Source organism: Kitasatospora sp. NE20-6, assembly GCF_045862635.1.
Map to the genome: position 1 here is coordinate 1 of NZ_BPRL01000067.1, position 57,671 is coordinate 57,671.

Consider the following 57,671-nt stretch of genomic DNA (forward strand, 5'->3'; position numbering starts at 1 on the left):
CCACCCAGGCCCAGAACCAGACCGGTGACTACTACCTCGGCCTCAACGGCCTGGCCAACCACGCCGCCGACGACGGCCCCCGCATCCCCATCCAGACCTGGGAGGAGTACCAGCGCACCCACTGACCCCGTACGGCACCACCCGAGCACGACCGAAGCACGACCGAAGCACGACCGAAGCACCCGTCGATGACACGTCACGAAAAGAGAGAGCCATGAAGAACATACGCACCACGCTCACCGTCGCCGGCACCGCACTGGCCATGGCCGTCCCCCTCATCGCCGCCACCTCCGCCCCCGCCTTCGCCGCGTCCCGCGACGGAGTCTGCGACAGCGGAGAGTTCTGCTACTACTACAACAGCGACGAAGCCGGCTCGGTCTCCGACTTCACCGGCTCCATCAGCGACCTCGGAGACACCCAGCCGACCTGCTACGAATTCAAGAGCGCCGGCAGCGGCCAGGGCGTCTGCGTCAAGAACAACGCCGCATCGGTGTGGAACCGCACCGGGAAGACCGTCCGCGTCTACTTCAACAGCGGCTACGCCGGCGCCAGCCAGGACTTCGCCTCCGGCGCCAAGGGCAACCTCAACGCCACCCTGAAGAACAACGAGGCCTCCCACCAGTTCCTCGGCAGCAGCGGCGGCGGCAACCAGAGCCCCACCAACGACTTCGACCACGGCACCCGCGGCTTCTCCGCCAACAACTGCACCGCCTTCGCGGCGTACCGCATCGCCAGCCGTCTCGGTGTCCCGAGCTTCAGCAACTCCTGGGGCGGCACCACCTGGGGCAACGCCAACACCTGGGACGACGCCGCCCGCCGCGTCGGCGTCACCGTCAACACCACCCCCACCGTCGGCGCCATCGCCGTCAACGACACCCACGGGGACTACGGCCACGTCGCCTACGTCAACGCCGTCTACTCCGACGGCTCCTTCGACGTCGAGGAGTACAACTGGAACAACCCCCTCGCCTACGGCACCCGCAGCCACCTCCGCGTCAGCAGCGCCGAGTCCTCCTTCCAGCACATGCTCCACTTCTGATCGACCACCAGCAGGACAGGCGGTGTTCACCGGCGGGTAATCATGATGGCCGCACACCCGGGCAAGCGACTCGTACACGCCGTGGGCGTAGTCCGACTCCACCGTGCGGCCGTCATGCCCCAGCGGTTCGGTACGTGCGGCGTACGCCTCGTCCGACAGCTGTGCCCATGGGGGAACGCCCTCCGGAGACGCCGCTGTGACAGGTGCGGCAACCTGGTGGCCCAGGGCCCGGCGAAGCGCTCCCAGGACACCGCGGCCGAACCCCTCCCCGTGCAGAACGGGACGGCGCCGGCCGCTGCCAGCACATCGCTGACCTCGTACGGATGCCGTACGCCGACCGGTGCGCTGACCGTCTCCAGTGCCGTCATGGACCGAAGCCAACCCTCTCCGCATCCCGAAACCCGCCGGTGCAAGCCAACCGGGTGGTCACCACCCGTGACGCCCACCCGGGGTTCCGGACCTCGCCCCGCCCGGGAACGGGCTCAGCGGGTCTGTAAAAGGAACGGCTCCGCCTCGTAATCGGTGGTAGCGCTGTGTAGTGATCACGAGAGGAGGATGCGGTGGCGGAGTAGGGGGAATCCGGCTCGGCCGTGCATCTTTCTCATGATCCGTTTGGCTCGGGTGCTGACGCCCTCGGTGCGGCCGTTGTGGAACGGGAGGGTGAGCCCGGCGTCGACGGCGGCGCGGTCGAGTTCCAGCCCGTTGGCGAAGGAGTACAGGTGGGGCAGGTCTGCGGCGCGAACCGTGGTGATCCAGTCGGTGAGCTTGGCGTCGTTGCCCTCTGTCGGCGTCAGCAGCTCTGCGACGGCGGGCTGCGCCGGTGCTGTCGTTCCTCATGAATCCCGAACCACGACGCACCGCCGACGTCTCCCGAGCGCACGCAGGTGCTGTCGGGTCCGGGAACAAAGCCACCGTAGGTGTCGGACTGCGGAGTGGGTGCGAGGGCCGTGGCTGTGTGCACGGCCCTCGCACCGGGTGCGGGGCGCCCCGTTCCGGCCCTCGCCGTACGGCCCTGGGTGCGCGGGTCATAGGCGGATGACGACCAGGGCGATGTCGTCGCGGGCGCCGCTGCTGACGCCGAGGTGCGCGAGCAAGGCGTCCGCAAGGCGTTCGGGGTTGTGGCGGGCGTGGCGGGCGAGCGCGTCGGTGAGGCGTTGCAGGCCGACATCGATGTCCTCGCCGCGGCGTTCGACGAGACCGTCGGTGTAGAGCACGAAGGTGTCGCCGGGGGTGTAGGGCAGGTCGGCCTGAGGGCGTGGGACGTGTTGGGGGCGGGCCCCCAGCGGAGGGTCGGTGGCCTGGTCCAGAAGGTCGTGGGTGCCGTCCGGGTGGAGCAGGACGGGGGGCGGGTGGCCTGCGCTGCTGTACATGATGCGGCGGGCGCGGGTGTCGATGACGGCCTGGACGACGGTGGTGGCCAGTGCACCCTCCACGTAGCGTGCGTACAGGCCCAGGATGTCCAGGGCCCTCGCGGGCCGTTCGACGGCCCGGATGGAGGCGGAGAGCGCGCTGCGCAGCATGCCCATGACGGCGGCGGCCTCCAGGCCGTGGCCGACGACGTCGCCGACCGCGACGGCGAACCTGTCCTCGGGCAGGTCGACCACCTCGTACCAGTCGCCGCACACGTTCAGTGAACCGGCGGCCGGCAGGTAGCGCACCGCGGTGTCCCGGTGCCGGGCCAGGTGGGGCGAGTGGAGCATGGCCTCCTGCAGGGTGATGGCGACCTGGCGTTCCCGTTCGTGGGCCCGGCGCAGTTCCTCGTTCAGCCGTTTGAGTTCGCGCGCCCGCGCGTACAGTTCGGCCTCCATCGCCTCTGCGTCGCTGAGTGCCCCGCCTTCTCGCGGGTGAGGCCGGGAGAGGATGAACGAGGTCACGTCCTCCCCCCGGTGGATGATCCACTCCACCTGCCCGTCCGTCCCGATCACCGGGGTGTTGATCGCGGACCACCACCGTTCCTCGAACACGCCGGGCCGGTCGGCGACGGGAATGTCGTACTTCATCGGCGCCATCGTGTCCGGCTCCCTCGAACGCAGGACCCAGTGCAGGGAGGCGTGCAGGTTCCGCACCCCGTCAGCATTCGGGTCCGCCGGATTCTCCGGAAAGGCGTCGAAGAGATACCGCCCGAGCAGGTCCTCCCGAGTACGGCCGGTCGCCCGGCAGGCCGCCTCGTTGACGTCGGCGAGTACCAGATCCGGGCCCAGGACCATGTAGGAGCTGGGGGCGACCGCGAACAGAGCCCGGTAGTCGATCCCCGGCCGCGCCACACCGTACGGCCGTGCGTCCTCGTCCGGGCTGCTCTCGTTCTCCACCCTTACGTTCTACCGCTCGTCGGCGGCCTCCGCTGCCGGACCGCCCTGCGCCTTGGACCGCGCGATCCGCCGGCCACCAGCCGCTCCCCGGGGAGCCAAGGAACATCAAGCCCGCCGAGGACAAAAGCCAAGCTGAGATCATCCCGGAAGCTCAATCCGGCCCCCGCCACGGTGACTGCCGGTAGGCCCGGCGACCACCGCCACCGTCGAAGGCCACCGACGTCCCACCAGCGAGATCCCGCCCACCGCAGAGTCGCCGACGATCTGCGCCGTCGGCTCGCCGCGGGCGAGTGGACGCCGAGCACCCGGCTGCCCTCCAGGGCCCGGCTCGCCACCGAGTACCAGGTCGGACCGAGCGTCCTGCAACAGGCCCGGGAACAGCTGATCCGCGAGGGCCTTGTCGAGGGCCGAGCGGGATCCGGCACCTACGACCAACCCCCGGACACCGCCGCCCGTTGCACCTGGACCCCCGGCCCACGCCGGTCCACCTCCACCCCGCGGCGGCCGACACCCTGCTGCGCCCAGCTCACCTCACCCCCCAGCTCACCTCACCCCCCAACTCACCTCACCCCCGGAGCACTGCCCTGCAGGGGCTGCCGGTCGGCGACCTGGCGATCGTGATCGAGGACGTCCGCCTGACCGGGGCCCTGCTGGCCGGTGTGCGGGAGGTCACCGTCCCGGCTACGCACCGGAACCTCCTGCGCGCGGAGCCACCTCCCGCAGCCGGCCGCCCGATGCGGACCGGCCGTCACCGCCCGCGCCCCCGCGGCGATACGGGGCTGATACCGCCACCGCCTACGCTCTCGAACTTCCGTCCGGGAACAGCCCCTGGCGGGTCGGACGAGAGTGGAGCGCAGTACCAGATGCACCAGCGAACCAAGCGAACCGTCGCCCGGGCCGGAGTGCTGGCCCTGGTGGCCGGCGCCACCGCGATAGCCGTACCGACGACCGCCCAGGCGGCTTCCTACAACGGAGCCTGCGGCTCGGGCTACAGCACCATCGACCACCGGGACCTCAACTCCGGCGGCACGGTCTGGCTCACGTACAACCGCTCCACCGGCAAGAACTGCGTGGTGACGACCCGCAACAACCCGGGCCCCGCACTGCTGATGCTCGCCGGCCTGAAGAAGGCCGGCGCCTCCACCTGGGCGGATCTCGACGAGGACTACTACACCTCCTACGCCGGCCCGGTGTACCTTTACGCACCGAACTCCTGCATCGACTGGCAGGGCGGGATCGGGGACAACATCAGCGGCGGCTTCGACTCCCACTGCGGCTGATCGCTCGATCCTCCGGACAACCGATCGGCGCACCGACTCCACCCACGTCCTGGCCGTGGTGCGCGACCTGACCCGCTTGGAGCTGATCACCGAGGCAGTACGGGCCGCCCGGAAGAGGTCGCCGACAGCGCCGGGCACCTGCTGGACGGCCTGGTCGACGAGGAGTGGGGGCGCCGCTACGGCCGCCCGGTCCGTCCTGGCAAGGACCCCACCAAGCCCAAGACCAGGATCCTCGCCACCGGCGACAACGCCGTCCGGCTCCTGGAACACCTCTACCAGCACAGGGCAGGCCCCGCGTCCGGCCCCCGCGTGCAGGCCCTGCGGCAGATCATGGTGCAGAACTACCACCGCGACACCGCGGGACGCCTGCTCCGGCGCACCGACGAGGACGGCGGGCCGGGCCTGCCCCCCTCGTCCCCGGGCGGTCATCTCCCCCTACGACACCACGGCCCGCCACGCACGTCACGGACACATCATCAGCTGGAAGGGCTTCGCCGCCCATCTCACCAAGACCTGTGCCCCTGACGGCCCCAACGTGATCACGGATGTGGCCACCACCGCGGCCACCACGCAAGACAGCCAGGTCCTGCCCGGCATCCACACCCGCCTGGCGCGCCGCGGCCTGCTGCCCGCCGAGCACTTGGTCGACAGCGGCTACACCTCTCCGGTCCACCTGGACCAGGCCGCCCGCGAACACCAGGTCACCGTCACCGGACCACTGCCGGGCAACCCCACCCGGCAGCACCGCCGAGGCGAGGCTTCGACCGGGACGACTTCCACATCGACTTCGACCGCCAGCAGGTCACCTGCCCTCAGGGCGAGGTCAGCAGGGGCTGGCACGGCCCGTATCCGACGTCCTCGCCCACCGCGGCACCGCTGATCGTGGCTCGGTTCACCATGAGCCGGTGTCGTCCCTGCCCGGTCCGCACCCGCTGCACGACCACCGCCGACAGTGCCCGAACCGTGGGCTTTCCCCCGCGAGAACTCCGCGACCTGCAACTCCGCGTCCGCGCCGAGCAACAGACGCCCGGCTGGAAGGCCGCTACGCGGTCCGCTCAGGAGTGGAGAGCACGGTCAACGAGTTCGCCCACGGCCGCGGGCATGCGCCACTGCCGCTACCGAGGACAGCCGAAGGCCATTCTCGCGGCCCATCAGCAGCCCGCCTTGCGTTGGCGAATGCTCAGCCGTTCGGACACGAGCGCAGACACTCCGCTGTAGGTTTGGCCCAGTCATCAGCGCGGCCCGCCGGGCTTCCCTCCAGGGACATGCCCCCACCCGCACGAGTCACTTCGTGCTGCCTGGGAGCATGTCTTGCTGTTCCGCGACTCCGCGTCCGCGGTCGCCGCCGAGAGGCTGGCCGGATCACTGTTCGTGCGCCTCATCGACCAGTTCGTCCACCAGCACGGCCATAAGCCCGGCCCGTCCGAGGTGCGTTCCTGGGAGATGAGCATCCCGGAGTTGACCAACGCCCTCCTGGACGCCGGGCTCGGCATGGTGGAGGTGCTCCTCGAGTACGCGCTCCCGCTGAACAGCAAGCGCGCGGACGTCGTCCTCGCCGGCGTCCACCCGGGCACGGGGGAGCCCTCGTACGTGGTGGTCGAGCTCAAGCAGTGGAGCAGCGCGCTCCCGGAGGACGGCGAGCCGCTGCTGTGTCGGGTCGACGCGTACACCCGGCCGGTGCTGAATCCGATCGAGCAGGTCCGCGGCTACTGCGACTACCTGATCTCCTTCAACGGGGCTCTCGCCGACCACCCCGAGCGGCTGTCCGGGGTGGCTTTCCTCCACAATGCGACGGAGTTCGGCGTCCAGGGCCTCTACGAGGTGTCGCAGGACGAGCGCGGCCGGCTCTTCACCGCCGAGCGCCGCGGGGAGTTCGTCGAGTACCTGCGCTCGAAGCTGAAGCCGGTCTCCGGTGCGGAGGCGGCGGACCTGTTGCTCGCGGGCAAGGTGGCCCCGTCCAGGCAGTTGATGGCGGTGGCCGCCGAGGAGGTCCGCGAGCGCGAGCAGTTCGTCCTGCTGGACGAGCAGCGGGTCGCCTACGAGCTGGTGCTGCGCGCGGTGCGCCGGGCGCAGCAGTCCGACCACAAGCAGGTGGTGGTCATCACGGGCGGTCCGGGCACGGGGAAGAGTGTGATCGCGCTGTCCCTGCTGGGTGATCTGTACCGGCGTGGTGTGACGGCTTTCCACGCGACCGGGTCCAGTTCGTTCACCACCACGATGCGGCGGGTGGCCGGGGCGCGGAAGCGGCAGGTGCAGGAGCTGTTCAAGTACTTCAACAGCTTCATGACGGCCGAGCGCAACGGGTTCGACGTGCTGATCTGCGACGAGGCCCACCGGATCCGGGAGACGTCGGCGAACCGGTACACCCGGGCCGACCGGCGCACCGGCAAGCCCCAGATCGAGGAACTGATCGATGCCGCCCGGGTGCCGGTGTTCCTGCTGGACGAGCACCAGGTCGTCCGGCCGGGTGAGATGGGCACGGTGGCCCAGATCAGGGCGGCTGCCGCGGTGAAGGGCCTGGAGTGCCAGGTGGTCGAGCTGGACAGCCAGTTCCGCTGCGGCGGCAGCGACGCCTACCTGCGCTGGGTGGTGCGCCTGCTGGGGCTGGAGCCCGGCGGCCCCGTCGGCTGGGAACCCGACGGCAAGGTGGTCCTGGAGGTCGTGGACACCCCTCAGGAGCTGGAGGCGTTCCTCGACGCCCGGCGCGCGGAGGGATACGGCGCCCGCATGTCGGCCGGTTACTGCTGGAAGTGGACCACGAAGGTCGCACCGGGGGATCCGCTCCCGCTCGACGTGCGCATCGGTGACTGGGCCCGACCGTGGAACGTGTACGGCGACCGTTCGATCGCCGGTGCGCCTCCGGCCGCGCTGTGGGCCACCGACCCGGCCGGCTTCGGCCAGGTCGGCTGCGTGTACACCGCCCAGGGCTTCGAGTACGACTGGAGCGGCGTCATCCTCGGGCCGGACCTCGTCTGGCGGACCGACCGATGGACCACCGACCGGACGGCCTCCAAGGACCCCGTCTTCCGCAAGTCCACCAGCGACGCCGACATCGACCGCCTGATCCGCAACACCTACAAGGTGCTGCTGACCCGCGGCATGATCGGCACGGTCGTGTACTCGACGGACCCGGAGACGCGTACCAAGCTGCGTGAGCTGGTCACCGGGCAGCGGGCGGGGCGGGTCGAGGTGTGGCACGGCCGTCACAGCTGACGTCCGCCCGACTGCCCGTGTGGTCAACGCTGATGGGCCGGTGGTCGGACGGCCACGGTCAGACGTTGGACAGCGGGTTCGGGGATTTCCGGGGCTCGCCGCGGAAGACCTGTTCGGCATGCCACTTCCGGTGCCGGTCCGCGACCGGTGGAATCCCGGCCTGCGGGCCGATGACCGGCCGTCCGGTCAGGGCGAGCACGTGCTGTCTGCTGGCCTCGCTGCGTCCGACGAAGCGCTGGGAGACGAGTATGCGTTGCCCCTCTCCCAGTCCCAGGACGCCCTTGTCGAAGAGCTTGTGGTGCAGGGAGCACAGGCACAGGCCGTTGTCGACCTCGTCCGGCCCGTCGTAGGACCACCACCGCACATGGGCTGCTTCCAGGCCGACCGTGCTCGTGCCCAGCATCCCGTCGTAGCCACAGAAGGCGCACTGGAACTCGTAGGCGGTCAGGACGAGTTCGCGCATCCGCCGGTCCCGTTGCCGCCGCGCCGTCCGCTCCCTCCCACCCGGGATGCCTCCGGTCGCGCCCTCGGTCCCGGCCAGGTCCAGATCGAGGTCGAGTCCGACGGCCTCGCACAGATCGGTGTGCAGCGACGGCGGGAAGTGGAAGTCCAGGAGCACCCGCGCCAGCCGGCCAAGCAGCACCGGCTCCTTCCTCAGCGCCACCCGCAACTCCGGCGCGAGCCTCCCGGTCGCGCCGCTGGAGCGAAGGACCCGCACTCCACTTCCGGGGCTCCCGGGCCCCTTGTCGGTCCTGACCTCCCAGACGCCGTCACTGACCAGATGGTGGAAGGGGTAGGCGGGGGTGGTCGGATGGGACGGCCCGTACTCTTCGAGCAGCCGCTTCAGCTCCTCCTCGACCGCGCTGTACCTCAGCTCGCCGTCGGCATCGCGCTGGAAGCTGCCCAACGCGTACAGCAGCAACAGCGGTTTGTGCGGCGCCCGAACGTCGTTGTTCGTCCACCGTCTCAGCTTCGCCACCCGCTCCAGCCAGTCCATGACCACCCAGCGTATTCCGGGACACCGACGCGACCACAGTCGCAGGCCCGCACATCCACCGCTGCCCGAACCCGCTGCGGCCGGGCTCAGTCCTCCGTCCTGACTGACTCGCGCTCTCCTGACGGCTGGTCCCGTGGTCAGGGTTTCCCCGGTGCCAGGTCGGCGACGAGCCGGTCGAGTGCCGACTCCTCGTGCAGGGCCACGTTCAGTACCGTCATGGCGGCGGCGAGGTCGGCGTCCCAGCTCGCCTCCACCAGGGCGCCGACGAGCGGGAGGCCGGGGCTGCCCTGGTCCCGGGCGTGGACGGCGAGTTGTTCGTAGTCCTCGGCTGCCATCCGCCACGGCAGGGCCGAGCACCGTCGGATGATGCGGTTGGCGAGCGTAATGCCCGGCCAGTCGAAGTCGCCGTGGTACCGCAGCCGCAGGCCGGCGGCCGCGAGGGTGTCGAGGAGTTCGAGGAGTTCGAGGAGTTCGAGGACGACGGTGGAGGCGCTGCCCGAGGTGCAGACCAGGACGCCCCCGCAGCGGGTCTCAGCCGCCGCCTCGACCACTCGGGGGTTCTCGCAGATGTGCACCAGGGTGTCCGACGGCGGTACGACATCCAGCTCACGCAGTGTCAGGTGGGACGAAATGAATGCGCAGGTCATCACCACACCGGACGGCACTCCTCCGTGGTTCTCCCGTGCCCTGCCCGGACGCACCCATGACCTGACCGCCGCCCGCGCCCACGGCATCGTCCAGGCCTGCCCGACCCGCGAGATCCTCGCCCTGGCCGACCGCGCCTACCAAGGCGCCGGCTCGACCGTCCGTGCCCCTACGACAACCACCATGAACTGCCCGAGTACTACAAGCAGTACAACCGCGACCACGCCCGCCTCCGAGCGCCCGGCGAACGAGCCTCCGCCCGACTGAAGACTCGGAGGAGCCGGGACACCGTTGTGCGAGGGAGGGGGTCGGACGGCGGGGAGGATCCGGCTCCGGTCGTACCGGCCCGGCGTGGCGAAGTCGTCGCCGCCGCTGGAGAGTTCGGCGGTGATGGCTCCGTTCGTGATCCTGGGGCGGAGGTACCAGCCGCTGGTGACGACGTCGCAGCCCTTGTTGAGCTTGACGCTGATCGAGCCGTTGTCGGCGATGGTGAAGGCGTTGGCTTTGCCGTCGCCGCCGAAGTCGCCCCAACGGACCTTGCCGGTGCTGCCGGACTCGGTGCCGGCCGAGTGGTGGCCGTAACTGTAGGTACTGGTGGACCAGAGGGCGCTGCCGTCGGGGCGGTACATCACCGACCAACCGATCAACGAACTACAGCTGCCGCGCCAGTCCGGAGCTGAATGAATCTGTTCGATCATGTCTACTTTGTCGGATGCATTGACACCTGATCGAACACTGGGGCTCAATACTGAACAGCATGAAACACCTGACGTGAAGTCAATCGACTCGAAGGAGAGTCATGTACAAGCGCGCGCTCGTCGCGACGGTTGCCCTGGCGTCGTCGCTGTTCATATCCACCCTGACGGGCTCGACGCCCGCGCAAGCCCAGGACAACGGCGCGTCACGGACGCCGCCGATGGGCTGGAGCAGTTGGAGCTTCGTCAGAAACAACCCGACCGAGGCCAAGATCAAGGCCCAGGCTCAGGCGATGCACGACTCGGGCCTGATGTCTGCGGGTTACAAGTACATCAACCTGGACGACTACTACATCAAGAACCCCGGCACCACCGTCGATCAGTACGGTCGCTGGGTCGTCGACACCGGCAAGTTCCCGAACGGCATGAAGAACCTGGGCGACTTCATCCATGGCCTGGGTGAGAAGTTCGGCATGTACGTGACGCCGGGCATCCCGAAGGCGGCGTACGACCAGAACACCCCGATCGAGGGCACGTCGTACCATGCGCGGGACATCGTCTCAAGCACGTCGACCTTCGAGTCGAACTACGGCGGGTTCGGCGACGTCATGTACTTCATCGACTACAACAAGAACCCCACCGCGGCACAGGCGTTCGTGAACTCGTGGGCCAACCTGTTCGCCTCTTACGGGGTCGACTACATCAAGATCGACGGCGTGCACACCAGCGACCAGAACGACGTCATCGCCTGGTCGAAGGCGCTGAACCAGACCGGCCGCACCATCCACTACGGCCTGTCGAACACCCTGGACATCAACAACATCAAGACCTGGCAGCAGTACTCCAACAGCTGGCGGACGGGCGGTGACATCGAGTGTTACTGCTCGACCCTCACCACCTGGAGCAACGTCGGGCCGCGTTGGGCGAACCTGGCTCAGTGGGGGCAGTACGCCGGTCCGGGTGGCTGGAACGACCCGGACTCGATCGAGGTCGGCAACGGTGACCACAATGGTCTGACCGTGAACGAGCGGCAGAGCGTGATCACTCTGTGGGCGATCACGCGGTCGGTGATGATGCTGGGGAGCGACCTGACCAACCTGGACGCCGGTGACCTCAACATGCTGAAGAACGCCGAGGTCACCAACGTCAACCAGACCGACTCCGTGGTGGCCAGCCAGATCTCGAACAACAACGATCTGCAGGTGTGGGCCACGAAGCAGAAGAACCCGGACGGCAGCTACACGGTGGCGTTGTTCAACCGTTCCGACCGGGCCGGCAACGCGACGGTGACGGCCAACTTCTCCGACCTCGGGTTCAGCGGTTCCGCCACGGTGCGCAACCTTTGGGGCAAGTCGAACGAGACTCTCACCAACTCCGTCAGCCGGAGTCTGGCCCCGCACGAGTCCGCGTTGTTCAAGGTCACCCCGTCCGGCTCCTCGACCCCGGTCGGCGGCGACCTGACCAGCGGCCTCTCCGGCCGCTGCGCCGACGACCCGAACAGCGCCCTGGTGAACGGCACTCAGCTGGACGTGTGGGACTGCAACGGCGGCGCCAACCAGAAGATCACCTACAGCTCCTCGGCCAAGACGCTGAAGGTGCTGGGCAAGTGCTTCGACGCCCACGGCGGCGCTACCACCGCCGGTACGCACGTTGAGATCTACGACTGCAACGGCGGCACCAACCAGCAGTGGAACGTCAACTCCAACGGCACGATCACCGGCGTTCAGTCCGGGCTCTGCCTCGACGTCACCGGGGCCACCAACCCCAACGGCGCCGGCCTGGAGTTGTGGAACTGCAACGGCGGCGCCAACCAGAAGTGGACCCTCGGGTCCGGCGTCAAGGTGGCCTGACGAACCGAGTCGTGACCGTCGTTCCTGATTGAACGGGCTGTTCGCACGGACCGACTTCTGGTCCGTGCGAACAGCCCGTTCAGATGAAGGCAGAGCTGGACAGGCTCAAGTCCCGATGCCGTGAAGGCTGGTGCTGGATTCCTCAACTTGTCGTCCTACCTCCGGTGATCATCCTTCTGCCGTGTTCGAGTTCTCGCCTGCCTGTTCGCTATCGGTCGGTGACCAGGGCGAGTCCGACGTCGTAGCTGGGAGCTCGGCGGAGGTTGGGCCGGCCGGGTGGGCGTCCGGGGCGGGAGGGTCTCGCAACAGAGGCGGGGCAGGCCAGGCGGGGACGGGTCCAGCCGATCCCGCACCGCCGAACCCAAAAAGCTCCGCTACCGCCTCCTGCACACCGCCGCCCGCATCACCCGCGGAATGGCTACGAATCGCCGCCGACTGGCCCTGGCCCCACGAAACCCCCACCGACCACCCACGACCCGAGGATCCAGGAGCACCCGACCCGCGCGTCGGGCCCTCGGCATGCCCCCGTCCGAAAGCGGCCGCACGATCCTCGGCACGGAGACCGACCCGGCTCAGCCGGCCCTCACCGGAACACGGAGGCTGAAGTACCTGACCCCGGAGGGCATGAAGGGGTCGCCTCAGCCGCGGTGGTGCCCCTCGAAGTAGACGCCGGTCAGCGCACCGTCCTCGCCGACCACGGTGAGCCCGCACAGCGGCTGGTCCACGATCGCACGGGTCCTCATCACTTTGCTCCCTCTGCCGAACCGGCGCTCCGGGCGGCCTCGTCCGGTGCACACCTCGTGGACGCCGCAGCGGCCCGCAACGTGAGATCCGCTCCGGGCCGCTCCGGACCGCTCCGGTCCGCGCCGTCGATGCCTCAACCGGTGGCCGGTTCCGCCGCCGGTTCCGCCGCCGGTTGCGTCCGGTGCGTCGCGCGCTCCGCCCACCGGGTCGCCACCGGGACCGCCAGGCCGGTCAGGGCGAAGCCGGCTCCGAGGATCCACCAGCCCGGGCGTCCCAGGTCGATGCAGAGCGCGGTCAGAACAGCGGGCCCGACCGCGGTGCCGAGGCCGAGCCCCATGCCGAAGAGGCCCTGGTACTGGCCCACCGACTCCGGGCGGGCCAGCGCGAAGGAGAGCTCGAAGCCGCCTGCGGCCTGCCAGATCTCGCCGATCGAGTGCACCGTCGCGGCCGTGAGCACAGCAGCCACGGCCGCCCAGGGTGGCATCCCGGGGAGTAGTGAGAACACCGCGCTGGAGAGGAGGAAGGCGAAGCCGGCCCGGCGGAAGGCGGCGGAGGAGGTGGCCACGGACGTGATGCTCCGGCTCGCGCGGACCTGGAAGAAGACCACGATCACCGTGTTCGCCAGCACCACGGAGGACACCGACCAGCGCGGTGCCGACGTGAACCCCACCAGCCACAGGGGTACCGCGAAGGTGAGGACCCGGTACTGCACCGACATGAGCCCGTCCAGGACGGACAGCACCACATAGGGGCGGTCGCGCAGGGCGACCCAGCGCGGGCCCTGCTGTTCCGCCCGGCGCAGCGGGACGCTCTTGATCGACCATGCCATCACCGCACCGACCAGGTGGCACACGGCGCCGAGCGCGATGATCGCGATGTAGGCGCTGCGGGTGTTCAGTTCGAGCGCCCACCCGGCGCACACGGCGCTGGCGGCGAAGGCGACGTTGGTCAGCGCCCGGATGTAGCCGCGGAACTCGGCCGGCCGGTCTCCGGCGTAGTGCTGGATCAACGGGCTGCGGGCGGCGTAGCCGGCTGTCTGGGCGAAGGAGAAGACGGTGGCGTAGAACAGGAACGGCCAGAACGTCCGGGTGAAGCAGAGTCCGATCATGGCCAGGCCGCACAGGAGCAGCATGACGGTGTAGACGCCGCGCGCGCCGTGCCTGTCGGCCAGGTGGCCCACCGGGATGCCGGCCGCCAGGGCGACGGCCCCGGCCACGCCCATGCCGAGGCCCACCTCACCGGCCGGAAGGTGCAGGCCCTGCGTCAGGTACAGCACCTCGCCGGTCAGGTAGATGCCGTAGCCGAACGTGACCAGGAACGCGATGCCGGCGAGCAGCCGCTGCGCGCCGTCCTGCGGCAGCAGCGCGCCCGGGCGCGGAGCGAGTCGCTTCAGGGGGTTCACCCGGCCACCGGCCGCTGTCCGATGCCGACGGGCGTGGCCGCGGGGCGCACCCAGACCGGCCTGGTCACCACCACGACCGTTCCCTCGGCGACGACGAGTCCGCGCACGTACTCCTGGTGCAGCCGCGCCTCCTGACTTACCGCCACCTTGACGGTCAGTCGGCCCGTACCGGCCGCGTCCGGCCGGATGCGCTCGACGGCCGCGGCTCCGATGCCGATCTTCTCCGCGCCGGCCACGAACACCGCCGCCGCCACGGTGGACCCCGCCGCGTGCCCGGGGCCGAGCTGGAAGGTCAGCGTGACCTCCTGGCTGCTGTCGCGGGACCACGACTCCTCGCACGCGAGCTGCGCGGAGGTGACCGGAGAGGCGTCGTCGGAGTCGATGACGACGACGCACCTGGGGCATATGGTGGCCGTGCGCCGCAGTCGCCCGAACACCGAGTGGGTCGCGCGCTGCCAGACGAGTGCGCGCCCGCAGTACGGGCAGTCCTCACCGCTCAACTCGGGCTCGTCGTACTCGAACCGCTCGCCCCAGATGTCGTTGAAGGTCTGGATGCCGTTCACGCCCCGCTGGGCGAGCGCCTCCGCCAGGCCGAGCTCCGCCCGCTCGACCGCCTGCACGACCGTGTCCAACCGCCGTGTGAGGCGGTCGATGTCCCCGGCCAGGGCGGCCCGGGACAGGGCGGTGGCCAGGCTGGTCACCTGGGCCCGGACGTTGTTCATCACGTTGCCGTGGCGGGAGTAGCGCAGCCCCAGGAGCGGCACGTCGTCGAGGTTGGTCATCGACCGGCCCAGCGCCCGGGCCCGGGCGCTCAGGTCGGACACGTCATCGGTGTCGACCTCGGGCAGGGCGGTGGCGCCGGGCACGGCGGCCAGGGCGGCCGCCGACCTCGGCGACGTCGCCAGGACCAGGGCCCGGCCGGTCCGGGTCTCGGCGGAGAGCGAGAGCGCGGTGGCCCTCGCCGCTCCCCAGTGCGTTCCGGCTTCGGCGCGCAGCTGCGCGAACGCGTCCCAGGCGGCCGGGTCCGGGTCGGCGAGCCGGGCCCACGGCAGCCCGAGCATGGTGAAGCTGGGGAGGTCCACCCGCTCGTGGCGCAGGTGGTCGTTCATGACGGTGGCGGTCTCGCCGAGGGTGAGCCCGCCGGCGCTGCACGCGTGGAAGACGTCCGCCAGCTTGGCCGAGCCGTTCACCACCATCGGCGAGCCGATGAAGCCCGCCGCGGTGCCGCGCACGAAGCCGTGGGGCAGGAGGTAGCGCGCGGGGAACAGTCCGTCGGACACCCTCAGCGACATGCAGACGTTCGCGAACACCGCGTCCGCGAGGATGAGTTCCGCCTTGACCACCTGGTCGGGCTCGACGCCGGGCCGGTAGCAGCGGCCGGTGAAGGCGCACGCCGGTGCCCGCTCGCGCTCGGGGTCGTCCGGCTCCAGCCGCAGCGGGCCGGGAGCGCACACCACCATGTCGTTGAAGATGGCGGCGTCGTCGCGCCCGTGCGTCATCAACGACAGGTCCCGCCAGCGCTGTTCGGTGAGCAGTGGCCGCAGGACACTCGTCCGCGAATCCTCGGCCAGCAGCACCCTGCTGCTGACCCTGCGTTCCAGCGACTCCAGCGCGGACCACACCCGCAGGGCCGGGTCCTGGGGCGCGGACCGGTGCGGCAGCCCGAGCCCCTTGGCGATCAGCCAGGCGACATCCGCCCGGGTCACGCCGGTCAGGAGGCCCAGGTGGCCGCCGTCGCCGCCGCCGAACTCCTGCCAGAGGCTGTCCTGCGCGGCGGCGAGTTCGCGTTCGCCGATCTCTCCCGCCAGCGCGACCAGCGCCACGTGCCGCGCACCGGCGCAGGCGCGCCCGATCCCGCCGAGGTCCGCCGGCTCGACATGGCGTCCGCCCACCGACTCGGCCAGCGCGGCCGCGATGTCGGCCACGGCGGAGCCGGGCGGGGACACCACGACGACGGCGCCCGGCTGCCCGGGCGAGCGCTGCGGGGCCGGTGTGCTGACCGCCTCGACGGCGTGGTGGGCCGCGGTCGGTGGACCGAGCACGGGGATCCGGGCCTGCGCGCCGGAATTGCGCGGAACCGCCAACGCGTGCAGGTACGCGTCGTCGTCGGCGCCCTGCCCGACGTGCTCGTACACGGCGAAGGGTGCGTCGAGTCCGAGCTCTTGAGATGTGGTCATAGCGAGAGGTACCTGTCGTCGAAGGTCCCGGTCGGCGCCCTGCGGTGTGGTGGGGCGGAAGGTGCGTGTCCCCGCCGGATGTCGGCCGGGTAGTCGTCCGGAGCCGCGCGGATCATAAAAAATATCACCCCGGACGGCCTACGGCCGTACTCGGGGCGCCTCTCGCGCGAGTGTGCGGAAAGTTTATGGACAGTACAGTAAACAGTCGTTCTGGAATACGCTTCGGATAAAGACGGTGCAGCACCTTTTATGACAGAAGGCGGGCCGCTCGGACAAGGAGCCCGGCCTGGCCTCCGCATTACCCGAAGAAAGCCGGAAACCCCCGCCCGACTCAAGATGTGACGTGATCATCCACGAGGACCGATCCGGCTGTCAATGGGTCAGCCACGATCTGGACTCCCCGCCTCCGCTGCGCTGCAGGCCAACCCTGTGCAGGTAACTGATGGGGTGTCCGGGACCCCCGCCCGGGGCTGCTCCCCGGCGATCGGGCAGGGCCGCCCCCGCCCATCGGGCAGGGCTGCCCCCCCGGCGACGGAGCAGGGCCGCGCCCGCCCGTGGACGCCGCGCAAATCGCCCAGAACCCTGTTTCCCGTCATCTTGGGCGCATATGGATGCCAGGACTTTACGGTCAACGTCACAGTCCCTAGGGTTACCGTCGTCATCCCGGGCCCGGAAAGCGGTCCTCTTTGGCGCGGCCAATTGATCGAGAAGGGCTGTTGTGGGGAGCTTCACAGGGCAGGGCATGGAATACCGCGCGCAACCATGGGCAGCGGCCACATGAATCCGCTGACCTACTCGCCGCGCCTGGTGAAGGCGCTCCCGCCGGTCGAGGCGTGCGGCCGGGTGCTGAAGGCGTACGCGATGTTCGCGCAGCCGGAGCACGGGTCCACCCTCCCGGAGCCGGAGTGGCTGCGGCAGCACGCGGCCTCGGTGCTGGGCGAACCTCCGCAGGAGGGGGACCACCCCGTCGGCTTCCTGATCCTGCACCACGGGAAGGAAGCCGACTACCTGCTGGTGAGCCAGTGGTACGACGCCGACATGCTCAAGCACTGGGTGCGCGGATCGGTGGTCGACGCCGAGGGCGGCACGACGTTCGTCCCCCTCGCCCAGCGCGACCTGATCGCCTGTGTCTGGGAGCTGGAGATCATCAGGTTCGAGCGCGACGCCTGGGTCAACACCGTGTTGTCGCAGGGCCGGCTCGACCAGGTGGCGATCGACGCGTACCTGGCCACGACCTTCTCGGGGTGGGTATGAGCCGCGACGTCCAGGTGCAGCCGATCGAGCCGTCCCAGCTGGACGCGCTGCTGGCCCTGTGCCGCGAGCACGCGGTGTACGAGGGGGCGGACTTCCACGAGAACGGCCAGGTCGAACGCTGGCGTTCGGCGTTCTTCGCCGAACGGGCTTCGCTGTACGGCTGGGTGGCGACGGACGGCGGGGTGCCCTGCGGCTTCATGACGGTCACCACCGACTTCGCCACCTGGAGCGCCGAGCGGTTCGTCTACATGGACTGCCTCTACCTCCAGGAGCCGTACCGCCGGATGGGGCTCGGCCGCGTCTTCCTCGATCGGCTGCGGGAGTTCGCCGTCACCCAGCAGTGCGGGTGGGCCGAGTGGCAGACCCCTCCGGACAACGAGCTCGGCGTCGGCTTCTACCGACGGATGGGCGCCAAGGACAAGGCCAAGCTCCGCTTCAGCTACAACGTTCCTGCGCAGAGCCCCTCTTGACGGAGAGTTGGAATCCGATGGTGTCGCCGATACCGATGCCCCCCTGGTCCCTCGACCCCGCCGACCAGGCCTTCCCGCCGCCGGAGCTCGGCGACATCGTCCGGGCCGCGGCGACGAACCGGCCGGACCGCCCGGCACTGCACGACGGACGGGCCGGACTGACCTTCGCCGAACTGGAGCAGCAGGCCAGGGCGCTCGCCGCCTGGCTGGGCGAGCAGGGCGTCGGCAGTGGCGACCGGGTCGTGGTCCTCGCCGAGAAGTGCGCGGTCATGCCGGTCCTGGCGATCGGGATCTGGAAGTGCGGGGCCGTCTACGTCCCGCTCGACGCCACGCAGCCGGTGCTGCGGCTGCGCGGCCTGCTCGACCGGCTGGAGCCGAGTGCCGTGATCGCGCTCGACGACCGGGAGCAGACGGTGCCCGGCGTCCGCTGGGTCGGCCGGACACAGCTCGACGCGGTCCTCTCGGGACCGGCCCCGGACCGGCCGGCCGTGGCCAAGCGGCCCGAGGACACGGCGTACATCATCTTCACCTCGGGCTCGACGGGCGAGCCCAAGGGTGTCGAGATCAGCACCGGCAGCCTGCTCGCGTACTTCGGGAACCACAACGAGGTACTGCGGTTCACGCCGGAGTCACGGGTCTTCAGCCTCTCCCCGTTCCACTTCGACGTGTCGATCGAGGACACGCTGCTGCCCCTGTCGCTGGGCGCGTTCGTCTACCAGTTCCGCGGCGTCCACGCAGGTGCCGTCATGCGCGCCGTCATCGCGCGCGAACGGATCACGCACCTGATCGCGGTGTCCACGCTGCTGACCATGATCACGGATGGCGGACGGCACGTCAGCCGGGAGAAGTTCCCCGCCCTGGAGCTGGTGATGACGGGCGCCGAGGTGTGCGACCCCGGTGTCATCAACGTCTGGAAGAGCGGCCTCCCCGAGGTGCGCGTCTTCAACGTGTACGGGCCGACCGAGGCGACGATCGTCTGCACCGCCTACGAGGTCGAACGGGCCGACCCGGAGCGGACGAACACCTACCCCATCGGACGGCCGCTGCGCGGAGTCGCGGTGCGGCTGGTGCACGACGGCGTCGAGGTCCACGAGCCGCACCAGGCAGGTGAGTTGTGGATCGGCGGCGAGCAGGTGATGCGCGGCTACTTCAACCAGCCGGAGGAGACCGCGCGCCGCGTGGTCGAGGTGGACGGCGTCCGGTACTACCGCACGGGCGACATGTGCAGCTACGACGAGGACGGCGACCTCGTGTTCCGCGGCCGGAACGACGACGAGGTGAAGCTGGCCGGCCGCCGGATCCACCTGGGTGAGATCCGGCAGATCGTGCTGGGCTGCCCTGGCGTCGAGCGGGCGGCCGTCGGGCTCGTCCCGCGCCACGGCCACGACGTGATCGCCCTGGTGGTGGTCGCTCCCGATCGCACGGTGCTGGCCCACGTCGAGAAGCTGCTGGCGGACCTGCTGCCCGAGTACATGCGCCCGGCGCTGCTCGCCTGGTCGCCGGAGTTCGCCGTGTCCTCGACCGGAAAGACGGACGAGATCCGGCTGATGCGGCTGCTCGCCGGGGCAGTCGACGGGTCGAGTGCGACGCGCTTCGCGTTCACGCCGGACGCCGGCGTCGGGCCCCTCGACGGGGACGGCGATGTCTGACCGGGAGGAGCGGGCGCTGGACGTCGGGTTCCGCCGTCTGGCCGCCGCCAGGAAGATCATGGGGGTCGCCGCCTCCACCGGCTCGCTCGCGCAGGACCGGCTCAACGCCGAACGGTGGATCGCCCGCTTCGGGAGCCCGGCCGAGCCGGAGGACGTCGCGCCGACGGGTCCGGGTCCGGGTGAGCACTCGGTGGTCATCCGGCCGGAGCAGGAGGACGAGGGCGCCCCCTGGGTCCTCTACATCCACGGCGGCGGGATGGTCTACTACTCGGCGGCCGTCTTCCGGCCCTTCCTGCGCGTGCTGGCGGACACCCTGCACGCGCCCGTGGAGGCGTTCGACTACCTGAAGGCACCGGAGTCCACCGCCGAGCAGTCGGTGGACCTGCTGGCGGAGCAGATCGCGGCACGCTGCGCGGCGCTGGCCGGCCGGCCGCTGGTGATCGCCGGTGACAGCGTCGGCGGGCTGCTCGCGCTCTACCTGAGCCTGCGCGTCCTGCCCGGGATCCCCTCACGTGTCGTGCTGATCTATCCGGTGCTCGACCTGGAGACGGAGCGCGAGTCCTACCGGACCTACGGTGAGGGCTACTTCCTGGACAGCAGCGCCATGCGCACGTTCAGGTCGATACTGCACCCCTTCTTCGCGAAGCGTTCCTTCGACCCGTTCGCCCTGACGCCGGACGACCTGGCCCTGCTGCCCGAGTGCTCGGTCGTGACGGCAGGCTGCGACGTGCTCCGCGACGAAGGACTCGACTGGGTGGGGCACCTGGGCGAACGGTCGGTCGTGGTACGACACCGCCACTTCCCGGACCTGCCGCACGACTTCTGCCTGTACGCGGGAAGGCTGGACTCGGCCGGGCGCGCCGTGACCGAGATCGCCAGGACCGCGTTCCCGCTCCCGTCGGGCACCGGAGTCCGTCGAGGGAACACAGATGGAAGGGAACGGGCGCGAGAATGGTAGCCACAGCCGAAGCGGGTGCTCCGCCGCCCTGGTCGGTCGATCCCGCAGACCGGTCCACGCCGCTGCCCGCCCTCGGTGACCTGCTGGTGGCGCCGGCCCTGGCCTACCCGGACCGCACCGCCATCAGCGACGGGGACACCAGCTACACCTTCGCCCAGCTCGAACAGGGTGCCCTGGCGGTCGCGGCCTGGCTGACCGGGCAGGGGGTCGGCGAGGGGGACCGCGTGGCGGTCCTGGCCGAGAAACGCTCGATCATGCCGGCACTCGCCGTCGCCGTCTGGAAGTGCGGAGCCGTCTACGCCCCGCTCGACGGCTCCGAGCCGACGGGCCGGCTGGAGGCGCTGCTCGCGCGCCTGGAACCGGCGGTCGTGATCGCACTGGACGACCGGGAGCCGACCGCCTCGGCGAGCCGCTTCCTGGGCGGGACGCAACTGGCCGCGATCCTGTCCGGACCGGCGGCGGCGCACACCACCGCGGCCCGTGATCCGGAGGAGGCCGCGTACATCGTCTGGGCCTCCGGTTCGGCCGGTGAGCCCCAGGGGGTGGAGACCAGCGCGGCAGCGCTGACCTCCTACTTCGGCAACCACAACCAGGTCCTCCGGATCACCCCGGACTCCCGCGTGCTGAGTCTGGCGCCGTTCCACGCCGATGTGTCGCTGGAGGACACGCTGCTCCCCCTGTCGTTGGGAGCCTTCGTCCACCAGTTCCGCAGCCTCCCCGCCGGGGCCGTCATGCGCTCCGTCATCGGGCGCGAGCGGATCACCCACCTGATCGCGGTCTCCATGCTGCTGGCCATGATCACCGGGGACGGACGCCAGATCACCCGGGCCAAACTGCCCGGCCTGGAGGTGGTGATGACCGGTGCCCAGGTGTGCGACCCCGCCGTGGTCCGCATCTGGCGGCAGCAGCTGCCGGAGACCCGCTTCCTGCACGCCTTCGGGCCGCCCGAGGCCACGGTCTTCAGCGTGGGCAACGAGATCGGGCCCGCGGACCCGGAGCAGGGGCCCGCGCATCCGATCGGCAGGCCGCTGCGGGGGATGACGGCGAAGCTGGTGAAGGACGGGGTCGAGGTCCGGCAGCCGGGCGCCGAAGGGGAGTTGTGGATCGGCGGCGCGCAGGTGATGCGCGGCTACTTCGACCGGCCGGAGGAGACCGCCCGCCACGTCGTGGAGTCCGACGGGATCCGCTACTTCCGGACCGGGGACGTCTGCGCCTACGACAACGCCGGCGACATCGTGTTCCGCCGCCACGACGACGAGGAGGTCGTGTGGCTGGCCGGGCGCCGTACCCATCTGGGCGAGATCCGGCGCAGCGCCCTGAGCCGGCCCGGTGTCGACCGGGCGGTCCCGGCCGTCGTCCGGCGGAACAACCGCGACGTGGTCGCCCTCGTCGTCGGCTCGTCGGCTCGACAGGCGGTGGCCGACACGGAGGAGCACCTGCGCGCCGTGCTGCCCGGCTACATGCGTCCGACCCTGATGGCCTGGGTGCGCACCGGACCGGCCACAACGACCGTGCAGACCGACGAACGCGAGCTGGTCCGGCGGCTCGGCGCGGCGGCTCAGCAGTCGAACTCCAACCACTTCGCGGTGTCGGCCGACGGCGCCTTCGAACCCATGGATGAGGTGTAGCTATGTCAGCAGCGGTGAAGGACAAGGTTTCCGAGTACCTGGAGGAGGCGCTGGGCGAGCCGGTCGACGTCGCCGGACTGCCGGAGGACACGACGCTCAACGCCCTCGGCCTCGACTCCCTCACGACCATCAGCGTCCTGGTCTCACTCCTCGAGGACTGCGGCGTCGACCTGGGAGAGCACGCGGACTCACTGGTCACCCCGAGCACCCTCGGAGACCTGTACGGCATCGCCGGCCGGTTCATGGAGGCCGACGAGGGGTCCGGCCCGGACGGGGAGGAGCCGGCCCGGGGGCAGCGCAGTCAACTGGACTACTACCAGGAGAAACTGGCCTACGAGATCGACTCGGCGGACCTGAGGACCGCCCTGGACGAGGGCCAGGACATCGTGGTCGTCGACGGCCGCAGCAGCGAGTCCTACGAGCGGGAGCACATAGCCGGAGCGATCAGCGTTCCGCACCGTTCCATCTCGCAGGAACTGCTCTCCGGATACCCCAGGACACCGCTGTACGTCGCCTACTGCGACGGCATCGGGTGCAACGCCTCCACCAAGACGGCGATCAAGCTGGCGACCGCGGGCTTCCGGGTCAAGGAGCTGATCGGCGGTCTGGACTGGTGGAAGCGGGACGGCCACGCCACCGAGGGACGTGAGGCCGGGCGCCCCGTCCACCACGCCGGCTGCGGATGCGCCGGCTAGCTCCGGAGCCGACCGGAGCCGATCAGAGAGTCCAATCGAACCGAAAGATGGAAGTCGACCTGTGAGCACTCCGAGTTCCGACCGCACGCAGCTGGACGTCGCGGTGGTCGGTGGGAGCATCGCCGGCTTCGCCACCGCGATCCGCTTCAGCCAGATGGGCCACCGGGTCGCGGTCTTCGAGAAGAAGGCGACCGACGACCGGTCCCACAAGCGACTCTGCACGCATTTCATGCAGCCGAACGGGGTGCCGCTGCTGGACCGGCTGGGGCTGGCCCACCTGCGCGAGCCTGCCTGGTCCACGACCACCAAGGCCGTGTTCGTCACGCCCGGGGGCCTGATCGAAGGACCCGGGGGATACCTCCCCGAGCAGCCGGACTCGTATGCCCTCAACCTCGAACGGCGGGTGCTCGACCCCGCGTTGCGCGCGGCCGCACGGGAGCAGGGCGTGCAGTTCATCGACGGCACCGGCGTGGAGACGGTCACGGAGGACGAGTCCGGCTGGACGCTGGACACACTCGGCGACGCCGGACCCCGCCGCTTCCGTGCCGGGCTGGTGGTGGCCGCGGACGGGCGCCGTTCGCGCATGGCCAGGGAGCTCGACAACCCGGCCGAGACCCATCCCAACGAACGTGCCTGCCTCTTCGGCTACTTCTCCGGGATCGAGGCCCCGGAGGGGAACCGCTCGGTCTTCGTCATGAACGAGCACGACCTGGCCTGCACCTATCCGCTCCCCGGCGGCAGGACCCTGCTCGTGCTGTTCGCGGAGAAGGCGCGGATCGAGGGCTGGCGCGGTCCGGAGGAGCGGATGCGGCAGTTCCTGGCCTACTTCGACGCACTCCCGGAGGCACCGTCGATGGCCGGCGCGGTCCCGCAGTCGGAACTGCTGGGCTACACCGACTATCCGAGCCAGGTCCGGCAACCGGTGCTGGGCCTGGTCCCGTTCGTCGGCGACGCGGCCCTGTCGCTCGACCCCATGAGCGGGGTCGGCTGCGGCTTCGCGTTGTCGTCGGCCGACCTGCTGGCCGACTCGTTCGCCGGCCGGTCCCTGGCCAGGGCCGATCTCAAGGCAGGGCTGGACGAGTACCGGCAGCGGTTCGCGGACACCATCGCCCCGCACATCGAAGGCATCTGCGCGGACTCCCTCGTCAGCAAGAAGGAGGCGTTCCGGCGAAAGATGTTCCAGACCATCAGCGGTAGCCCGGAGCTGAGCCGGAAGTACCTGGCCATCACCGGCCGGCTGACTTCGCCGGCCGGCTTCAACCAGGACCTCCTGCGCGCGATGCTCAGCCGAAGCACCCGCTGAGCGAAGGAAGTTGACCGGTCGGCCACCGGGAACTCCACGACGATGAACACACAGATGGGGAAGAAAGACTGATGCCGCGCGTCGCGTTCACGACCTTCGCGATCCTGAAGAAGCCCTACGGGGACCCCGAGGTGCAGGCGTTCGACGACCTCACGCCGCCCACCTTCGAGGAGGCGGAGGGCAGCCCCGGATTCATCGCCAGGGCGAAGGAGGACCCCGGGCAGAGCCAGCTGACCAACTTCGAGCGCCACTGGGGAGACTGGGGCACGTTCGACGTCCCGCGCTTCTACACCGGCGGCCGGACCAACGAGACCGACAGCCGTGCCTCCACCCTGTCCCTGTGGACCGATCTGGAGTCCGTCTTCTCCTTCGTCTACACAGGTCTGCACCGCAAGGCCCTGAGCAGTCGCCACGAGTGGTTCCTCAAGCCGGAGTGGCCCAGCTACGCGGTGTGGTGGGTCTCCGACACCACCGTCCCCACCTGGGCCGACGCCTGCCGACGACTTGAGCACCTGCACGACAACGGCGCCTCTCCGGTCGCGTTCACGCTCCGCCAGCCGTTCACCCCCGACGGCGCACCCACCCGGCTCAACGGGGCGGCCGAAAGACAGCAGGGCCCCCGATGAACCGCTCCGGCCCGCCCCGGCCCGGTGCGCCGGGCCCCTCCTCTTCCGCCCCGAGCCAGTGAGGACTCTCTGTGATCACGCGTAAGTTCGACAGATCGGCGATGAGCTGGTCCTACGAGATGGATCTCCAGCACATGCTGGACGCCACCGACATCAAGGGCCTGCCCTTCGGGTCGGTCTTCGGCAGCGTCGCCGCGCACAGCGTCTCGAAGCGGCACGCCCACCAGGACGGCGAGATGTTCATCGTCCTGGCCGGGCAGGCCACCGTCGTGCTCGGGGACGAGGAGTGCCTGCTCGGACCCGGCGGAGTCGTCCACCTGTCGCCCTTCGGCTTCCACGAGATCCGCAACACCTCCGACGAGCCGTTCGACATCGTCTCGATCTACTGGGAGGACATCCCGGCCGCGGTCGAGGTCCTCGACCAGACCTCGCCGCGGGCCCGGTTCGCCGAGCGGACACTGGTCTTCTGCCCCCCGCCCACGCCCAACGGCGGCCTGCACCTGGGCCACCTCGCGGGCCCCTACGTCCGGGCCGACATGCTCGTTCGCGCGCTGCGCAGCGCGGGCCGCGACGCCCGGTACGTCACGGGTACCGACGACCATCAGTCGTTCGTCGTCACCGCCGCCCGACTGCGCGGCACGGAGCCGGCCGACGTGGCCACCACCACGGGCGACGCCATCATCGCGACCCTGCGCGCGGCCGGCGTCAGCCCCGACCGGCTGACCCGCCCCCTCGGGAACCCGGAGCACGCCGACCGGATCCGGGAGCTGTTCGCCCGGCTGGCCGCCTCGCCCGCCGTCACGGAGGAGGAGCGGGAGACGGCCCACTGCCCGCAGTGCGAGCTGTCGCTGCACCAGGCCTTCGCCCTCGGGGTGTGCACGCACTGCGGCGCGTCCAGCAACGGGGAGATCTGCGAGGCCTGCGGCCGGCCCAACGAGGCCCGGGAGCTGACCGGTCTCGCATGCCTGATCTGCGGCACCCCGGCCGTCACCCGCTCGGAGCGGGCACTGTGGCTGGACCTCGGCGCCTACGCCGAGCGGCTGCGGGACTACCTGCGGCTCACGTACACCTCGCCCGACCTCCAGGCCCTGGTGGAGCGGCTGCTGGCCGAGGGGCTGCCCGCGTACCGGCTCGACCGGTCCACCGAGTGGGGCGTCCCCCTCGGCGACGGCCGGGCCGTCGACGCCTGGGTGGACCTTGCGCTGACCTTCCTGGACGCCGCCCGGGCCGAGACCGAGCAGGACGGACCGGCGAAGATCTCGCTCTTCCTCGGCTACGACAACAGCTTCTTCTACGCGGTCCTGCTCCCGGCCGTGGCCTTCGCCGCCGAGCTCACCGAGTACCTGCCGACCTCGTTCGTCACCAACCAGTTCCTCCACCTGGACGGCGAGAAGTTCTCCACCAGCCGCGGCCACGCGGTCTGGGCCGACGACGCCCTCGCGGCGGCGGGACCGGACGTCGTCCGCCTCGCCCTGCTGCGGGACGCCCCCGAGGGACGCGTCACCCGGATCGCCCGGACGACGGCGGACCGGCTCGACCAGGACCCGCTGCACCTCGGCGCCCAGGCGTGGCTGGCCGGCTTCGCGGCTCCGACCGAGGAGCTCGACGGAAAGGTCCCGGGCACCGGCGCCTGGACCGACGCGCACCGCGAGTTCTACCGGTACCTCAACCTGGCCACGCAGCAGCTCGACGCCCTGCTGCTCCCGGAGTCGTTCAGCGCGCGCGGGTACATCCGGCTGCTGGAGTCCTTCGTGGAACGCTGCGACGAGTTCCGGGCGACGGAGCAGGCGGTCCGCCTCGTCCCGTCGCTGCCGGAGGAGGCACGCACGAGCCTGGCTCTGGAGTACCTGGCGGCCAAGGCGTTCGCCGCGCTGGCCTGGCCGGTCACGCCCGGGCTGGCCCAGCAGGTCTGGGACTGGCTGGGCCTGCCCGGGGAGCCGGTCCGCGAGGCCGAGTGGACCTTCCTCCCTTCCGGCACCCGGTGCGCGACCCCCGCTCCCCGCCTCGCCACGGCGGCCCTCGCCGGGAGCGGGTCCTAGTGGACGGCCCCGGTGCGGCGACGCCCCTGCACGGTGGGGAACTGCCCGCCGTCGCCGATGTCGTGGTGGTGGGCGCCGGGATCACCGGTGCCTCCGTCGCGCACCAGTTGGCGCGCCGGGGTGTGTCCGTCGTCCTGGTCGAGCAGTCGCCGCACCGTGCCGCCGGAGCCACCGGCCACTCCGGCGGCATGGTGCGCGCGTACGACTCCGACCCACTGGTCGGGGAAATGGCGCTGCTGAGCCTGGCCGCGTACCGGGATCCCGGACGCTGGGCGTCGGGGCGGGCCCCGCTGCACGCGGTCGGCGCGGTCACCGCGGCCGACCCGGCCCTGGAGCCCGCTCTCCAGGAGGCCGCCGGGCGGATCAACGACGCACTCGGCTCCTCGGCGCACGTGGTGGCCGGCCGGGACGAGGCGGCCGGGATCCGCCTGGCCGGCGGTGTCGCCCTCGTCGAGCCCGAGGCCGGCTGGGTGGCGCCTCCGGAAGTCGCCGCGGACTGGTTGGCGCAGGCGGCCGCCGACGGCGCACTCGTCCGCCACGGGGTCCGCGTACTCCAGGTCGGGGAGCGCGGCGGACGCCCGACGGTGCTCACGGACGCGGGCGTGATCAGCGCGGGGGCCGTGATCGGGGCGGTCGGGCCGTGGGCAGCCGACCCGGTGCCCGGCCTGCGGCCGGCCTCACCGGTCCGGTCGCGGTCGATCCAGGTGAGCATCGTCGAGCGCCGCCCTCCCGCACCGGACCACGCGACCTTCATCGACCTGCGGACCGGGCTGTACGCCAAGCCGGTCGGCTCCGACCGGACGCTGATCGGCATGCCGCACCTCGTGTGGGACTCCCCGGTCGAAGCACGGCCGGACCCGGCCCACGAGCGGGCCACCCTGGCCGCGCTCACCGCCCACTTCCCGTGGCTCGCCACCGCGGCGCACCTGGCCACGGTCCGCGCCGCCGACGCCTACGGCCCGCCGGACGGCGGCCGGGCGTCCGGGCTGCTGGAGGCCACGGGCGTGCCGCACGTGTGGTCGGTACGGGCCTGGAACGGCGGCGGCGTCAAGACGGCGCCGGAGGCCGGCCGCCGCATCGCGCGGGCGTGCCTGGCCGACGCCTTCGCCCACTCCGCCTGACAGCCGTCCGCCCCACGGCACCGGCCCCCCGGACCCTTCCCCACCACTGCGCCGAGGTGTCTCATGCCGGACGCGTCCCGTCCCGTGACGTTCCCACCACTGACCGCCATCCATTCGCACCTGCCTTCCGTCAAGGGGGAACAGTGACCCACTGCCACGATGTCCTGGGCATAGGCTTCGGTCCGGCCAACCTGGCTCTCGCCATCGCCCTGGAGGAGGAGGGCCACGACCTCGACGTGCGCTTCCTGGAGGCCCGTCCGGGGCCGTCCTGGCAGAGCGCGATGATGCTTCCGGGGTCGGACATCCAGAACCACCCGGTGCGCGACCTCGTGTCGCTGCGCAATCCGCGCAGCCGCTACACCTTCATCAACTACCTGTTCGAGAACGGGCTGCTGCTCGACCACCTCAACGTCCCGATGGAGTTCCCGCTGCGCAAGGAGTACGCGCAGTACGTCGCCTGGGTCGCCGGCCACTTCAGCCGACTGGTCGACTACGGCGTGCACGTCACCGGCGTCACCGTCGACCGCGACACCGACGGCCGCGCGCTCTACACCGTCACCACCTCCGCCGGGGAGACCGTCCGGGCCCGCGCGCTGGTGATCGGCACCGGCCGCACCCCCTTCGTCCCGGAACCCTTCGACGCGGTGGACTCCCCGCGCGTGTTCCACCTGACGCGCTACCTGCCGGCGCTGCGGGCGCTGGAGGAGCAGGGCGGGACCGGTGCGGGTGACTGGTCACCGCGCTCCGTCACGGTCGTCGGCGGCAGCCAGAGCGCGGTGGAGCTCACGCTCGACCTCGCGCGCCGCTACCCCCGCGCCCGGGTGAACCTGCTCGTGCGCTCGCTGTCGCTGCGTCAGAAGGACACCAGCCCGTTCAGCGAGGAGGGGTACTTCCCCGACTTCACCGGGTACTACTACCGCGCCTCCCGCGAGCGCAAGAACGCCATGGACTCCTACATGCGCCTCACCAACTACTCGTCGGCCGACGGGGACGTGCTGCGCGAGCTGTACCGGCTCATCTACGAGCAGCGCCTGGACGGGGATCCGAAGGTGTCCGTCAGCACCAGCCGACAGGTGCGCGGGATCGAGGTCCGCGAGGACGGCGTCCACCTCGGCGTCGAGGAGCTGAACACCGGGGAGCGCGAGGAGCACCGTGCCGACTTCGTCGTCCTGGCCACCGGATTCCGCGACCTCGGTCCGGCCGCCCACCAGGAGCGCGTCCCCGCCATGATGCGCGGCATCGCCGCCGACTTCCGCTTCGACGGCCACGGCTACCTCTCCGTCGATCCGGACTACGAAGTGCAGCCGGTGAGCGCCGACACGCCCGCGCTCTTCCTCAACGGCCTGTGCGAATCCAGCCACGGCATCGGTGACGCCGGTTCGTTCAGCCTGCTGTCGCTCAGGGCGAAGACCATATCCGAGGCCCTGAGGAAGCGTCTCCCGTAATGGAACCAGCAGACACCCGTGCTCCCGGCACGGCGGTCGGGCCGCGCGGGCCGGGAGCGGACGCCGCGGCCCGACCGGCGCGGGGGGCCGAACGGGAGATCGCCGGCCGCCTGTCCGGCCAGGTCCTGGGAGCCGGGATGCTGGTCATGCCTCCTGTCGTCGCGGTCCTGGCCGGCGGGGACGGCCTCCTGGTCTGGTCGGCCCACCTCCTGCTCGGCGGTTCGGTCAGCCTCCTGCTCGCGCTGCTGGTCCGTGCGGGGATGCGGTCGGCCTCGCTGGCGGACACCGTCGGCGCCCTGCTGGGGCCGTGGGCGCGACGGACGGTGGACGGCGCCTTCGCCCTCGCCTTCACCCTCGGGCAGGCGGCGATCGCCTGGTTCGCCGCGACCTGCCTGGAGACGGCTGCCGACGGCGGGGTGCCGCGTCCGGGGGCGGGCGGCCTGCTGCTCGCCCTCGGCATCCTCGCGGTGGCCGTGCTCGCGGCGCTCAGCCCGCTGACCCTTCCGGCCGCCGTGCTGCGGCTCCGCCCCTGGGCCGCCGGAGCCGTGGCGCTGGCCTGCGCCGCGTACGGCTGGCCCGCCGTCGCGGCGGGCCCGCACACACCCCTCGCCCCGTCGGGGCTCTCCCCCGACGGCGCCCGGTGGCTGGCCCTGATGGCGCTGTTCTTCGCCGGTGTCGGATGGGAGGCGGTCACCGGTATCGTCCCTGCCACGACCGCCGGGCCCAGGCGCACCGCGGTGGGTGTGGCCCTGGGGACCGCATCGGTGGCTGCCGTCTGCCTGGGGCTGGCCCTCGTCGAACACCTGGGCGTCGAAGGGTCGGCTGTCGGCCGGGACGCCGTTCCCGCACCCGTGCGCTGGGTCCTCGCCATCGCGACGGCAGCTGTGCTGACCTGCTACTGCTTCACCAATGTGCGTACCGCCGCCCGGATCGCCTCGCGACTGCGCCGCGGCGGTCCCGGATCCCCCGACCAGGGCCCCGCCAAGGCCGTCGTCGCGGCCGTCGGCGTCGCCTGCTGCGTCTTCGCCACTGCGGGGGCCACCGGGGACGGCGCCGTCCCGCTGCTGCTGCTGGGTCCGGCCGCGGCCGCGCTCATCGGCTACGCCCTGGCAGCAGCAGCCGCCGTACGCCGGGGCGGGGCGCTGATGCGGTGCGCCGGAGCCGCACTCCTGGTCGTGCTCGTGCTCGTGAGCACGGTGGTCCCCACCGCTGCCGGCCTGCTCGGGGGATGAGCGATGGCCGAACCCCTGCGCAGCCGTCCGGCAGGTCCCCTCTTCCCGACCGCCTCCTGTCCCGGCTCCCTCCCCGAGGAGACATCATGACCGCACCCACCATCGAGTCCGAGGTCCGCAGCTACTCCCGGAACTGGCCCGTGATGTTCGAGCAGGCGCGCGGCAGCCGCATGTTCGACCGTGACGGCCGCGCCTACCTGGACTTCTTCGCCGGCGCCAGCGCCCTGAACTACGGCCACAACCACCCCGTGCTCAAGCGGGCCCTGCTCTCCTACCTCGAACAGGACGGTGTGACCCACGGCCTGGACATGCTGACCACCGCCAAGGAGGAGTTCCTCTCCGGGTTCGCGACGCGGGTGCTCGCCCCCCGCGGGCTCGACTACCGGGTGCAGTTCCCCGGCCCCACAGGGACCAACAGCGTGGAGGCCGCGCTCAAACTGGCGCGCAAGGTGACCGGGCGACAGACGGTCGTCGCCTTCACGGGCGGCTTCCACGGCATGTCGCTCGGGGCCCTGGCAGTCACCGGCAACGCCTCCAAGCGCGCGGGCGCCGGGGTCGCGCTCGGCAACACCTGGCGCCTCCCCTACGACGGATTCGCCGGGGACCAGGTCTCCGGACTGAAGCTGCTGGAGACCATGCTCGCCGACAGCAGCAGCGGCATGGACCTGCCCGCGGCCGTCATCGTGGAGACCGTGCAGGGCGAGGGCGGCGTCAATCCGGCCCGCCCGAAGTGGCTCGCCGACCTCGCGGAGCTGTGCGACCGCCGGGGCATCCTCCTGATCGTCGACGACATCCAGATGGGCTGCGGCCGCACCGGTCCCTTCTTCAGCTTCGAGGCCGCCGGGATCACCCCGGACATCGTCTGCCTGTCGAAGTCCATCAGCGGATACGGCCTGCCGATGTCCCTCACGCTCTTCCGCAGCGAGCTGGACGTCTGGGAGCCGGGCGAGCACAACGGCACGTTCCGCGGCAACAACCCGGCCTTCGTGACGGCTGCCGCCGCCCTGCGGGAGTTCTGGGCGGACAGCACCCTGGAGAAGCAGACCGGAGAGAGGGCCCTGCTGTTCGAGGAGGAGCTGGGCGGCCTCGCGGACCTGCACGCCGAGCGGGTGGCGGCAGTGCGCGGCCGCGGCCTGGTGTGGGGTCTCGCCTTCCGCGAGCCGCTCCTGGCCAGACGGGCCGCGGACGCGGCGTTCACCCGCGGGCTCCTGGTGGAGACGTCCGGCTCCTACGACGAGGTGGTGAAACTCATGCCGCCGCTGACCTCCACGGACGAGGAACTGGCCGAGGGGCTCGGCATCCTGCGGGACGCGGTGGCATCAGCCGTGGCCGCCGGGTGAGGGGTACGACCGGAGGCCGAGCCGGCCACTGCACGAGGTCCGGGCCCTGTCCCGGCGACCAGGCGAATCATTGATCTACGGTGACGCCGCCTCGTACTATGGCGCACGCGCTGCTCCCGGGAGGATCTCCGTGAGGCAAGCACGTCGACCTGCCGAGGCAGCGCGACCAGCAGCGTGACCGGCGACGCGATCGGCGACGCGATCAACACCCTTTTCCAGCCTGCGCCACGGACGGCCTCCACGCCGTCGGACGCATGGGACGACATCCCACTCTAGGAGTTCTGTTGGACCGTCAGAACGAGCGCCTGTCCGCCGTGATCGTCATGAGCGACCTGGCGGCCCTGGCCCGCCAGCACCGCCTCATAACCGACATCGCGGAGCGTGGGCTGGCGCCACTGGTCATCGTCGGGCCTTCGACCGACCTGGCGAAGCTGAACGGCTTCATCGAGGACGAGACGCACCCGCTGTCCCGGATCCCGGTCGTCCGCCAGCTCCCTGACGCCGCGATCGACGGAGTCCTCTCCTGCGTGCAGGACTGGATCACGGACTACGACGTGCGCGGGGTCATCTGCAGCGGCGAGATCTTCGTCGACGCGGCGGGATTCCTGTGCGACGCGCTCGGCCTGCCCGGCGCCGGCACCTGGGCGGGCCGGGTGTGCCGGGACAAGGTCATGCAGCGCGTCGTCCTGCGCGAGTACGGACCGTCGTGGCGCACCTTCGCCGCCCACGAGCGGGACGCCGTGACCTCCGACGTGTACCCGTGCGTCATCAAGCCGGCGGGGCGGATGTTCAGTTCGGGCGTCTTCCGGGTCTCGGACGAGGCGGAGCTGCACGCCGCACTGCCCTCCTACGGCCCGGACGAGGCGCTGCTGGTGGAGGAGCTCGTCACCGGCCCGGAGTTCTCGGTCGAGGCCCTGGTCCACCACGGCGACGTGCTGTGGAGCGGCGTCACCGCCAAAATCACCAACGAGGACAGCAGCCCGTACTTCACGGAGATCGGCCACACCAGCCCCGCCAAGCTGCCGGTGGCCGAGTCGGAGGCGCTCGTCGCGGCCAACACCGCCATCCTCAAGGCCCTGCGCTTCGGCAGCGGAATCACCCACGCGGAGTTCCGGCTGCGCGACGGAGAGCCGGTGCTGATGGAGGTGGCCGCCCGTCTCCCCGGCGACGCCATCACCATGCTCTGGTACCTGGCCACCGGCGGCCTCGTCGAATCGGCCATGGTGGACCTCGCCCTCGGCGTGAAGCCGGACTACCCGGCACCGACGCGCCGAGCCGTGCAGCGCTTCGTCGAGCACCGCCCGGGCCGTCTGGCGGACGTCACCTACGCGGGCGAGCCCGTGTCGTGGACCGCGGACGACGGCTACTGGCCGACCGTCACGCCGGCCGGGGCCGACGCCCCGGCGCGCTGCGTGTCGGTCATGGTCGGACTGCCGCGCGGTGCCGAACTCGGCCCCCTGAACGAATCGAACGGACGATCGGCATCCGCGGTCGTCGACCTCCCCTGGGAGGCGGACCCCGACACCGAGGTCTCCGCCTTCCTGGACCAGGTCGAGCTGACGATCGAGACGGAGACCGCCGGCTAGGTACGGCGGATCATCGTCGGAGCCGGAGCCGGAGCCGGATTGATGCGACGGTGCCGGTGCCGTGGAAGACGTAGGCGCGCTTGTCGTAGCGCGTGGGTGCGCCACGAGGCGCCATGGAGCCGAGTGGGGTGAGAGACCATCACCGCCGGGTTGTCGCAGCACTGCCGGGTTGTCGCAGCAACCCGGCCGAAGCTGGGGGCAGTTCGTCCCGGGGATGTCGAGGTGGGCGGTAGAGCTGGGCACCTCACCCGTCGATGCCTCGCGCTCGGCCTCGGTGCAACCGGCCGGCGTCGGCTCGCCTGCCTTCGGGCGGTTGCCGGTGCGGTCGCGCGGGGCGGCGGGGTGCCCGTGGTCACTCGCCCTGGCCGGCGCTTCCCATCGGGCCGATCCTGACCGGGGAGCCGCTGCCGTCCGTGACAGGCAGCGAGCCGGCGCCCGGCCAGGACAGGGTGACCGACTGGGTCTCGTCCGGCGGGGTCACCACCAGGCCGGTGATCCGGACGCCGGAGCCGCCCGAGGTGTTGGCCGGGTAGCTGATGCCGAAGTACGTCGACCTGCCGTCCTTCACGACGGCCACGACGACCGGTTCGCCGGAGCGCTTCGCGGACAGCGCGCCCGCGGAGGTCTGCAGGTCGACGCCCGCGTACCCGGAGAGCGTGCAGTCCTTGCCGCTGTGGTTCTTCAGCTCGACCACGACCGTGTTGTCGGCGTCACCGGTGATGGTGCGGTCCGCGGCGGTGATGGTCAGGTCCGCGGTCCGGCACCTGGCGGCCTTCCCGGCCCCGGTGGAGCGGGCCGGTGCGGCGGTGGACGGCGTGCTGCCCTTTCCCGGGGCGCCGGAAGCCGGAGCGCCGGAAGCCGGAGCGCCGGAGGCCGGGGCGCCGCTCGGGGAGGCGCCGGTGGACGCGGTCGGGGCGGCGGGCGGGGCGCCCTGCGCGGTGCCCGCCTCGTCGTCCTGGCAGGCGGCGAGCGAGAGGGCGGCGGCGACGGCCAGGGTGGCGAAGGCGAGTTTGCGGACGCGCATGGTGTTTTCCTCCGGGTGGGGCGGCGGTGCCTGGTGCTCGGTGCGAGCGGGTTTCCGAAGACCAGGACCGCCCGCCCGGACGAACCGTTCCGCCCGAACGGGCCTCAGGACAGTGCTGTGACATGTATGGCCGGGAACCACCCGCGCCGCCGCCCGTCGCCCCGGGGCCGCACCCCGCCGCCGACCTGCCCGGACGCCCGTTCGCCCTGCCGTCACGCACTGCCGTCACGCACTGCCGTCGCCGTCGCCGCCGGCCGGGACAGAGCCGTGACCCGGACGACCTTGACCACGGACCACGACAGCACGCGGGTTCGTGGTGCCCCGGCCCGGCCGGTCGGCCCGTCAGTTGCCTGCGGTGAGGGTGGCTTCGCCTCGGCCGGTGAGCAGGCTGCGCCGCTTCTCCGGTCCGGGTTGGGGTCCGCCGTCGTCGCCGTCCGCCGCGACTGCGCCGAGCAGCCGGAATTTCACCGTGCGCCCTCCTCGTGGCGCCTTGTCCGGTCAGGGAGGCTGTCCGGTCAGGGAGGCTGTCCGGTCGTCATCCGGCGCATGCCACCGGGCCCCGTGTCCGGGCTCCGTGTCGGGGCTCCGACAGCCGTTCCGTTCCAGCCGGGTCAGTCGGACACCTCCGGGGTGCCGGCCAGGCCCGCGACGAACGCGCCCGACGCGGCGATGCGGGCCGCGGCGGCGTCCCGTGACGGTCCGTCGGCCTGCGGGGCTTCGGCCTGCGGAGCCCCGGTCTGCGGCTCGTCCGGGTCCGGTGACGGCGGCTCCTGCGCGGGCGTGCGGTGGCGCAGCGTCAGTTCGCGGCTGCGGTCGGCGCGGGCGGTGACCCGGTAGTCCCAGTCCTGGCCGATCCCGGGGGCACCGGCCAGCCGGACGGTGACCTCGCGGGGCGAGGTGCCCGGCTTCAAGTAGGTGGTCTGCTCGATCTTCCGGATCTGTTCCGCCGGGTCGCCGCCGTCCAGTATGTGCTCCTGGCGCAGCGGTAGTTCGGCGCCCTCGCCGGTGACGGTGAGGTGGAGCCGTCCGCCGGTCGGCACCCCGCCCGCGAGCAGCGGCCGGACGGCGTCGGCGGCGGTGGCCATCGCGGCGGTGACCAGTCCGTTGGCCGGGCCGTGGTCGGTCCAGGTCTCGCGGTGGACGTCGTACGGCGGGTGCGCGGGCCAGCCGTCCTGCGCGCCGGTGATCAGGTCGTCGAGGGTGAACGGCCCTTCGGCGGTCCGCTGTCCGACGTAGTCGATCGCCTTGCGCGCCTCGGCGGCCGGCAGCGGGGTTCCTTCGGGGGTGCCGAGCAGGTCGCCGAGCAGGGTGGCGGCGGCCTCGGAGGTGCCGCCGGCCATCTCGACCAGCCGGTGGGTGGCCCGGACACGGGCCAGTCCGGCTTCGGTGCCGATGGTGAACTCCCCTCCGTAGACGGCCCGTCCGAGCCGGACGGTACCCGTCAGCCGGGCGCTTTCGGCAGGGGTGGCGGCGGCGTGGTCGAACGGCCGGCCGCTGCCGTCCAGTGCCCCGTGCACCTCGTCGAGGATGCGGGCGTCCGCGTCGAAGCGCAGTTCGCCGGAGCGGCGGTCGCCGGTGAAGGCGAGGTGGTGGTCGTCGGGCACCTGGGTACCGGTGGTCTCCGAGAGCGGGAGGTCGACGGTGAAGGGAACGATGCCCTTCTCGGCGACCGGGGTGCGGTTCCCGTCGAAGAACCTCACCTCGACCTCGGCGTGGCCGGTGTAGCGCGCCATCGGGGCGGCGATCTTGCCGTTGGAGACCGTCTGGCCGGAGTCGCCGTGGCTGCCGCCCTGGCGCCACAGGCGCTGGGCCCCGCCGGTGAGCGCCGGGCTGTGGGTGACGTCGCCGGTGATCTTCGCGCCGATCTGGCCCTGGGCGCCCGCGTTCCGCGCCGACAGGTCGGCGTGCACGGTCCCGGCGGAGGTCGTGTTGGCCGGGCTGAGCTCCACCGCGCTGTCGGTGTCCCGGTGTTCGAGGGAGACGACCTTCACGCCGACCTCGACGCCCTTGCCGCCGCCCAGCGACACCCGCCCGGTCGGGACGGTCGCCGCCACCTCCGCGCCCTGGGTCGCGGCGCCGAACAGCGCGGAGAGGTGGCTGTGCTTGGTGACGGTCCCGACCGTGGGCGCCATGGTCTCCCAGGCGGACCTGCCGAAGTACTCCTCCCCGCGCAGCCGCACCAGGTCCTGGACGCCGCCGACGTCGCCGAGGAAGCGCAGCACGTCGGTGTCGCGCAGCCCGGTGTTCCAGACCCGTTCCGGCGGGACGGGGACGCCGACCGTCTCGGGCGCCTTCACCGGGACGGTCCTCGGCGGCTCGCCGCCGGTGGACCTCGACGGCAGCGGCACGGTCTCGCCCGTCTCGACGATGGTCTCGAAGCCGACGGTCGCCGTCCGCCGCTGGTGGACGGAGGCGCCGATCCACGGCCGCCGGGTGATGGTGAACTGCAGCTCGGCCTCGCCCCGGTAGGCGCTGCCGGGCAGCTTGGCCTTGGTGGCCATACCGGCGGAGGTGCTGCTGTTGCGCACGTCCACGTGGTCCTGTCCGCGGCCGCCGGTGCCGATCAGGCCGGCCGTCACCGAGACCGGCGCGCCCGGCACGGGCGCGGCACCCACCACCCCGAGCACGCCCTGGTGGCCGGTGCCGGTGCCGGAGGTGTCGGCGAACGACCGCTGCACGTCGGTGCCGGTGTTGAACTCGGTGGTGCCCGTGTCGCCGAGGTGCTCCATCCCGTCGCGGAGCACGGCGCCGACCCGGACGGTGGTCTGCCCGTGCCGCACGACGATCTCGTCCCCGGCGGTCATGCCCTTCAGCCGGGACTGCAGCCGGTCGGGGGTGAGTTCCGCGTCCAGCTTGCGGCTGATGCCTTCCCAGTCGCTCGCGAACGGGTTGCGCTCCGACCGCTGCTTCCCGCCCCGCCGTCCGGCCGACCGGCGGGGCTTCCAGCCGGACTCCACCTGGGCCCGGATCGACTCGCCCATCGTCCGCCGGGGGCCGCTCGTGCCGCCCGTGCCGTCGGTGGCGTGCGGCAGGACGTGGACGTCGGTGACGATCGCCGACGAGTCCAGCCGCCGCCGTCCTGCCACGAAGCCCCCGGGCTGCTTCTCGGTGGTCCGCTCGACCGGCCCGGACACCGGGACGGCGTCGCGTGTCGGGACAGCCACCCGGGCGACCGTGTCGACCTGCTGGGTGACCGTGCCGTCCGACACGCCCAGTCGGGTGAACTTCACCGTGACGTCGTACGCCGCCCCGACGTCGAAGAACACGGCCGGTTCGACGTGCTTGCCCCGGTTCGAGGCCGATCCGACGGTCTCCACCCCGCGGCCGTAACTGCGGTCCACCCGGTACGCGTGGCCGCCCAGGACGTCCACCCCCGGGGCCTTCACCTTGAACTGCCCGCCGCCGGCCTTGCGCCGGCGCATGTCCCGCAGGTTGCCCTGGCCGCTCGACGTGCGGGTGCCGGACTCGAACTCGTACTTGTCCGTCTTCGAGTGGTAGGTGGCGTCCGCCAGCCGGGCCGTGACGGTGACCTCGGCCTTCCAGGTGGCGCCGGAGACCGTCTCGGTGATGTTCCCGCCACGGGTGAGCTGGGAGAGCTTGGCCTTCAGCGCGATCCGGTCGAAGGCCGCGTCGAGCCGCTGCTGCACCTTCTCCGAGGGCTCGCCGTGCTTCGCGCGGACGGCGTCCTCCACCGTCGTGCGCACCTTGTCGGCGCCCTTCAGGGTGTGCACCACGTAGGACGCGTTCAGCTCGTGCTGCTCGCTCATCCGGCGCGGTGCGGTGTGGGTCGCGGTCGGCTCGTTCTTCGCAGCGTCGCGGCGGGGCGCGGGCGGGGTGTCCGGCCCCTGCCGGGGAGTCTCCCCGGTACTGCGGCGGCCCTCCTCGTCGAGCCGGTCGAGTTCGATGGCGTCGCGACGGTCCGCGACCGGCCCGTCCCCGCGGCCGGGCGTGGTGCTCCCGGAGGGTTCCCCGGCCGGCGGTTTGAAGGCGATCGTGCCGTCCTCGCCGCGCGCCGCCCGGACCTTGACGGTCTCCCGGGCGTCCATGCCCACCTCGACCCGGACCGGTGCCGAGACGACCGGGTGCGCCCCGGCCGCCTCGCCGGGCCGGCCGAAGTGGATGTCCACGGCCAGGGCGGCACCGTAGATGACCTGCGGGGCGCCGTACTTGCCGTTGGCGTACACCCGGTCGGCCTGCCGGCCCTGCCCGCCCGCGCGTTCGCGCTGCTGGACGGCCCCGGTGGCGAGCAGGTCCCCGCCGGGGGTGCCCTTGGCGACGGTACCGCCGAGCTGGCCGTTGCCGAGGTCGGTGCGCGCCAGCAGCCCGCGGTCCACGGTGAACGCGCTGGTCTCGTTCACCGTGTTGAGCTCGGCCTTGCCGTCCTCCCTGCGGTACGTCATGCCCTCGACCCGGGCCACGGCCCTGATCACCAGGTCCTCCTTACCGGGGACCTTCACCTCCAGCGCCTCGCCGCGGGTCATCCCGGTCAACCGGGACGCCAGGTTCGGCTGGCTGAACCCCCGCATCACCTGGTCGCGGACGGCGTCCCAGTCGTCGCCGAACCGCTTGCGCCCCTCGGCGTCGACCGCGGCGCGCAGCCCGACGGTGCTCTCCACGTCCCGGACCACCACGGTCTCGTCCAGGCCGCCGCGGTCGTTGCCGCCGTGCCAGACCGACTCCGGCGGGGCGGCGACCTCGTGCGACGGCTCCGGCTCCGGCTCCGGCTCCGGCGATGGCGGCTCCGAATCCGACTTCGGCGGGGTGGTGCCGGTGTCCTCCGTTCCCGCCTTCCCGGCCTCGGGACCGGTGTCCGCCCGATCGACGAGCAGGCGGACGTCCGCCGAACCCGCCTCGTGCGTGTCCGCCTTGCCGTTGAACGCCACCTCGAAGCGCACGGCGCCGCCGTAGACGACGCCCGGCACCTTCGACTTGCTGGTCAGCTGGGACACCCGGCTGTCGCCGACGATCTCGACCCGGTCCCGGCCGAGCCGCTCGGCCCCGCCCACGCCGATCAGGGCGGCACCCGGCCTCAGCAGGCCCGCCGCACCGAGCTGGCCCGCGTGGCCGCTGGTCGTCGCCGAGCTGCGCACCTGCTGGACGGCGGTGCCGATGTTGAACTCGGTCTCCTCGGTGGAACCGGTCTGCCGCAGGTCACCGACCCGCGCACCGATCTCGACCGTACCGATCCGGCGGCCGCGGCCATCGGTCAGCACCACAGCGACCGGTTCGCCCGCCGTCATGCTCTTCAGGTTCTGCTGCAACCGGCCGAAGTCGACCTCGGCGAGGACCTTCTCCCGCATCGCGGGCCAGTCCTTGCCGAACTCCCGCTTCGCCGCCTGCTCGACGTGGTCCAGCAGCGCCTCCACCGGCCTCCGGTCCGTGGACCCGCCGCGCGGCACCAGGTCCAGCACGATCTCCTGCCCGCCGACCCGGCCGTCCAGCAGCCGCTGCGGGGGCGTCCGCTGCTCGCCGTCCGCCGTGGCCTCGGCCCGCACCGGGACGGCGACGGTCATCCCGAGGTCCACCGTGTCGGTCCGCCCGCCCGAGGCGGTGCGCACCGGGGTGTCGTCGTGCCGCAGGCTGCCGAAGTCCAGCTCCAGCCGCATCGTCGACTCGAACACGTTCGCGAGTTCGGACGTCTTCGACCGCGCGACCATCCCGCCGAAGTCCATGTTCACCTCGCCGTGGCCGCGGTCGTGGAAGTACCCGACCAGTTCGGCAGGCTCCGTCATACCGACCGTCTGCCGGGTCTGGAGCCCGACGTTGAACTGCCACTGCGCGTCCCGGTTGGTGCCGGTCGCCACCATCCGGTCCGAGCCGTTCTCGAACTCGATCTTCTCCGTGCCCCGGTGCTCCGTCCCGGTGACCCGGCCGCTCAGCTTGACGCTGCCGCTCCAGCCGTTGCCCTCGAACGGAACCGTCCAGGTCTCACCTCGGGAGAGCGCACCGATCATCGGCCGCAACGTCGCCGGCCCGAAGTGCGCATCGGCGAACGCCCGGGCCGCCGCCCGGTCCCCCGGTACCGCCCGCGCGAGAACATCGATCACCTTCTTCCGGACAGCCACCTCGTTCCCGGTCAGCCCGACCACCAGGTCGGTCCCCGCGATCGGTCGCGGCCCGGTGGCGGTGCTCTGCTGCACCGGCTCCGGCTCCGGCCTCGGCTCCGGCTGCTGTTCCGGCTCCTGGGCCTTCGGCTGCTGCTCGGGCTCAACAGCCGGGGGCTTCGGCTGCTCCTCCGGCTCGGCGGCCTTCTCCGACCGACCCTCCGACTCCGGTTCCTGCTTCGAACCCTGCGGCAGCTCGGCGTCCGGGGTCTTCGGCTGCTCCGGCGCCACGTACGACGGCTTCTGCTCGGCGTCGGGCGTCGCCTGCGGCTTCTCGCCCGGGACGGGCTCCTGCTTCGCGGCCTCCCGGTTCACCGCCGGCGGGCGGGTCTCCGCGGCGGGCGGCACCGGCCGACTGCCGTCGTAGTGGTTGCCCTGGTGGTACACCGTCACCTGCCGCCCGTCCGCCGGGCCGAGGACGGCCCGGGGGATGCCGTCGTGGCCGACCACGCGGAGGCTGAGGCCCAGTGCGTGGGCGGCCGCGGCCGGAAGCATCTCGCCCTCGTCGGTCAGCCAGCGACCCTCCCAGTTCCGGACGGTGCGCAGCAGGGCTTCGCGTTCGCGGGCGGACGGGGGCGGGGTGTTCTCGGTGAGGTGATCGCTGACAATCCGCCGCACGTCGGCGGGAGGCATCCCCGCGAGCGCCTGCCGGGTGTCGGAGGGGAGGTAACCGAGCAGGTCGTCGGTGCTCAGCGCGCCTCGGGCGATGAGGTTGTTGCGGTAGTTGGAGACGACCTCGGTCGGCCACTGCTCCGGGGGCAGCGTGCTGAAGTGGTTCTCGACGGCGGCCCGGAGCCGTTGGACCGTGCTGCCGTTCCCCGCCGGTTCGGGCATGCCGACGGCGATCGAGTGGAGCAGGCAGAGGCCGTCCGCCGCCACCTGCACCCGCGGGCCGACCGGCGGGAACTCCCTTTCGGTGACCGTCTGTTCGGCCTTCGGAGCGGACGGGGTGAGCGGTTCGGACGTATCCTTCCGCTCGGCGTCCTTCCGCTCGGGGGAGGGTGTCCGCTCCTGGCGGACCGGCCCCAGCCGGGTGCCGAGTTCGGACGGGGCCGAGGCCGCCCGGGGGCGGTTCGTTCCCCCGCCGACGGGGTTCTCACCGCTGACGGCCTTGGCGGGCAGCGGGGCGGAGCCGTCGCCCTCCGGCCCGGCCGGCCGGTCCCCGTTCGGGGGCGTCTGCTTCGGCGTCCCGGCGTTCGGGGCCTGGGCCTGGGCCGAGTCCAGGTCCGAGGCGGTGGGGTGCGGCGTGCCGAAACTGTCGATGTCCATCAGGTCAGGCTGGGGGGCGGAGCTGCCGAAGGTGCTGTAGCGCTCCATGAACTGCGGGTCGTGCGGCCCCGAGATGGTGTTCTCGTGCGGGCCGGCGACGGAGGCCCAGACCGTCCAGTCGGGGTGGAAGTTGTCGGGCACCGCCCCGTTGGCGGGGGTGACCTTGCGGTCGGTCAGGTCGGCCCAGCGCAGCGTGCCGTCACGGTCGTGGACGAGGGCGACGGCGTGACCGTTGCCGTGCGGGCCGGCACCGAGCACGGTGGCGAAGCTGCCGGGCCCACCGGTCCGCACCTGGTCCATCAACTTCTGTACGGCGTCCGGACCCTGGCCGAACAGGGCCGGCCCGTCGTGGCGCTTCCACAACGTGTTGCCGGGGATCGGTTCGACGGTGCCCTTCACGGTCTGGCCGGAGACCCGGGGACGTCCGAAGTGGGTGTCCCGGTACGCCTCGACGTTCTCCAGGCATGCCTTCAGATCGTCGCCGGGCCGGAAGCCCCCATCGGTCTGCAGCGGCGCCCGGTGCGGATTGACCTTCTGCAGAAGCGAGTTGCTCATCGGCGGGTGCATCCTGGGCGCACCGCCGAGGTAGTCGACCAGTTCACCGGTCAACGGGTGCTGCGGGCCGACCTGCTGGTAGCCGCGGTCCTCCATCACTGCGGAGCTGTTCTCGTACGCGGGGGTGCGCTGCCGCTTGACGTCGGGCTCCCCGTGGGACTCCTCGTCGTCGTCCTCGCGTCCGCGCTTGCGGCTGCTGTCGGCGCTCTCCCGCATCACGGTGTCGCCGTCCCGGTCGACGGACCGCTGCTCGACCGGCGGAGTGGGCTGCTGCTCGGCGACGGGGTCGTGCGGCGGCGTGTCGAGATCCATCGGCTCGCCGGCACGCTCCGCAACCGGCGGAGTGGGCTGCCGCTCGGCGACGGGGTCGTGCGGCGGCGTGTCGAGATCCATCGGCTCGCCGGCACGCTCCGCAACCGGCGAGGTGGCGCCGTGCCCGTTCGGTACGGGGCCGGGCTCGGTGGCGGTGGCGGTGGCGGTGGGCGACTGCTCGGTCGGACGCGGAGAGACGCTGCCGAAGCCGCGACTGCCGGTGCCGGTGCCGGTGCCGGTGGAGACCGGCGGCGGGGGCGGCGGGGCCTGGTCGTCGAGGTCCAGGTCGGCCAGGCGCCGGCGGACGGAGGGCCCGGGATTGGCCTCGGAGTCGCTGTCGGTGTCCTCCTCGCGGCGACGCTTGCGGTCGGGCCGTCCGGTGTCGCCCGTCCCGTCGTTCATCTGCACGTCCCCGTCCGGGGTGTGCGTGGCCGGCGGGGCGGCACCGTCGTGCCGACCGGAGTTCGGCCGGCCGGCGTCGGCCATCACCACGTCCTGGTCGGACGAGGGCTGCGGTACCACCCGGTCGGGCTGGTACAGGCCCTCCGTGCCGAGCCGACCGAGCCGGTCGTCGGACAACTCGGTGCCGTCGGCCCGTGCCGAGAAGTCGCCGGACGAGGAGACCGGCAGCCGGTCGAACCCGGGCGCCGGGACGTCGAAGTCGTTGGCGATGGTGACCGCGCTTGCGCTGGCGTCCTTCTTCTTCCGGCCGGCGTCCATGTCCTCCTGGGTCTTGGGGGCCATGATGTCGCGCAGCTCCGGCGGCACCAGGCCGTTCGCCTCCAGGCCGCGCACCGCCTGGAGCAGGTCTGCGGTGTGCGGCGCGTACAGCGCCTCGGGCGGGAGCTGCTCGTGGGCGACGGCGGTCAGCAGCTCGGGGTCGCGGATGACGTGCGGGTCCAGGAAGTTCTGGATCCACTTGTTGACCAGCTCGTCGCCGAACCGCAGGTTGGACGCGCTGTTGGACAGCGTGACGGTCATCTCGGTGATCAGTGCGGGCAGTTCGTCGGGGCTGGCGGTCAGCGCCCGGTCGAAGATGCCGGCGGGGTGGTTCCCGCCTGCCCCGGCGCGCGCGAACGCGCCGCCGTACTGCCGGCCGACCGTCTCCAGGTCGGCCACCGCCCAGGCGACCCGCCCCGCGTCGGCCGGGCTGTGGTCGGCCAGACTCTCCTGGTACACCTGCGTCACCCGGTCGCGCGTCGCGGTGGCGACGGCCACGTCCTGCGGGGCGGCGGCCAGCTTGTCCTGAGCCTTCTCCAGCGCCTCGCGGGCCGATTTGACCTTCTTCGCAGCCTCCCGCTCCGCATTCACGTCCGCCTTGTCGCCGGAGGCATCGGCCTTCTTCTTGGCCGCCGCGTGCACGTCGATCGCCCCGTCGAGCTTCTTCTGCGCCTTGGACAGTTTCTTCCGACTGTCATCCAGGTCACGTTCGGCCTTCGCCAGTTCGGCATCCGCAGTCTTGTCGTCCCGGTGGGGCGCCTTGATCGGATCGGCCACCTCGGCGAGCCGCCGTTTGACCTCTTCCTGCCACAACTGGTCGCGTTCCTGAGGCAGTTCTTCGGCGAGTCGGCCCAGCCGGTCCCCGGTGACCAGGTCCGGACGGGAGCGCAGGTCGCCGGCGAGCGCGCGCAGCTTGGCCGGGTCCTGCCCGGCCGCGTCGTAGCGAGCCGCCAGGTCGTCCAAGCGGCCGGCCAGTTGCTTGCGGCCGGTCTCGGTACGCGGGCCGCCGTTCGCCTCGGCGGTGTGCAGCGCGGCGGCCGTGTCGTCCAGCAGGCGCGGGCCGGTGACGCCGTTGACCAGCGCCAGGTCCTCCAGCGCCTGTTCCTTGACCTTCTGGTGCACCTGCTCGACCGCCTCGCGCACCTCGTCGAGCTGGCCGGTGGTCGGGCTGTCGGGGTGCACCGCGTCGGCCTTCCGCGCCAGTTCGTCGAGCTGCCTGCGGGCGGGCAGGTCGAGGCCGTTGCGGCCGAGTTCGCGTTCGAGGGTTGCCCGGGCGTCGGCAGCGGCGCGGTGGCTGTCGATACCGGTGGTGTCGAACGCGCTCGGCAACCGGTCGTTGCCGTACACGGCCTTCAGGTCGACGGTGCCGATGGTGGCGGTCAGGTCGCGGCGCACCAGCGCCGCCTCCTCCGGGCCGTTCGCGGCGAGTCGGCGCTCGGCCGCGTCGCCGGCCTTGTCGTACACGCGGTGCCGGTCGGGCGTCATCGCGGTGACGAAGTCTCCGAACGCGTCCGTGGCGGCCGGGCGGTCCTCCGGGTCGAGCGAGCGGGCCTTGAACACGGCCGCCGTCACGTACTTGTGCACCATGTAGTCGGCGATCACGTGGTTGCGGTTGGTCATGGCCTCGGCCAGCATGACCCCTTTCTTCTCGTCCATCCGCTCGATGACCTTCTCGGCGTGCGGCTGCTGCGCCATCACGCCGTGGTCGGAGTAGCCGAACGCCTTGCGGTAGCCGTCCTCGAACTTCTTCCAGGCTTCCTTGGTGGACGGGGTGGGCACGCCGTCCGTGCGAGCCGAGCCGGTCGGTGCCGGGGCCGGCTTCGCCGCCGCCGCCTTCTTCGCCTCCTGCGCCGCTTTCAGGTCCTTCGCACGCTGCTCACGGGCGGTCTCCAGCTCGGTCTTGCGGCGCTCCAGGTCCTTGATCCGGTCCTGGTGGACCTTGGAGGGGGCCTTGGCCTCCTGCTGGTTCCGCCTGGCCTGCTTGAGCAGCTCCTCGTTGCGGGTCGCCTCGGCCTTGATCCGCTCGATGCTCTCCCCCAGGACCCGGGCCTCGGCCTCCTGCCGCGCCCTGGTGCGGGCGGCCAGTTCGGCCCCCCTCAGCTCGCCCTTCAACCGCTCGTGCTCGAAGATCGCCATCCGGTCGCGCTGGTCCTCGATGCGCTTCTGGACAGCCTCCAACTGCGCCTTCTGGTGGGTGAGTTCCTCCGCCCGCTCGGGCCGCGTGGCACTGTCGGCCAGTTCGCGGTCCACGGCCTGCATCCGCTCACCCACCCGGTCGAGCACCTTGGGCAACTCGTCCGCGTTGCGCGAGAGCAGGTCCACGTGCCGGAGTTTCTCGTACCGGTACTGGTCCCGGATCGCATTGGTGTCAGCGGGCAGCAAGGCATCCCGGCCGTAGTTCTCCAGTTCCGACCGGAGATCCTTGAACTCCTTCGAGCCGTCGAGGAAGCCTTCGATGGTGTCGAAGACCTTGCCCTCGTTGACCCTGAACGTGTGCTTGTCGTCATCTGGTTTCGCCTGGCCCGAACCGCTGCTGTGCTGACCGTTGCTCTGTGGCGGGGGCGGGGGCGGCAGGTCCTCGGTGCGCGTGGCGCCGCGCTGCGGCTGGTAATCGGCGGGCGGCTGGTGGTCGGGCTGCTGGTGGTCGGGCTGCTGGTGCCCGGGCTGCTCCCGGTGGCCGTCGTTGCCCTCGACGTGGTCCGTGAACTCGCGGAGCCCCGCGTACATCTCGTTCTCGGCGGCGGTGGCGCGCACCGGGTTGGCCTGGCCCTGGTGCGACGGGTCCGGGCCGTACAGCTTCTCCAGCAGCGGCAGCAGTTCGGGCTCGTTCCGCCGCACCCAGTCCGCGCCGTTGTTGCGCGGCTCGCCGGTGAACGGATCGGTGCCGTGGTTGGTGCCCAGGTAGGCGTTGGTGAGCTGGGCGAAGTACTCCTGCTCGTCGCGGGAGGAGTAGTTCCTCTCGCCGTTGGCACCGGTCGCCGGGCCGTCCGGCCACTTCGTGTCCGGGTCGGCCTGCTTCTTGGCGAAGGTGTCCTTGATCAGCGACCGGTCGTGCGGGTCCAGGCCGAACCGGTGCACGGTGTGGCTGAACTCGTGGGTGGTGGTGGAGTACCCGTCCTGGTGGTGACCGCCGTTCCCGATCGAGGTGTCCTCGCCGAGCAGGTTCTCCTCGGTGACCGCCGAGTGCCGCCCGCCCGATCCGCGCATGTCGTCGTAGCCTCGGCCGTCGCCCGCCTCGCTGTGGTTGTGCAAGCCCCGCAGGCCGCGCAGCTCCGGGACGTCGGTCATCCGGACGTCCTTCGGGACGATCACCACGTCCGCGCCGTTCTTCAGCAACCGTGCGGTGGTGTCCGGGTCCTGGAGCATCCGGGCGACCCGCTGCTGCGCCTCATGCCGCGCCGACGCGGCCCGTTCCGCCCGCGGGTCGACGTGCACGATCAGCTCGGCCGCCGTCCGCGCGAACTCGTGCGGGGGCAGGCCGTTCTTCAACGCGTCCACGGTCTGCGGGTCACGTGCCAGCCGACGCCGGCTCTCCGGCGTCAGGTTGGCGATCTCCTGCGCCCGCTCGTGCGGCGACATGCCCGCCAGGTCCTGCCGCAGCCGCGCCACGTCCGTCGGCAGGGTCGTCTCCGGCCGCGGGTGCCCCGAAGGCTGCCCGGCGGGCGGTTCCTCGCCCCTGGCCGGGCTCGTGTCCACTGCGGACCGTGCCGTCGGCGGGAGTCCGCCGCCGGGCCCCTGCTCGGACGCCCGCCCGGCCCCCGGGCGGATCGTGCCGCCCTGCACCGGGCCGCCCACCGGACGTCCATCGCCCTGCCGGGGCGGCGTGGACGGGGGCGTGGACGGGGGCGTGGACGGGGACGCCGGCGGGGATGCCGTCCGGTGGCTGGGCGCACCGCCCACCGGCCCGGACCCGAAGCCGCCCGCCATCGGAACCCCGGCTGTCTGGTTCGCCGGGTTCTGCCCGGTGTTCGAAGACGCTCCGGCCCCCGCGAGACCGTCCGGAAGCACCTGCCCGGGCACCGGCTCCGACCCCGAGGTCCGGGTGGTCCCCGGCCCCGCCACCAGCCGCGTCCCACCGTCGAGGTGGGTGTCCCCGCTCCCCACCGGACGTCCGCCCCCGCCGAGCGCACCCGAGAGGTTCGGCACCCCGGACACCGCAGACCGCTCCGCCGCCCCCTCGTGCCCCACCGCAGCAGCGGCGGACTGCTCGGCAACCCGCGCACTCTCCCGCTGCTCGACCGGCGCGGCAGCCTCGTGCGACGGCACAGCGGCGTGTTCCGAACGCGGCGCGCCCGACTCGTGTGAATCCTGCCCCGGCGTCGGGGTCGGCGTCGGCTCCTGACGCGAGGTCGACTCGGTCACCGGTACGGCCGAATCCTGGTGCGGCACGGCCGTCTCGTGCGGCTGGGCTGCGGACTCCTGATGCGGCACGGCAGACTCGTGCACCTGCGCAGCAACGTGCTCCGCAGACGGCACGGCGGTCACCTGCGGCTGCACAGCAACAGGCTCCACACGCGGCGTCGCCGTCTCGTGCACCTGCGCAGCAACGTGCTCCGCAGACGGCACAGCAGTCACATGCGGCTGGGCTGCGGACTCCTGATGCGGCACGGCAGACTCATGCACCTGCGCAGCAACGTGCTCCGCAGACGGCGCGGCGGTCACGTGCGGCTGCACAGCAACAGGCTCCACGCGCGGCGCCGCCGTCTCGTGCACCTGCGCAGCGACATGCTCCGCAGACGGCGTGGCCGTCACGTGCGGCTGCACAGCAACAGGCTCCACGCGCGGCGCCGCCGTCTCGTGCACCTGCGCAGCAACGTGCTCCGCAGGCGGCACCGAACGCACCATCGCCGGCTCGGTCTCGCTCCTCGGTGCGGCCATCCGCATGTCGGTGTTGGGCGCGATGGTGTCCTGGGTCCGCGTGCCCGCCTGCTCGTGAACAGCCGGAGCGGCCGTCTCGTGCGTGGTGGTCCCAGCCGTGGCCCCGGCCGTGGCCCCGGCCGTGGTCCCGGCCGTGGTCCCGGTGCTGCGGCCGGAGCCGAACGGCGTCAGGCCGTTCACCTTCGACTCGCCCGCGCCCGTTGCGGAGGCGTGCCCGACGGACGAGCCCGCGCCTGCACCCGCGTCCGCAGTCGAGCCCGCAGTCGAGCCCGCTCCGAGCGCGGATCCCGTGCCGCTGCCGCTGCCACTACCGCTGCCGCCGGAGGCCGTCCCGGACGGGCCGTGGTAGGTGCTGTCGCCGGAGGAGGTGGCGGATTTGGTGAACGTGGGCGGGCCGTCGTGTCCGGCGGTGCCGGGGAGGTCGAGCTTGGGGGCTTCGGCCGACTTGGGGGCGTTCATGTGGCCCTTGATCGCGGAGGCGCCGGCGTGCAGGCCCGCGCCCGCGCCGCCGGACAGGCCGGAGCCGAGCAGGGAGCCGCTGTCGACGGTGCCGGTGGTGATCAGCTGGGTCGAGACGTCCGCGCCGACGCCGATCGCCGCGCCCGTGGCCATCTTGCCGGCGGTCGAGTTGAGCGCGTTCTCCGCGCCGATCTTCTTGCCGGCCGCACCGATGCCCTTGCCGATCAGGTGCGCCGAGGCGCCGCCGACCGCGCCGCCGAGCGCGTTCTGGCCGACCTCCGACATGTCGATGCTCTTGCGGTGGCCCTCGGCCAACTCGATGCCCTGGGCGAGGAGGTTGATGGCCGCCATCTGGGCGGCCTGCTTGGCCGCCATCTCGACCATTTCCTTCAGCAGCTGCTTCAGCAGCTGCGAGACGACCACACGGCTGGCCGCGATCATCACCGGCACCTGGAGCAGCGAAGCGCCCGCGGTGAACGGGGCCTCGGCCTCGGCGGTGGCCAACTCGAAAGCCAGGATGCCGAGTTGAGCGATGATCTGGATCTTCGCGGTCTCCGCGGAGTTGGCCATCTGCTCCAGCATGTCGCCCATGCCGTTGAGCGAGTTGATCGCTCCGGGCAGGTAGCCGGGGTCCTCCTGGGTGCCCTTGCCGACCGTGTACTTCTCCCAGTACTTGCCCAACGCCTCGGCGGCGGTGCCCTTCTGGCCGTCCAGGGCGCGCTTGAGCGTCGAATCGGCGCTCTGCGCGGCGTCCTTGAGGCCCTCGGCCGCCCTGCGGCAGTGGTCGGCCATGTGGCGGAGCTGGTCCTCGTCGGCCTCGGGCCAGCGGGTTCCGGCCAGCAGCAGCAGGACCCACTGGAGCGGCTCCGGGAGTTCGACAGCCATCGGGTCAGTGCCTTCCGCTCTGGGTCATCCCCGGGGTGATCGGGAGGTGGAGGGGACTGGGCGGGATCGACGGTGCGACGGGCATCGGCGCGGTGCTCTCGATGCCGCCGAGTTCGGAGACGACGTCCTCGTCCGCGTTCCGGTAGCTGTCGGCCATCATCTTCAGGCCGTCAGCGATCATCTTCAGATTCCCGGGCAGGTCCTTGATGACCTTCATGCTGTCGTGGCTGAACTGCAGGTATCCCTTCTCGCCCTCGGCGAACTTCTTGCCCGACTCGTCGTTGCCCCAGGGGTTCTGGGCCTCCAGCGAGGGCAGGAAGGCGTTCAGCGACCGGTAGATCGAGGCGACCTGCTCGGAGGCCGCGAGCATCGGCGACACCGCCGCCCGGTACTGCGCGGGATCCACCTGGAAACCCGTCCCGGCGCCTCCCGAGCCCCCGTTCCCGGACGCCGTGGTCCGCGAGGCCGCCGTCCGGGCCTGCGGTTCGCTCAGCCCCATCGGCCGCAGCCGCGCCTGCTCCGGTTCCGCCGCCTGCTCGAACGGCTGCAACGGCTGCACCGGGAGGCCCATCCGCTCCCGCGGCAGCAACGGTTGCGCCGGCACCGCCCACTGCATCGGCTCCAGCGGTTCCAGCCGCTCCAGCGGAACGTTCTCCGGGACGGCCGTGCCGATCAGGCGCTGGGCGGGCTCGGCGGGTTCCGCGACCATACGGTGGGCGGCGAGGACGGGTTCGGTACGCGCGTCGACCTCGACGTACGGGGCCTGCTCGTCGTTGCTCATGGGTTCCTTCGTCAATGCGGGCGGCGGCTGCCGTGCGGTCAGTCCGCTGCGGGCGCGGCCAGGCGGGAGAGGGCGGCGCGCAGGAACGGGCTGGGCACCTGGTAGCCGCCCTCCTCGCGGAGCGGGGTTCGCTGCGGGGCAGCAGCTCCAGCGGCTCCGGCACCGGCACCGGCGGTCGACGCCCCGGAAGCCGCCGACGCCGCAGGTGCGGCCTCGGGCGCGTCGGGGTGGCCGCGTCGGACGGCAGCGCTGCGGGCGCGTTCCAGGTAGGCGTCGTCGTTCCCGCCGCGGGGCGTCTCCGTCGGAGCGGTGGCGGCGGTGACGGGGGCCGCAGCGGTCGCGGCGGTGTCCTGGCGTGCCGTCAGGTCGGGGGCGGCCTCGCCCCTCGGGGAGGTCTCGGTTCCCGCGCCGCCGGTTCCGGTCGCGTCGGCGGCAGTTGCCCCGCCGGCGAGCAGAACGCCCGCGAGCTGGTTCAGGACCTCGCTCTCGTTCGCGGGTGCGGCCGCGGTGGCCGCCTGTTCGGCCATGGGCGTGGCGAAGGTGCCATCGGCACGGGCGTCGTCGAGCCAGCGACGGCGGGCCCGGTGCCAGTGGCGGTCGCGCGGGCCGACGTCGGTGGCCTGGCCGAGGATGCCCGAGTCGCCGTACAGCTCCTCGTCCTCCTCGCCTCCGAACCGGGTGGGGCTGACGAAGCGGTTGCCGTGCTTGCCGTCCTTCCCGCCTCCACCGCGGCCCACGCCGCCCATGCCGCCCGCGCCGGGCATGTGGCCACCGGCGGCCGCGCCGGTGGCACCGCTCCGGCCAGTCGTGCCGCCGGTCCCTGAGGTGCCCGCGCCGGCCCGGCCGACCCCGGCCCCGGCCCCGGACATGCCGTTCGCGGAGCCCGCCCCGGCGCCACCGGCCCGGCCTGCCAGTGCGCTGCCGCCCGCACTGCCGCCCGTGCCGGTGCCGCGTCCGGACGCGGCACCGAGACCGAACGGGCTGCTGCCCGTCCTGCCGAACGGGGTGAGCCCGGCGCGGCCGGTGCTCGAACCGGAGCCGCCGAAGGATCCCAGGGTGTTCCCGAGGGCACTGCCGATGTTCCCGGGAACGCTGCCGCCGAGACCGCCGGTACCGCCGCCGGTACCGAGGCCCAGGCCGAGGCTGCTGCTCGGGGTGTAGCCGGTGGTTGCCGTCCCACCGGTGCCGAGGTCTCCGAGGCCTGCCAGGCCGAGCGAGCCGCCGGAGCCGGTGGAGAGCGGCGTGAACACGGGCGCGCCGCCTCCGTCGGAGCCCGAACCGGAGCCGAAGCTGGGCATGTTGGGGGTCAGCGGTGTGAAGGGGGCCAGGCCGGAACCGCCACCGGACCCGCCCGAGCCGCCGCCACCCGTGTACCCGCCGGCCCCGCCGAACGACCCGGCCCCGCCCACTGACCCGGCCCCGTCGAACGACCCGGCCCCGCCCACCGGTCCGAGCCCGCCGAACGCCGCGGTCCTGTCGAACGACCCGGCGCCGCCCACGCCGCCACCGGCCGTGCCCGGCAGCGAGAAGGCTGACGGGTCGCCGGAACCGGCGAACGCGCCGCCGGGGAGACTGCCGGCCGTGCCCGGCGCGAACGATCCGCCGGGCAGCGTCGCGCCGACCCGGTCGCTCATCACGCCGATGCCGCTGCCCGCACCGCCTGCCCCGCCCGCGCCATCGATCCCTCCGGTGCCCGAACTTCCGCTCGCGGTCGTCCCGTTGAGGGTGCAGGTCTGGCCCATGCCAGTCATGTCGGCGATGTGGTCGGCGCTCTGCCGGAGCGTGGTGTCCACGTGGCCGCCGACCTGCCCGATGTACCGGTGGTACACGGCGGCGGCCTCCTTGACACCCTCGGACTGCGCGATGTCGTCGTGCTTCCCGGCCGGGTGGGCCTCCATGTACTCCTTGGCGTACTGGAGTTCGCGGATCATCTCGTTCTTGGCGTCGCTCACCGCCCGCGAGGCGCCCTGCAGCGAGGTGGCGATGGTGTGCCCCGACTGCAGGGTGGTGGCGACGTGCGAACCTTCCCCGCCGGCGAACTTCTGGAGGTACTGGTGGAAGCTGTCGGCGGCGGGCCCGGACATGCTCGTCATGGCCCGCTGGGCGGCCTCGACGATCGCCACGACGTGACTGTCGGCCACCTGGTTCCACTTGTCCCAGGCGGCGGCGAGGTCGGCGAGCAGCTCCTCGTCGCCGTCGGGGAAGGTGATGTCGGCGCCGTTCTCGTTGCTCTGGACGGTCTTGAGCACCTCGGCGAGGTCGGCAGGCAGCTCGATCATGGCAGCGGGTCTCCGGAGGGGTGCGGTCGAGGTCGAAGGGGGCCCTGCAGCGGGGCGGCCGGCTCGGCGGGGAACGGGTCACCCGCCCGGCGGCGTCAGACGGCCGGCCCCTGCGGGGTCCAGAGGCCCGGCCCCATGAAGACCGGCGGCGGCGGGGTGTTGTAGTCCAGCGTGGGCGCGTCCACGGCCTGGTAGCCGTTGTCCGGGTCGAGGTCGCCGAGCCCTTCGAGGGGCGGCGGCGAGGCCGGAGCCTCCATCGGACGCCCGTGCCGCTGCTCCGTGTACTGCGGCGTGACCGGCGTCTCGGGGTACCGCTCGGCCGTGTACTGCGGCGTGACCGGCGTCTCGGGGTACCGCTCGTCCGTGTACCTCGGCATGAACGACGCCGGCTGGCGGGTGCCGGACTCCATCTGCCTCGGCGTGACCGGCGTCTCGGGGTACCGCTCGTCCGTGTACCGCGGCGTGACCGGCGTCTCGGGGTACCGCTCGTCCGTGTACCTCGGCATGAACGAGGCCGGCTTGAGGGGGTTGAGCGCTATGTGCTCCGGTGTGGGCGTGGCCGTTCCGGTGGAGCTGAGCCCCACGTGCTGCTGCCCGGCTGTCACCGTTCCGGTGGGGACGAAGCCCGCACCGGCCAGGTGCGGGCCGGTCGGCAGGGTGCCGGTGTCGGTGATCCCGCCGAGCGCGGTGGCCTGTTGGCCGTCGTTGGCGCGGTGCCTGGCGGCCATGGTCCGGAGGTTCTCCCCGACCGCGGTGGCGTTCTGGATCAGCACGCGGATGCCCGCGAGGACCTGCTCCTGGTGCTGGGCGAGGCCGCCGACGGAGGAGCTGCCGCCCTGAAGTGCCTTGCCGACCAGGTCGGTTCCGTAGACGGACTCCTGGACCTGTTTGACCCTGGCCTCCAACCGGTTGGCCGGGCCCTTCAGTTCGTCCAGCAGCCCGAGGATCTTCTTCGCCGCCGACTCGACCTCGCCGAGGTCGATCCACACCGTCTCGTCCGCCACCTGCACATCCTCCGAACTCCACCGCCCCCGGTCGGCACGCACCCGCACCGACGGCCCGCGCCGGGCATGCCGGGGTACCGGGCCGAAGCGGCCCGGACATGACCGCGCCATGCCCGCACCGGCCCATTTCGAGAGCATCCTAACTCGCCCGTGGGAGCGCTCCCAGCCGAGCTGGCGTGCCGGGGTGACGATGCGCCACCCCGGCAGGAGCCTCGCAGGACATCAAGTCGCGACAAGAACCGGAAAGCATGCATCAGGTAAATTCACGGCATGAACCCGCAGGGGTAAAGGACGGAAGCGTCCGGTCCGGGTCGACCGTGAATGTTCTGCGGACGATCCGCGTCAGAGCGTGACCGCCCCGGTCGGAGTGACGATCCGCAGGCCCGCCTCGTCGAGGTCGATGGCCAGCGGGGTGCCGTCCAGGGCGGCCTCGTTGAGCAGGGACGCGCTGGAGAGGTGCCACAGCCGCAGGGTGCCGGCGGCGTCCCCCGCCGCGAGCAGCGCCTCGCCGTCGAACTCGCGGCCGACCACGGCGCGGACGGCCGCGCCGCCGCCGGCCAACTCGGCGGTGCGGCTGCCGTCCTGGACGTCCCAGACCAGGACGGTGCCGTCGCCCGCGCCCGCGATCACCACGGGGCGACCGCCGATCTCGGCGAACGACAGCACCTCGGCGGCGTGCGGGAGTCCGGTGCAGACCGGCCCGGCTGCGCCGCTGACGGCGTGCCACAGGCGCACCGCCAGGTCCTCGCCGGCGGTGGCCAGGATCGGCTGGCCGCCCGCCACCGTGGCGGACAGCGCGGTGAACGGGCCGCGGCCGGTCGCGAAGCGGCGGCTGTCGGCGCCGGTGGCGGCGTCCCGGACGGCGATCACGCCGTCCCGTCCGGCGGAGGCCAGCAGCGGCCGCTCGCCGGGGGTGAAGGCGATCCCGGCGACCGGCCCGGCGTGCGGGACGGGCAGCGGGTGCGCGGTGCCGTCGGCGAGGCGGTGGCTGCGGACGGCACCGGCGGCGGTGCCGCAGAGCAGCAGGTCGGCGGTGAGGTCGAGGGTGTGGACGGGCCCGCCCTCGCCCGGCAGGTCGAGGAGTTGGCCGCCGGTCGGGGCGTCCCAGACGGCGACGGCGCCGTCGCCGAACCCGGCGGCGAGCACCGGGCGGCCGTGCAGGGTTCCGGCGGCCAGTGCGGTGAGCGGGCTGCCGGGGCGGCCGGCGGGCACGGCGGCGGGCGCGGGCCTGCCGGTGGCGGCCTGCCAGACGGTGATCCGGCCGGTTTCGTCGCCGGTGTAGAGCACGTCCTCGACGGCGGCGAGGGCGGTGAGCCACTCGCCGGCCGGCCAGCCGTGCAGCGGGCGGCCGTCGTACACGTCCCAGGTGCGGACGGTGCCGTCGAGCGCGCAGGAGGCGAGCACGGGGCGGCCCGCGAGGGTGGTGAAGGCGAGGCCGGTCACGGTGCCGGTGTGGCCGTCGAGTTCGGCGACCGACCGGCCGGTGGCGAGGTCCCACAGGCGGATCCGGTGGTCCTGGCCGGCGGAGGCGAGGACGGCCTGGTTCTCGACGGTGAGCACGGCCAGCGCCTGCACCTCGCCGCGATGGCCGACCAGCAGGTGCAGCTGCTCGCCGGTGCCCGCGTCCCAGACCCGGACGGTGCCGTCGGGGGACGCCGCGGCGAGCAGATCGACGCCCGCGCAGTGCGCGGCGCGCAGTGCGGTGGCGCCGTGGCCGCCGGTGGGCAGGGTGCCCAGCACCCGGCCGTCGTCGGCGCGGACGGCCCGCAGGTCGCCGGACTGCCCGGCCGAGAACGCCACCGGGATGTCCCGGCAGACCAGCGCGGCGACGGCCTGGGCGCCCTCGCCGCCGGTGGTGCCGTGCGCGACCCGGCCGGTGGCGGCGTCCCAGACCTGGACCGAGCCGTCGGTGCTGCCGATGGCGAACAGCGAGCGGCCGTCGGCCTCGCCGAGCGCGACGGCGGTCGGGGCGAGTCCGGCGTCGGCGTCGGAGCCGCCGAGCGGGGCGGCGTCGTCGAGTGCGGTGAGGCCGAACGCGCCGTCGGCCTCGACCAGGGCGTACGCGGCCCGGCCGGCCACGGTGCCGACGGCGGCGGCGCTGCGGGCGCCGCCGGCGGCGGGCTCGGTGCGGGCGAGCGCGGCGGGCAGGGCGGCGGGGCCGCCGGGTTCGCCGAGGGCCTGGTCGAGCAGCGCGGCGAGCACGGCGGCCGAGGCCGGGACGGGCGCCGCGGTGCCGTCGGTCCACTGCTGGTCGGGGTGGCCGGGCCGGCCCCGAACGGTGAGCCGGCGCCCGGTGGCGGGGGTGTCGGCGGGGGCGGGGGCCGGGCCGGCCCCGGCGAGGGCGCGGCGCAGCAGCGCGGGGTCGATCCGCCCGGTCCGCTCGCGGTCGGCGCGGGTGGCGTGGAAGGTGCCGTCGGCGGTGATCAGCAGTTCGCCGCGGTGGCCGTCTTCCAGCCGTATGCTTCCTGACATGTCGTCACTCCTGTTTTGGTGCAGGGACGTTGGAATCCTCTTGGGTCAGCAGAGGTCTTCCGGTACGAGTGTCGCGTGCACGGCGTCGTGCAGCCGGTGGGTACGGGAGCTGCGGAACAGCGCGGGGCGGTAGCCGGCCCGGCGGAAGCCGATCGCGGCGCCTGTGAGCTGGCTGGGCATGTTGTCGGCGGCGGCGTAGGCGTCGATCCGGCGCAGGCCGATCCGTTCGAAGCCGAAGCGGCAGACCAGCCGCAGGGCCGCTTTGGCGGTGCGCAGCCGGCGGTGTTCGGGCAGCAGCCAGACGGCGACCTCGGCGCACTCCTGCTCCGGGTCGAGGTTGACCAGCTCGGCCCACCCGACGGGCTCGCCCGCGTCCGCGGCTTCGACGGTGAAGTACGCGGCGCGGCCGGTCTCCCACAGCATCGGCGGGATCTCGGCCAGCCACTGTTCGGCGGCGGCGGTGTCCCGGTGCGGGACGACGGCTTGCAGGAACTCGCGTACCAGCGGGTCGTGGGTGCCACGGTGCACGAGGGCCGCGTCGGTGGGGCGCGGTCTGCGCAGCACCAGCCCGTCGGCCGCCATCGGCTCGTCCCGCACTCCGGCGAGCGCCAGCATCGCTTCCCCTGTCCGCCTGCTCGGACCGCCCTCCCCGGACCGCCGGGCGTACCCTCCCCCGCCGCTCGTCCGTCCGTCAAGTCAACCACGGGTGTCGGGCGTTCGTGCACGTCAGCGGGACGCCGGTGGAACGTGGGCGGGGCCGCGCAGACTCCGTCGCGGGGTTCGCCGCTCCACGTCCGCCGCCCACCAGGCCCACTCGTTCGCGCACTCCTCGCGGTGCGGCGGTGCTCTCCGTGCTCGCGTCGGCGGCGGTGGCGGGCGTCGGCGCCGGGAGAGGCCTGGAGCAAGGAGAGGCCCGGAGGAATCGGGCGTTCATGAGCCGATCGTTCTTGACCATGCGCCGGCCGGCGTAGCTCTTCTTGCCGGATGCCGGCCGGCGGCCCGACCGCGGTGGCGGTCATCAGCGCCATCGTCGACCCGGGCCCCACCGACAGCAGCCGGGACGACCCGACGAAGGCGTGCACGGCCGGCGCCGGGAGGATCGCCCGGAGCCCCGCGACCGGAGGCAGGCCCGCGACACCGATCAGAGGCCGTGACCTACGGCACGAGGTACACCGCGGCGGTGCCGCCGGCCGACAGGTCACCGCGCAGCCAGGCACGCCGGTACCCCCTGA

General features: G+C 72.2%; 33 protein-coding genes and 3 pseudogenes (1 of these 36 running past the window's edge). 21 read left to right on the forward strand and 15 right to left on the reverse strand.

The features are described 5' to 3' along the window. Window positions 1-214 precede the first annotated feature (214 nt). Complete coding sequence (locus SNE206_RS33110) at window positions 215-1,039, forward strand: CHAP domain-containing protein (RefSeq protein ID WP_407917242.1); 825 nt, start codon at window positions 215-217, stop codon at window positions 1,037-1,039. A gap of 542 nt (window positions 1,040-1,581) precedes the next feature. On the opposite strand, the pseudogene SNE206_RS33115 reads toward SNE206_RS33110, so the two are convergent. Then, window positions 1,582-1,842: pseudogene (locus tag SNE206_RS33115) on the reverse strand (ISL3 family transposase); the annotation flags it as partial. 222 nt (window positions 1,843-2,064) lie between these two features. Beyond that, window positions 2,065-3,246: a PP2C family protein-serine/threonine phosphatase gene (locus SNE206_RS33120; RefSeq protein WP_407917280.1), complete on the reverse strand. Its 1,182-nt coding sequence runs from the start codon at window positions 3,244-3,246 to the stop codon at window positions 2,065-2,067. 273 nt (window positions 3,247-3,519) lie between these two features. Between SNE206_RS33120 and SNE206_RS33125 the strand changes: the two genes are divergently transcribed. The 4 genes from SNE206_RS33125 (at window position 3,520) to SNE206_RS33140 (ending at window position 7,841) form a co-directional block, all read left to right on the forward strand. Next, a complete protein-coding gene (locus tag SNE206_RS33125; protein ID WP_407917243.1) occupies window positions 3,520-3,969 on the forward strand; it encodes a winged helix-turn-helix domain-containing protein in 450 nt (149 codons plus the stop codon). A 242-nt stretch (window positions 3,970-4,211) separates the two neighbouring features. Further along, window positions 4,212-4,628: a spore-associated protein A gene (locus SNE206_RS33130; protein ID WP_407917244.1), complete on the forward strand. Its 417-nt coding sequence runs from the start codon at window positions 4,212-4,214 to the stop codon at window positions 4,626-4,628. A 780-nt stretch (window positions 4,629-5,408) separates the two neighbouring features. Next, on the forward strand, window positions 5,409-5,846 hold the full coding sequence (locus SNE206_RS33135; RefSeq protein WP_407917281.1) for a transposase: 438 nt from the start codon (window positions 5,409-5,411) through the stop codon (window positions 5,844-5,846). 93 nt (window positions 5,847-5,939) lie between these two features. Next, window positions 5,940-7,841 carry a DNA/RNA helicase domain-containing protein gene (locus SNE206_RS33140; RefSeq protein WP_407917245.1) on the forward strand — a complete coding sequence of 634 codons (1,902 nt, stop codon included), beginning with the start codon at window positions 5,940-5,942 and terminating at the stop codon, window positions 7,839-7,841. A 58-nt stretch (window positions 7,842-7,899) separates the two neighbouring features. On the opposite strand, the gene SNE206_RS33145 is transcribed toward SNE206_RS33140, so the two are convergent. Further along, a complete protein-coding gene (locus tag SNE206_RS33145) occupies window positions 7,900-8,838 on the reverse strand; it encodes a phosphorothioated DNA-binding restriction endonuclease (RefSeq protein ID WP_407917246.1) in 939 nt (312 codons plus the stop codon). 137 nt (window positions 8,839-8,975) lie between these two features. After that, window positions 8,976-9,485, reverse strand: coding sequence for a DUF2399 domain-containing protein (locus SNE206_RS33150; RefSeq protein WP_407917247.1), 510 nt, complete (start codon window positions 9,483-9,485; stop codon window positions 8,976-8,978). On the opposite strand from SNE206_RS33150, the pseudogene SNE206_RS33155 reads away from it, so the two are divergent. Next, window positions 9,463-9,761: pseudogene (locus SNE206_RS33155) on the forward strand (transposase family protein); the annotation flags it as partial. The gene SNE206_RS33150 and the pseudogene SNE206_RS33155 sit on opposite strands and share 23 nt — an antisense overlap. A gap of 521 nt (window positions 9,762-10,282) precedes the next feature. Continuing rightward, window positions 10,283-12,028 carry a glycoside hydrolase family 27 protein gene (locus tag SNE206_RS33160; RefSeq protein ID WP_407917248.1) on the forward strand — a complete coding sequence of 582 codons (1,746 nt, stop codon included), beginning with the start codon at window positions 10,283-10,285 and terminating at the stop codon, window positions 12,026-12,028. A gap of 877 nt (window positions 12,029-12,905) precedes the next feature. Here SNE206_RS33160 and SNE206_RS33165 read toward each other — a convergent pair. Continuing rightward, on the reverse strand, window positions 12,906-14,174 hold the full coding sequence (locus SNE206_RS33165) for an MFS transporter (protein WP_407917249.1): 1,269 nt from the start codon (window positions 14,172-14,174) through the stop codon (window positions 12,906-12,908). Beyond that, window positions 14,171-16,351 carry a hypothetical protein gene (locus tag SNE206_RS33170; protein WP_407917250.1) on the reverse strand — a complete coding sequence of 727 codons (2,181 nt, stop codon included), beginning with the start codon at window positions 16,349-16,351 and terminating at the stop codon, window positions 14,171-14,173. The genes SNE206_RS33165 and SNE206_RS33170 overlap by 4 nt, the downstream gene beginning before the upstream one ends. Before the next feature lie 777 nt (window positions 16,352-17,128). Between SNE206_RS33170 and SNE206_RS33175 the strand changes: the two genes are divergently transcribed. The 14 genes from SNE206_RS33175 to SNE206_RS33240 all read left to right on the forward strand — a co-directional run bounded on the left by SNE206_RS33175 (window position 17,129) and on the right by SNE206_RS33240 (window position 33,697). Further along, a complete protein-coding gene (locus SNE206_RS33175) occupies window positions 17,129-17,605 on the forward strand; it encodes a hypothetical protein (protein ID WP_407917251.1) in 477 nt (158 codons plus the stop codon). Then, on the forward strand, window positions 17,602-18,075 hold the full coding sequence (locus tag SNE206_RS33180; protein ID WP_407917252.1) for an N-acetyltransferase family protein: 474 nt from the start codon (window positions 17,602-17,604) through the stop codon (window positions 18,073-18,075). The genes SNE206_RS33175 and SNE206_RS33180 overlap by 4 nt, the downstream gene beginning before the upstream one ends. Before the next feature lie 35 nt (window positions 18,076-18,110). Continuing rightward, a complete protein-coding gene (locus SNE206_RS33185; RefSeq protein ID WP_407917253.1) occupies window positions 18,111-19,724 on the forward strand; it encodes an amino acid adenylation domain-containing protein in 1,614 nt (537 codons plus the stop codon). Beyond that, a complete protein-coding gene (locus SNE206_RS33190) occupies window positions 19,717-20,682 on the forward strand; it encodes an alpha/beta hydrolase fold domain-containing protein (protein WP_407917254.1) in 966 nt (321 codons plus the stop codon). Before SNE206_RS33185 ends, SNE206_RS33190 begins: the two co-directional genes overlap by 8 nt. After that, window positions 20,676-22,310 carry an AMP-binding protein gene (locus SNE206_RS33195; protein WP_407917255.1) on the forward strand — a complete coding sequence of 545 codons (1,635 nt, stop codon included), beginning with the start codon at window positions 20,676-20,678 and terminating at the stop codon, window positions 22,308-22,310. Before SNE206_RS33190 ends, SNE206_RS33195 begins: the two co-directional genes overlap by 7 nt. Before the next feature lie 2 nt (window positions 22,311-22,312). Beyond that, entirely contained in the window at window positions 22,313-23,005 is a 693-nt protein-coding gene (locus SNE206_RS33200) for a rhodanese-like domain-containing protein (protein ID WP_407917256.1), read from the forward strand. A gap of 61 nt (window positions 23,006-23,066) precedes the next feature. Beyond that, window positions 23,067-24,308 carry an NAD(P)/FAD-dependent oxidoreductase gene (locus SNE206_RS33205; RefSeq protein ID WP_407917257.1) on the forward strand — a complete coding sequence of 414 codons (1,242 nt, stop codon included), beginning with the start codon at window positions 23,067-23,069 and terminating at the stop codon, window positions 24,306-24,308. Between the two features lie 71 nt (window positions 24,309-24,379). Continuing rightward, the gene (locus SNE206_RS33210; RefSeq protein WP_407917258.1) at window positions 24,380-24,934 is read left to right on the forward strand and encodes a DUF3291 domain-containing protein; all 555 of its coding nucleotides are present in this window, start codon (window positions 24,380-24,382) and stop codon (window positions 24,932-24,934) included. A gap of 71 nt (window positions 24,935-25,005) precedes the next feature. Further along, complete coding sequence (locus SNE206_RS33215) at window positions 25,006-26,973, forward strand: class I tRNA ligase family protein (protein ID WP_407917259.1); 1,968 nt, start codon at window positions 25,006-25,008, stop codon at window positions 26,971-26,973. Next, on the forward strand, window positions 26,973-28,094 hold the full coding sequence (locus SNE206_RS33220; RefSeq protein ID WP_407917260.1) for an NAD(P)/FAD-dependent oxidoreductase: 1,122 nt from the start codon (window positions 26,973-26,975) through the stop codon (window positions 28,092-28,094). The genes SNE206_RS33215 and SNE206_RS33220 overlap by 1 nt, the downstream gene beginning before the upstream one ends. Before the next feature lie 143 nt (window positions 28,095-28,237). Then, window positions 28,238-29,539 carry a lysine N(6)-hydroxylase/L-ornithine N(5)-oxygenase family protein gene (locus SNE206_RS33225; RefSeq protein ID WP_407917261.1) on the forward strand — a complete coding sequence of 434 codons (1,302 nt, stop codon included), beginning with the start codon at window positions 28,238-28,240 and terminating at the stop codon, window positions 29,537-29,539. Window positions 29,540-29,685: 146 nt separating this feature from the next. Next, a complete protein-coding gene (locus SNE206_RS33230) occupies window positions 29,686-30,771 on the forward strand; it encodes an amino acid:polyamine antiporter (protein WP_407917262.1) in 1,086 nt (361 codons plus the stop codon). 86 nt (window positions 30,772-30,857) lie between these two features. Next, window positions 30,858-32,111 carry a diaminobutyrate--2-oxoglutarate transaminase gene (gene ectB / locus SNE206_RS33235; protein WP_407917263.1) on the forward strand — a complete coding sequence of 418 codons (1,254 nt, stop codon included), beginning with the start codon at window positions 30,858-30,860 and terminating at the stop codon, window positions 32,109-32,111. Between the two features lie 284 nt (window positions 32,112-32,395). Beyond that, window positions 32,396-33,697: an acetyl-CoA carboxylase biotin carboxylase subunit family protein gene (locus SNE206_RS33240; RefSeq protein WP_407917264.1), complete on the forward strand. Its 1,302-nt coding sequence runs from the start codon at window positions 32,396-32,398 to the stop codon at window positions 33,695-33,697. Between the two features lie 352 nt (window positions 33,698-34,049). Here SNE206_RS33240 and SNE206_RS33245 read toward each other — a convergent pair whose 3' ends face one another. The 9 genes and pseudogenes from SNE206_RS33245 to SNE206_RS33285 form a co-directional block, all read right to left on the reverse strand. After that, window positions 34,050-34,721, reverse strand: a complete 672-nt coding sequence (locus SNE206_RS33245) for a DUF4232 domain-containing protein (protein ID WP_407917265.1) — start codon at window positions 34,719-34,721, stop codon at window positions 34,050-34,052. A 342-nt stretch (window positions 34,722-35,063) separates the two neighbouring features. Next, a complete protein-coding gene (locus SNE206_RS33250) occupies window positions 35,064-35,189 on the reverse strand; it encodes a hypothetical protein (protein WP_407917266.1) in 126 nt (41 codons plus the stop codon). 143 nt (window positions 35,190-35,332) lie between these two features. Further along, the gene (locus tag SNE206_RS33255) at window positions 35,333-49,903 is read right to left on the reverse strand and encodes a toxin glutamine deamidase domain-containing protein (protein ID WP_407917267.1); all 14,571 of its coding nucleotides are present in this window, start codon (window positions 49,901-49,903) and stop codon (window positions 35,333-35,335) included. 4 nt (window positions 49,904-49,907) lie between these two features. Then, window positions 49,908-50,684 carry a WXG100 family type VII secretion target gene (locus SNE206_RS33260; RefSeq protein WP_407917268.1) on the reverse strand — a complete coding sequence of 259 codons (777 nt, stop codon included), beginning with the start codon at window positions 50,682-50,684 and terminating at the stop codon, window positions 49,908-49,910. A 38-nt stretch (window positions 50,685-50,722) separates the two neighbouring features. Then, the gene (locus SNE206_RS33265) at window positions 50,723-52,963 is read right to left on the reverse strand and encodes a hypothetical protein (RefSeq protein WP_407917269.1); all 2,241 of its coding nucleotides are present in this window, start codon (window positions 52,961-52,963) and stop codon (window positions 50,723-50,725) included. Window positions 52,964-53,058: 95 nt separating this feature from the next. Continuing rightward, window positions 53,059-53,967 (reverse strand): hypothetical protein, encoded by a 909-nt coding sequence (locus SNE206_RS33270; protein WP_407917270.1) that lies wholly within the window; start codon window positions 53,965-53,967, stop codon window positions 53,059-53,061. Window positions 53,968-54,309: 342 nt separating this feature from the next. Continuing rightward, the gene (locus SNE206_RS33275; RefSeq protein WP_407917271.1) at window positions 54,310-56,439 is read right to left on the reverse strand and encodes a WD40 repeat domain-containing protein; all 2,130 of its coding nucleotides are present in this window, start codon (window positions 56,437-56,439) and stop codon (window positions 54,310-54,312) included. A 45-nt stretch (window positions 56,440-56,484) separates the two neighbouring features. After that, entirely contained in the window at window positions 56,485-57,054 is a 570-nt protein-coding gene (locus tag SNE206_RS33280) for a GNAT family N-acetyltransferase (protein ID WP_407917272.1), read from the reverse strand. A gap of 321 nt (window positions 57,055-57,375) precedes the next feature. After that, window positions 57,376-57,671: pseudogene (locus tag SNE206_RS33285) on the reverse strand (SulP family inorganic anion transporter) (its annotated part continues 70 nt past the right edge of the window); the annotation flags it as partial.

Excerpts from the sequence above, each read along its gene's own strand:
- ectB (WP_407917263.1), top strand. The coding sequence starts at position 30,858 with ATGACCGCACCCACCATCGAGTCCGAGGTCCGCAGCTACTCCCGGAAC.
- SNE206_RS33145 (WP_407917246.1), bottom strand. The coding sequence starts at position 8,838 with ATGGACTGGCTGGAGCGGGTGGCGAAGCTGAGACGGTGGACGAACAAC.
- SNE206_RS33160 (WP_407917248.1), top strand. The coding sequence starts at position 10,283 with ATGTACAAGCGCGCGCTCGTCGCGACGGTTGCCCTGGCGTCGTCGCTG.
- SNE206_RS33150 (WP_407917247.1), bottom strand. The coding sequence starts at position 9,485 with ATGACCTGCGCATTCATTTCGTCCCACCTGACACTGCGTGAGCTGGAT.
- SNE206_RS33260 (WP_407917268.1), bottom strand. The coding sequence starts at position 50,684 with ATGAGCAACGACGAGCAGGCCCCGTACGTCGAGGTCGACGCGCGTACC.
- SNE206_RS33110 (WP_407917242.1), top strand. The coding sequence starts at position 215 with ATGAAGAACATACGCACCACGCTCACCGTCGCCGGCACCGCACTGGCC.
- SNE206_RS33130 (WP_407917244.1), top strand. The coding sequence starts at position 4,212 with ATGCACCAGCGAACCAAGCGAACCGTCGCCCGGGCCGGAGTGCTGGCC.
- SNE206_RS33210 (WP_407917258.1), top strand. The coding sequence starts at position 24,380 with ATGCCGCGCGTCGCGTTCACGACCTTCGCGATCCTGAAGAAGCCCTAC.
- SNE206_RS33265 (WP_407917269.1), bottom strand. The coding sequence starts at position 52,963 with ATGATCGAGCTGCCTGCCGACCTCGCCGAGGTGCTCAAGACCGTCCAG.
- SNE206_RS33230 (WP_407917262.1), top strand. The coding sequence starts at position 29,686 with ATGCCTCCTGTCGTCGCGGTCCTGGCCGGCGGGGACGGCCTCCTGGTC.
- SNE206_RS33120 (WP_407917280.1), bottom strand. The coding sequence starts at position 3,246 with ATGGTCCTGGGCCCGGATCTGGTACTCGCCGACGTCAACGAGGCGGCC.
- SNE206_RS33200 (WP_407917256.1), top strand. The coding sequence starts at position 22,313 with ATGTCAGCAGCGGTGAAGGACAAGGTTTCCGAGTACCTGGAGGAGGCG.
- SNE206_RS33185 (WP_407917253.1), top strand. The coding sequence starts at position 18,111 with ATGCCCCCCTGGTCCCTCGACCCCGCCGACCAGGCCTTCCCGCCGCCG.
- SNE206_RS33190 (WP_407917254.1), top strand. The coding sequence starts at position 19,717 with ATGTCTGACCGGGAGGAGCGGGCGCTGGACGTCGGGTTCCGCCGTCTG.
- SNE206_RS33180 (WP_407917252.1), top strand. The coding sequence starts at position 17,602 with ATGAGCCGCGACGTCCAGGTGCAGCCGATCGAGCCGTCCCAGCTGGAC.
- SNE206_RS33255 (WP_407917267.1), bottom strand. The coding sequence starts at position 49,903 with ATGGCTGTCGAACTCCCGGAGCCGCTCCAGTGGGTCCTGCTGCTGCTG.
- SNE206_RS33275 (WP_407917271.1), bottom strand. The coding sequence starts at position 56,439 with ATGTCAGGAAGCATACGGCTGGAAGACGGCCACCGCGGCGAACTGCTG.
- SNE206_RS33195 (WP_407917255.1), top strand. The coding sequence starts at position 20,676 with ATGGTAGCCACAGCCGAAGCGGGTGCTCCGCCGCCCTGGTCGGTCGAT.
- SNE206_RS33170 (WP_407917250.1), bottom strand. The coding sequence starts at position 16,351 with ATGACCACATCTCAAGAGCTCGGACTCGACGCACCCTTCGCCGTGTAC.
- SNE206_RS33175 (WP_407917251.1), top strand. The coding sequence starts at position 17,129 with ATGAATCCGCTGACCTACTCGCCGCGCCTGGTGAAGGCGCTCCCGCCG.
- SNE206_RS33280 (WP_407917272.1), bottom strand. The coding sequence starts at position 57,054 with ATGCTGGCGCTCGCCGGAGTGCGGGACGAGCCGATGGCGGCCGACGGG.
- SNE206_RS33245 (WP_407917265.1), bottom strand. The coding sequence starts at position 34,721 with ATGCGCGTCCGCAAACTCGCCTTCGCCACCCTGGCCGTCGCCGCCGCC.